General features: G+C 41.9%; 58 protein-coding genes and 1 pseudogene (2 of these 59 running past the window's edge). 40 read left to right on the plus strand and 19 right to left on the minus strand.

What is annotated here, in order from left to right; all coding sequences use genetic code 11:
• From nhaC to ACJROX_RS04865, 10 genes are all read left to right on the plus strand, one after another.
• Nucleotides 1–723 carry the end of a Na+/H+ antiporter NhaC gene (nhaC, locus tag ACJROX_RS04820; protein WP_408009627.1) on the plus strand. The gene continues 804 nt to the left of window position 1, outside the view, so 723 of the gene's 1,527 nt are visible here — the last part of the coding sequence; the start codon falls outside the window, past its left edge; it ends in the stop codon at nt 721–723.
• Between the two features lie 50 nt (nt 724–773).
• Nucleotides 774–1,025, plus strand: a complete 252-nt coding sequence (locus ACJROX_RS04825) for a hypothetical protein (protein WP_408009628.1) — start codon at nt 774–776, stop codon at nt 1,023–1,025.
• A gap of 104 nt (nt 1,026–1,129) precedes the next feature.
• Entirely contained in the window at nt 1,130–3,259 is a 2,130-nt protein-coding gene (locus ACJROX_RS04830) for a sigma 54-interacting transcriptional regulator (RefSeq protein WP_408009629.1), read from the plus strand.
• Nucleotides 3,260–3,668: 409 nt separating this feature from the next.
• Nucleotides 3,669–5,054 (plus strand): aspartate aminotransferase family protein, encoded by a 1,386-nt coding sequence (locus tag ACJROX_RS04835; protein ID WP_408009630.1) that lies wholly within the window; start codon nt 3,669–3,671, stop codon nt 5,052–5,054.
• A 69-nt stretch (nt 5,055–5,123) separates the two neighbouring features.
• Nucleotides 5,124–6,548 carry an NAD-dependent succinate-semialdehyde dehydrogenase gene (locus ACJROX_RS04840; protein ID WP_408009631.1) on the plus strand — a complete coding sequence of 475 codons (1,425 nt, stop codon included), beginning with the start codon at nt 5,124–5,126 and terminating at the stop codon, nt 6,546–6,548.
• 35 nt (nt 6,549–6,583) lie between these two features.
• Nucleotides 6,584–7,234, plus strand: a complete 651-nt coding sequence (locus ACJROX_RS04845) for a GNAT family N-acetyltransferase (protein WP_408009632.1) — start codon at nt 6,584–6,586, stop codon at nt 7,232–7,234.
• Nucleotides 7,235–7,307: 73 nt separating this feature from the next.
• The gene (gene ald / locus ACJROX_RS04850; protein ID WP_408009633.1) at nt 7,308–8,441 is read left to right on the plus strand and encodes an alanine dehydrogenase; all 1,134 of its coding nucleotides are present in this window, start codon (nt 7,308–7,310) and stop codon (nt 8,439–8,441) included.
• Nucleotides 8,442–8,484: 43 nt separating this feature from the next.
• On the plus strand, nt 8,485–9,849 hold the full coding sequence (gene gabT, locus ACJROX_RS04855) for a 4-aminobutyrate--2-oxoglutarate transaminase (protein WP_408009634.1): 1,365 nt from the start codon (nt 8,485–8,487) through the stop codon (nt 9,847–9,849).
• A 2-nt stretch (nt 9,850–9,851) separates the two neighbouring features.
• Nucleotides 9,852–11,288, plus strand: coding sequence for an aldehyde dehydrogenase family protein (locus tag ACJROX_RS04860; RefSeq protein ID WP_408009635.1), 1,437 nt, complete (start codon nt 9,852–9,854; stop codon nt 11,286–11,288).
• A gap of 35 nt (nt 11,289–11,323) precedes the next feature.
• Nucleotides 11,324–12,436, plus strand: a complete 1,113-nt coding sequence (locus ACJROX_RS04865; RefSeq protein ID WP_408009636.1) for a C45 family autoproteolytic acyltransferase/hydolase — start codon at nt 11,324–11,326, stop codon at nt 12,434–12,436.
• Between the two features lie 260 nt (nt 12,437–12,696).
• On the opposite strand, the gene ACJROX_RS04870 is transcribed toward ACJROX_RS04865, so the two are convergent.
• Nucleotides 12,697–13,716, minus strand: a complete 1,020-nt coding sequence (locus tag ACJROX_RS04870) for an acyltransferase family protein (RefSeq protein ID WP_408009637.1) — start codon at nt 13,714–13,716, stop codon at nt 12,697–12,699.
• A gap of 207 nt (nt 13,717–13,923) precedes the next feature.
• Here ACJROX_RS04870 and ACJROX_RS04875 point away from each other — a divergent pair, with 207 nt between their 5' ends.
• Nucleotides 13,924–14,841: a DNA-3-methyladenine glycosylase family protein gene (locus ACJROX_RS04875; RefSeq protein WP_408009638.1), complete on the plus strand. Its 918-nt coding sequence runs from the start codon at nt 13,924–13,926 to the stop codon at nt 14,839–14,841.
• A gap of 38 nt (nt 14,842–14,879) precedes the next feature.
• Here ACJROX_RS04875 and ACJROX_RS04880 read toward each other — a convergent pair whose 3' ends face one another.
• Nucleotides 14,880–15,755: a peptidoglycan-binding protein gene (locus ACJROX_RS04880; RefSeq protein WP_408009639.1), complete on the minus strand. Its 876-nt coding sequence runs from the start codon at nt 15,753–15,755 to the stop codon at nt 14,880–14,882.
• Nucleotides 15,756–16,019: 264 nt separating this feature from the next.
• Here ACJROX_RS04880 and ACJROX_RS04885 point away from each other — a divergent pair, with 264 nt between their 5' ends.
• From ACJROX_RS04885 to ACJROX_RS04900, 4 genes are all read left to right on the plus strand, one after another.
• Nucleotides 16,020–16,547, plus strand: coding sequence for a hypothetical protein (locus tag ACJROX_RS04885; protein ID WP_408009640.1), 528 nt, complete (start codon nt 16,020–16,022; stop codon nt 16,545–16,547).
• 79 nt (nt 16,548–16,626) lie between these two features.
• A complete protein-coding gene (gene ytzI, locus ACJROX_RS04890; protein ID WP_408009641.1) occupies nt 16,627–16,791 on the plus strand; it encodes a YtzI protein in 165 nt (54 codons plus the stop codon).
• A gap of 141 nt (nt 16,792–16,932) precedes the next feature.
• Nucleotides 16,933–18,309: an N-acetylmuramoyl-L-alanine amidase gene (locus ACJROX_RS04895; protein WP_408009642.1), complete on the plus strand. Its 1,377-nt coding sequence runs from the start codon at nt 16,933–16,935 to the stop codon at nt 18,307–18,309.
• A 177-nt stretch (nt 18,310–18,486) separates the two neighbouring features.
• A complete protein-coding gene (locus tag ACJROX_RS04900) occupies nt 18,487–19,659 on the plus strand; it encodes an MFS transporter (RefSeq protein ID WP_408009643.1) in 1,173 nt (390 codons plus the stop codon).
• A gap of 255 nt (nt 19,660–19,914) precedes the next feature.
• On the opposite strand, the gene ACJROX_RS04905 is transcribed toward ACJROX_RS04900, so the two are convergent.
• A complete protein-coding gene (locus ACJROX_RS04905) occupies nt 19,915–20,391 on the minus strand; it encodes a BsuPI-related putative proteinase inhibitor (RefSeq protein ID WP_408009644.1) in 477 nt (158 codons plus the stop codon).
• 310 nt (nt 20,392–20,701) lie between these two features.
• Entirely contained in the window at nt 20,702–21,580 is an 879-nt protein-coding gene (gene htpX / locus ACJROX_RS04910) for a protease HtpX (RefSeq protein WP_408009645.1), read from the minus strand.
• A 192-nt stretch (nt 21,581–21,772) separates the two neighbouring features.
• Between htpX and ACJROX_RS04915 the strand changes: the two genes are divergently transcribed.
• The 5 genes from ACJROX_RS04915 to ACJROX_RS04935 all read left to right on the plus strand — a co-directional run bounded on the left by ACJROX_RS04915 (nt 21,773) and on the right by ACJROX_RS04935 (nt 27,164).
• Nucleotides 21,773–22,519: a DUF1836 domain-containing protein gene (locus ACJROX_RS04915; RefSeq protein WP_408009646.1), complete on the plus strand. Its 747-nt coding sequence runs from the start codon at nt 21,773–21,775 to the stop codon at nt 22,517–22,519.
• A 347-nt stretch (nt 22,520–22,866) separates the two neighbouring features.
• Entirely contained in the window at nt 22,867–24,081 is a 1,215-nt protein-coding gene (locus tag ACJROX_RS04920; protein ID WP_408009647.1) for a DUF2157 domain-containing protein, read from the plus strand.
• Complete coding sequence (locus ACJROX_RS04925) at nt 24,081–24,587, plus strand: GDYXXLXY domain-containing protein (RefSeq protein WP_408009648.1); 507 nt, start codon at nt 24,081–24,083, stop codon at nt 24,585–24,587. Before ACJROX_RS04920 ends, ACJROX_RS04925 begins: the two co-directional genes overlap by 1 nt.
• 74 nt (nt 24,588–24,661) lie before the next feature.
• The gene (locus ACJROX_RS04930; protein ID WP_408009649.1) at nt 24,662–25,006 is read left to right on the plus strand and encodes a cyclic-phosphate processing receiver domain-containing protein; all 345 of its coding nucleotides are present in this window, start codon (nt 24,662–24,664) and stop codon (nt 25,004–25,006) included.
• Between the two features lie 610 nt (nt 25,007–25,616).
• Nucleotides 25,617–27,164 (plus strand): ABC-F family ATP-binding cassette domain-containing protein, encoded by a 1,548-nt coding sequence (locus ACJROX_RS04935; RefSeq protein WP_408009650.1) that lies wholly within the window; start codon nt 25,617–25,619, stop codon nt 27,162–27,164.
• A gap of 134 nt (nt 27,165–27,298) precedes the next feature.
• Here the strand turns inward: ACJROX_RS04935 and rnz are convergent, their stop codons facing one another.
• Nucleotides 27,299–28,228 (minus strand): ribonuclease Z, encoded by a 930-nt coding sequence (gene rnz, locus ACJROX_RS04940; RefSeq protein WP_408011578.1) that lies wholly within the window; start codon nt 28,226–28,228, stop codon nt 27,299–27,301.
• Between the two features lie 162 nt (nt 28,229–28,390).
• Here rnz and ACJROX_RS04945 point away from each other — a divergent pair, with 162 nt between their 5' ends.
• The 4 genes from ACJROX_RS04945 to ACJROX_RS04960 all read left to right on the plus strand — a co-directional run bounded on the left by ACJROX_RS04945 (nt 28,391) and on the right by ACJROX_RS04960 (nt 33,387).
• The gene (locus tag ACJROX_RS04945; RefSeq protein WP_408009651.1) at nt 28,391–28,882 is read left to right on the plus strand and encodes a toast rack family protein; all 492 of its coding nucleotides are present in this window, start codon (nt 28,391–28,393) and stop codon (nt 28,880–28,882) included.
• 445 nt (nt 28,883–29,327) lie between these two features.
• Nucleotides 29,328–31,730 (plus strand): immune inhibitor A domain-containing protein, encoded by a 2,403-nt coding sequence (locus ACJROX_RS04950; RefSeq protein WP_408009652.1) that lies wholly within the window; start codon nt 29,328–29,330, stop codon nt 31,728–31,730.
• Nucleotides 31,731–31,962: 232 nt separating this feature from the next.
• Complete coding sequence (locus ACJROX_RS04955) at nt 31,963–32,943, plus strand: S66 peptidase family protein (protein ID WP_408009653.1); 981 nt, start codon at nt 31,963–31,965, stop codon at nt 32,941–32,943.
• Nucleotides 32,944–32,952: 9 nt separating this feature from the next.
• Nucleotides 32,953–33,387, plus strand: coding sequence for a GNAT family N-acetyltransferase (locus ACJROX_RS04960; RefSeq protein ID WP_408009654.1), 435 nt, complete (start codon nt 32,953–32,955; stop codon nt 33,385–33,387).
• Between the two features lie 41 nt (nt 33,388–33,428).
• Here ACJROX_RS04960 and yfkAB read toward each other — a convergent pair whose 3' ends face one another.
• The 4 genes from yfkAB to ACJROX_RS04980 form a co-directional block, all read right to left on the minus strand.
• Nucleotides 33,429–34,547, minus strand: coding sequence for a radical SAM/CxCxxxxC motif protein YfkAB (yfkAB, locus tag ACJROX_RS04965; protein ID WP_408009655.1), 1,119 nt, complete (start codon nt 34,545–34,547; stop codon nt 33,429–33,431).
• Between the two features lie 81 nt (nt 34,548–34,628).
• On the minus strand, nt 34,629–34,751 hold the full coding sequence (locus tag ACJROX_RS04970; protein ID WP_408009656.1) for a hypothetical protein: 123 nt from the start codon (nt 34,749–34,751) through the stop codon (nt 34,629–34,631).
• A 5-nt stretch (nt 34,752–34,756) separates the two neighbouring features.
• On the minus strand, nt 34,757–34,888 hold the full coding sequence (locus ACJROX_RS04975) for a hypothetical protein (protein ID WP_408009657.1): 132 nt from the start codon (nt 34,886–34,888) through the stop codon (nt 34,757–34,759).
• A gap of 41 nt (nt 34,889–34,929) precedes the next feature.
• A complete protein-coding gene (locus ACJROX_RS04980; RefSeq protein ID WP_408009658.1) occupies nt 34,930–35,079 on the minus strand; it encodes a hypothetical protein in 150 nt (49 codons plus the stop codon).
• A 119-nt stretch (nt 35,080–35,198) separates the two neighbouring features.
• On the opposite strand from ACJROX_RS04980, the gene ACJROX_RS04985 reads away from it, so the two are divergent.
• Entirely contained in the window at nt 35,199–36,188 is a 990-nt protein-coding gene (locus ACJROX_RS04985) for a zinc-binding dehydrogenase (RefSeq protein ID WP_408009659.1), read from the plus strand.
• A gap of 513 nt (nt 36,189–36,701) precedes the next feature.
• Here the strand turns inward: ACJROX_RS04985 and ACJROX_RS04990 are convergent.
• Together ACJROX_RS04990 and ACJROX_RS04995 are read right to left on the minus strand one after the other, a co-directional pair.
• Nucleotides 36,702–36,836, minus strand: a complete 135-nt coding sequence (locus ACJROX_RS04990) for a hypothetical protein (protein ID WP_408009660.1) — start codon at nt 36,834–36,836, stop codon at nt 36,702–36,704.
• A 92-nt stretch (nt 36,837–36,928) separates the two neighbouring features.
• Entirely contained in the window at nt 36,929–37,225 is a 297-nt protein-coding gene (locus ACJROX_RS04995; protein WP_408009661.1) for a DUF3784 domain-containing protein, read from the minus strand.
• 137 nt (nt 37,226–37,362) lie between these two features.
• Between ACJROX_RS04995 and ACJROX_RS05000 the strand changes: the two genes are divergently transcribed.
• The 7 genes from ACJROX_RS05000 (at nt 37,363) to ACJROX_RS05030 (ending at nt 42,677) form a co-directional block, all read left to right on the plus strand.
• Nucleotides 37,363–37,548, plus strand: coding sequence for a hypothetical protein (locus ACJROX_RS05000; protein WP_408009662.1), 186 nt, complete (start codon nt 37,363–37,365; stop codon nt 37,546–37,548).
• Between the two features lie 195 nt (nt 37,549–37,743).
• Entirely contained in the window at nt 37,744–38,622 is an 879-nt protein-coding gene (locus ACJROX_RS05005) for a patatin family protein (RefSeq protein WP_408009663.1), read from the plus strand.
• A gap of 670 nt (nt 38,623–39,292) precedes the next feature.
• Complete coding sequence (locus ACJROX_RS05010; RefSeq protein ID WP_408009664.1) at nt 39,293–40,237, plus strand: STAS domain-containing protein; 945 nt, start codon at nt 39,293–39,295, stop codon at nt 40,235–40,237.
• Nucleotides 40,238–40,359: 122 nt separating this feature from the next.
• A complete protein-coding gene (locus ACJROX_RS05015; protein WP_408009665.1) occupies nt 40,360–41,070 on the plus strand; it encodes a DsbA family protein in 711 nt (236 codons plus the stop codon).
• Nucleotides 41,063–41,473 carry a disulfide oxidoreductase gene (locus ACJROX_RS05020; RefSeq protein ID WP_408009667.1) on the plus strand — a complete coding sequence of 137 codons (411 nt, stop codon included), beginning with the start codon at nt 41,063–41,065 and terminating at the stop codon, nt 41,471–41,473. The genes ACJROX_RS05015 and ACJROX_RS05020 overlap by 8 nt, the downstream gene beginning before the upstream one ends.
• A gap of 220 nt (nt 41,474–41,693) precedes the next feature.
• On the plus strand, nt 41,694–42,452 hold the full coding sequence (nfsA, locus tag ACJROX_RS05025) for an oxygen-insensitive NADPH nitroreductase (protein ID WP_408009668.1): 759 nt from the start codon (nt 41,694–41,696) through the stop codon (nt 42,450–42,452).
• Between the two features lie 69 nt (nt 42,453–42,521).
• Entirely contained in the window at nt 42,522–42,677 is a 156-nt protein-coding gene (locus ACJROX_RS05030; RefSeq protein ID WP_408009670.1) for a hypothetical protein, read from the plus strand.
• Between the two features lie 78 nt (nt 42,678–42,755).
• Here ACJROX_RS05030 and ACJROX_RS05035 read toward each other — a convergent pair whose 3' ends face one another.
• Nucleotides 42,756–43,298, minus strand: coding sequence for a flavodoxin family protein (locus tag ACJROX_RS05035; protein ID WP_408011579.1), 543 nt, complete (start codon nt 43,296–43,298; stop codon nt 42,756–42,758).
• A 292-nt stretch (nt 43,299–43,590) separates the two neighbouring features.
• Between ACJROX_RS05035 and ACJROX_RS05040 the strand changes: the two genes are divergently transcribed.
• Nucleotides 43,591–45,702 (plus strand): AAA family ATPase, encoded by a 2,112-nt coding sequence (locus ACJROX_RS05040; protein ID WP_408009671.1) that lies wholly within the window; start codon nt 43,591–43,593, stop codon nt 45,700–45,702.
• A gap of 169 nt (nt 45,703–45,871) precedes the next feature.
• On the opposite strand, the gene ACJROX_RS05045 is transcribed toward ACJROX_RS05040, so the two are convergent.
• Together ACJROX_RS05045 and ACJROX_RS05050 are read right to left on the minus strand one after the other, a co-directional pair.
• Nucleotides 45,872–46,612 (minus strand): ABC transporter permease, encoded by a 741-nt coding sequence (locus ACJROX_RS05045; protein ID WP_408009672.1) that lies wholly within the window; start codon nt 46,610–46,612, stop codon nt 45,872–45,874.
• Nucleotides 46,609–47,523 carry an ABC transporter ATP-binding protein gene (locus ACJROX_RS05050; protein WP_408009673.1) on the minus strand — a complete coding sequence of 305 codons (915 nt, stop codon included), beginning with the start codon at nt 47,521–47,523 and terminating at the stop codon, nt 46,609–46,611. Before ACJROX_RS05050 ends, ACJROX_RS05045 begins: the two co-directional genes overlap by 4 nt.
• A 244-nt stretch (nt 47,524–47,767) precedes the next feature.
• Between ACJROX_RS05050 and ACJROX_RS05055 the strand changes: the two genes are divergently transcribed.
• From ACJROX_RS05055 to ACJROX_RS05080, 6 genes and pseudogenes are all read left to right on the plus strand, one after another.
• Entirely contained in the window at nt 47,768–48,667 is a 900-nt protein-coding gene (locus ACJROX_RS05055) for a DMT family transporter (RefSeq protein WP_408009674.1), read from the plus strand.
• 12 nt (nt 48,668–48,679) lie between these two features.
• Nucleotides 48,680–49,444, plus strand: a complete 765-nt coding sequence (locus ACJROX_RS05060) for an SDR family oxidoreductase (protein WP_408009675.1) — start codon at nt 48,680–48,682, stop codon at nt 49,442–49,444.
• Between the two features lie 269 nt (nt 49,445–49,713).
• Nucleotides 49,714–50,832, plus strand: a complete 1,119-nt coding sequence (gene tnpB / locus ACJROX_RS05065) for an IS200/IS605 family element RNA-guided endonuclease TnpB (protein WP_408009676.1) — start codon at nt 49,714–49,716, stop codon at nt 50,830–50,832.
• Nucleotides 50,833–50,910: 78 nt separating this feature from the next.
• Nucleotides 50,911–51,453, plus strand: a pseudogene (locus ACJROX_RS05070) (histidine phosphatase family protein); the annotation flags it as partial.
• Nucleotides 51,454–51,482: 29 nt separating this feature from the next.
• Entirely contained in the window at nt 51,483–52,247 is a 765-nt protein-coding gene (locus ACJROX_RS05075) for an NUDIX domain-containing protein (protein ID WP_408009677.1), read from the plus strand.
• A 544-nt stretch (nt 52,248–52,791) separates the two neighbouring features.
• Nucleotides 52,792–53,031 (plus strand): hypothetical protein, encoded by a 240-nt coding sequence (locus ACJROX_RS05080; RefSeq protein ID WP_408009678.1) that lies wholly within the window; start codon nt 52,792–52,794, stop codon nt 53,029–53,031.
• Nucleotides 53,032–53,059: 28 nt separating this feature from the next.
• On the opposite strand, the gene hpaB is transcribed toward ACJROX_RS05080, so the two are convergent.
• The 5 genes from hpaB to ACJROX_RS05105 all read right to left on the minus strand — a co-directional run bounded on the left by hpaB (nt 53,060) and on the right by ACJROX_RS05105 (nt 57,113).
• Complete coding sequence (gene hpaB, locus ACJROX_RS05085; protein WP_408009679.1) at nt 53,060–54,502, minus strand: 4-hydroxyphenylacetate 3-monooxygenase, oxygenase component; 1,443 nt, start codon at nt 54,500–54,502, stop codon at nt 53,060–53,062.
• A gap of 207 nt (nt 54,503–54,709) precedes the next feature.
• Nucleotides 54,710–55,303 carry a GNAT family N-acetyltransferase gene (locus ACJROX_RS05090; protein ID WP_408009680.1) on the minus strand — a complete coding sequence of 198 codons (594 nt, stop codon included), beginning with the start codon at nt 55,301–55,303 and terminating at the stop codon, nt 54,710–54,712.
• A gap of 421 nt (nt 55,304–55,724) precedes the next feature.
• On the minus strand, nt 55,725–55,877 hold the full coding sequence (locus tag ACJROX_RS05095) for a hypothetical protein (protein WP_408009681.1): 153 nt from the start codon (nt 55,875–55,877) through the stop codon (nt 55,725–55,727).
• Nucleotides 55,878–56,099: 222 nt separating this feature from the next.
• Nucleotides 56,100–56,777: a hypothetical protein gene (locus ACJROX_RS05100; protein WP_408009682.1), complete on the minus strand. Its 678-nt coding sequence runs from the start codon at nt 56,775–56,777 to the stop codon at nt 56,100–56,102.
• 135 nt (nt 56,778–56,912) lie between these two features.
• On the minus strand, nt 56,913–57,113 hold the full coding sequence (locus tag ACJROX_RS05105) for a hypothetical protein (RefSeq protein WP_408009683.1): 201 nt from the start codon (nt 57,111–57,113) through the stop codon (nt 56,913–56,915).
• A gap of 180 nt (nt 57,114–57,293) precedes the next feature.
• Here ACJROX_RS05105 and ACJROX_RS05110 point away from each other — a divergent pair, with 180 nt between their 5' ends.
• A protein-coding gene (locus ACJROX_RS05110) for a sigma-54 interaction domain-containing protein (protein ID WP_408009684.1) crosses the window boundary here: on the plus strand, nt 57,294–57,671 show its 5' portion. 993 nt of this gene lie beyond the right edge of the window; the window shows 378 of its 1,371 coding nt (coding positions 1–378); it begins with the start codon at nt 57,294–57,296; the stop codon falls past the right edge of the window.

A 57,671-nucleotide genomic window follows, 5' to 3' on the forward strand; every position in this document is an offset into this window, starting at 1 on the left:
TGGTTATTGCTGGCCCCTCTAGCAGTCATTGTCATGATGGTTTTCAAAATGCCTGCCATCCCCGGTCTTACGATTGGAGCGCTCATCGGGGTGATTTTTGCTATTGGATTCCAAGGTATGGCGATCGGGGATGCAATAAACGTCATGTATTACGGATTTTCGAAAGATGTTGGTATTGAAGTGGTGGACAACCTCCTCAACAATGGAGGAATGGAAAGTATGATGTACACCGTGGCCTTGATTCTTATCGCTATGTCTTTCGGAGGAATACTTGAGAAAGCAGGTATTTTGGAAGCTATTGTAGTAGCTTTGCTGTCATTCGCTAAAAAGACCGGTAGCCTGATTGCAACGACGGTGGCAACCTGTATCGCGGCCAATATTATCGCTTGCGATCAATATTTATCCATCATACTGCCTGGACGGATGTATTCGAAGGCCTATCAGGATCGTAATCTGCATCCGAAAAACTTGTCCAGAACGCTTGAAGACGCTGGTACCATGACTTCACCGCTTGTACCATGGAATACATGTGGGGCATTCATGTTTGCGACCCTCGGTGTATCTGCATTGAGTTATGCGCCTTTCGCGTTCTTATGTCTGTTAAGCCCGATCATTGCTCTCATTTACGGTTTCCTCAATTTCAAAATTGAGTATTTACCTGAAAAAGCTGAGGGAACGAATTTGAATTTGGATTTACCGGATAGGAAACGTGCGGAGGCCTAAATAATTGAAACTCAAAACCATAACTTCATGTAAGGGAGGCAAAGAGGGAATTGAGCTACGATGAGATTATAATAAGTCCTTGTGATGGGGTTATTGAACAGATCTGTGTACAAGAGAATTGCCGAATATACGAATGGGATTCCCTATTCAAGATCCGTACGAGTGATGGAGATCTTGAAACAGTTTCTGTTGGATTAAGCGGTTTAGTCCGATCGTTGGAAGTGTATGAAGGAGAAGAAGTCATTTCAGGTATGGTTCTGGTTTATATAGCGGAGGATCTGGTTGTGAGTGGAAGCGATTGATCCCTTTCCTTATGGGCAGTTGGACAGGTAATAAACCTAATTTTCCGAAAAATAATGTTATAATGAATCCTTAGATACAGTCATCTTGGGAAGGAGCCAGCCTTATGAATTATACAATCACGGATAAACTGAGCCCTATTACATGTGTTTCGATCGATTCCACTAAAAGTGATCTCCAGAAACACTTATCGGCCATGAACCAACCTTTTGTGTTCCTGACGAAGGACGATGAGCTTTATGCTTATGTCTATTTGGATGATTTATATAGTGTTAGAGGGAAGGATTCTGATCTTACTGCAAATATTTTAAAAGACTATGCGATTCCCATTTCGAATGTAGGCGAATGGAAACAAGGGAAACCGATATCCTTGCCGTTCATTTTCCAGGTCCTTGGTGAACATATTACTTTGATCAAAAATGAAGAAAATGAATTCATAGGTTATATCAGGCGGGAGGATGCCCTGGTAGAACTGTTTCGCCAGGATAATCAAAATATCAATCTATTGAAAGTGATGTTGTCCTCCATTCCGATGGGTGTCTTCGTCATAGATAGTGATAAGAAGATCGTCAACTGTAACGAGTCAGGATTGAAGATGATCAAGTCAACCTATCATCAGATCATAAATCTGCCAGCGGGGGAGACATTCAACCAGGCCCATATAGATAAAGCTTTTTCTACTGGGGAAACCCTGCTGAACCAGATCCATATCACCGACGACATGGGGGTACTGGTGGATTACAGTCCTATCCTCAATGAGAATAAGCAAGTGGACGGAATGATCATTATTGTTCAGGACTTGCCGATGGTAGAAGAGATGGCGATGGAAATCGAATATGTAAAAGACTTGAATACAGATTTGAACGCCATCCTTGCTACGATGTATGATGAAATCCTTGTCGTAAATAAAGATGGGGAGCTCCTTCGCCACAGTGAGAATTTCATACCTGATTTCTGGGGTGTGAATGATTTGGAAGAACTGGTCGGGAAGAACCTTTTGGAATTTGAAGAAAAAGGTGTTTTCACCCCTTCAGTTGCAAGGCTTGTCCGTGATAAGAAGAAAAAGGTGTCCGTCGTGCAACAGACACCTTCAGGAAAAAGTGTATTAGCAGTAGCAAACCCCGTATTCAATGAGGATGGAGAAATCCATCGGATAATCATCGCTTCAAGGGATATTACCGAAACGAAGAAATTGAAATCAGAACTACGCGAAACAAAACGGCTCTCTAAGAACTATAAGGAAGAACTTGAGAAATTGAAGAGTAAGGATGACTTTGCCAATAAGATCATCTATTGCAGCTCTAAGATGGAACAGGTGATCAACCGGACGAAGAAGCTGGCCGATTTCGATTCGACCGTTCTCATTTTAGGAGAATCCGGAGTTGGTAAGGAATTGATCGCGAATACGATCCATCGGGAAGGGAATCGCAGCGAGAAACCATTCCTTACAATCAACTGTGGAGCTATTCCTGAGGATTTGTTGGAAAGCGAGCTTTTCGGTTACACGAAAGGTGCTTTTACAGGTGCCGATTCGAAAGGGAAGGTCGGATATTTCGAACAAGCGGATCAAGGCGTTCTGTTCCTTGATGAAATCAGTGAGCTCCCTTCAAGGCTTCAAGTAAAGCTGTTGAGAGTTCTGCAAGAGAAAGAAGTTACTCCGGTAGGCAGTACTAAATCCATACCAGTTGATGTTCAGATCATAGCTGCTACGAATCGGAATTTGGAAAAAATGGTGGAGGACGGCACTTTTCGTGAAGATCTGTTCTACCGGATCAATGTCATCCCGATCCAGATCCCTCCATTACGTGAGAGACCGGAGGATGTCCCATTACTGGCTTTCCATTTCATCCAGCAGTTGAACGAAAAATACGATAAGAATTATCATCTATCACCTGAAGCACTTAATCTATTAGAAGTGTATGATTGGCCGGGTAACATCCGGGAACTGCAGAATCTAATAGAGAGACTTGTAGTCACGGCAGATGACAATGTCATCAGTGCGGAATTCGTCAATCAATCACTAAGATTCGGTGAATCGAGAAAAGTGAAGCCCATGATCACAGGTATTCTTCCTCTTCAGGAAGCACGGGAGCATTTGGAAGAACAACTGATCATGCTCGCAATGAAGAAGTACAAGACGACTACCAAAGCAGCAAAAGCATTGGATATCAGCCAATCCGCCGTAAGCCGGAAGTATCAAAAGATTCTGCAGAAACAAGAAAAAATAGAATTATAGAGTATATTTAAACGCAGGCGATTCCATGTGTGGAATCACTTGCGTTTTTTCTTGTGATCAAAAAAAGAGGACATCTATTTCGTTATTCCGGGAAAGCAAGGGTGATTTTAGAAATTAGAGGACATCTGTTCCTTTATTTGTACTTCGGAAGGTACTTTCTGAAGATTTTTGAGGAAATAAGGTCTCTGATGTCCGTTAATCCAATGGATGCGGTGTTTTTTGGTGAGATAAAGCCTCTGGTGTCCGCTAAAACCCTTCCATGCAATTACTAATAGCATTATGCGCTTTTGCATAAATTGAGAATCTTCAAGATTCCATACAACCCATTAATAAAGGAATTTGAAGTTGGCATGATTATTGCATTACTTATTTATGAATATAAATTCGACCTATAGCAGGAGGTTAGATCATGACAAATCAACTTATTTTGAACGATTCTGTGACGACCAATCTTGATGAACTGGATAAACGACATTATCTTCATCCCACCACAAATCCTAAGCTTCTAGTGGAGGATGGACCGAAGCTACGTTTTTCCAAAGGGGAGGGCATCTATGTCAGCGATACGAATGGATCGCAATACATTGACGGACTTTCAATGCTTTGGAATGTCAATATCGGTCATGGCAATGAGGAACTTGCGGAGATTGCAAAAGAACAGATGACCAAATTGGCATTCAGTTCTTCATTTGCTGGTTTCTCGAATGAGCCTGCTGTCCGTTTGGCTGAAAAGCTTGCAACGATGGCGCCTGGTGATCTGAATGCTGTCTTTTATACATCCGGAGGATCCGAATCAAACGATACAGCGTTCAAACTATCCCGGTTTTATTGGGAGTTGAAAGGGCTCCCGCAAAAGAGGAAGATCATTGCATTGAAGCAATCGTATCATGGAGTGACAATCGGTGCTCAAACAGCTACAGCGATTCCTGCATTCCATACATTCTCTAAATCTGGTATGACGGAAGTCTATCATGCAAAACCTCATCTCACAAATTGTGAATTGGGAGATAAAAGTGATCCGAACTACGAGGGATGCATCCGTGACGTGATCGACAAGGAAGGAGCCGATACTATTGCTGCTGTCATCCTTGAACCTGTACAAGGCTCAGGCGGGGTCCATGTTCCTCCTGACGGATACATCGAGGCAGTCAGAAAGCTTTGTAACGAATTCAATGTCCTTTTCATTGCAGATGAAGTGATTTGTGGATTTGGCCGTACAGGAGAGATGTTCGGGGTAGATAATTGGGGTGTCATTCCGGATCTGATGTGTGTCGCTAAAGGGATTTCAAGCGGATACTCACAATTGGGCGCTGTCCTTTTGAAGGATGAGATCCGGAATACACTCGTTCAATATGACGATGTCCTGGCTCACGGTTTCACCTACAGTGGACATCCTACCGCCTGTGCAGTAGCACTAAAGAATATTGAAATCCTACAACGGGACAATATCGTAGCCAATGCGAAAAACATGGAATACGAGCTGAAGGCAGGATTCGATTACCTGAAAGAAAGACACCCAAGTGTGACCAATACACGAGCATTGGGACTGCTCGCCGGATTTGAATTGTATGCCGATCGTGATAAAGAAGTTCCATTCGATCCTGCTCTATTACCGGCGACTGAAGTGACAGAGGAATGCTTCAATCGTAAGTTGATCCTCCGTCCGCTCGTTTCCAAAGTAGGCAGGAACATCGTGGCGATTGCACCACCATTGATCATCAACCAACAACAAGTGCAAGACATTATCAATATTTTGGATGAGTCGATCACTGTATTTGAAAAAAAGCATCGATAAAGCTGAGACGACTCTCATTTAGCTATGACACTAAGTTTTTGCATAATACCTGATCAAGGAGGATGAATCATGCTTTATATAAATGGAGTATGGAGAAGATCAAATTCCGGTAAGACGTTAGACGTTTTCAACCCGGCGACGGGAGAACTCATCGATTCGGTTGCATCTGGAGGACGTGAAGAGACACGTGAAGCGATCCAAGGTGCAAAGGAAGCGTTCAAAACCTGGAAGAAAGAGACTGGACAAAAACGTGGTGAATACCTGGCAAAAGTAGTCGCGAAGATGAGAGAGAAAGTGGATGATATCGCCAGAACGATTACGTTGGAAATGGGGAAACCGCTACCTGACGCAAAAAGAGAAGTAGGCGGAGCAATCAGCTATTTGGATTGGTACGCCGAAGAAGCGAAACGAATTTACGGAGAAACAATCCCAGCCTCCCACTCAGATAAGCATCTGATGGTTTTACGGGAACCAGTTGGAGTCACGGCTGCGATCACACCTTGGAATTTTCCGGCATCTATGATCACTAGGAAAATAGGTCCAGCACTGGCGGCAGGCTGTACGGTTGTATTGAAACCAGCCCCATCCACACCTCTGTCAGCCATTAAAGTTTTTGAATGTTTCCATGAGGCTGGATTGCCAAAAGGAGTAGCCAATCTAGTCATCGGACCAGCTGAAGAGATCGGTGACGAATTGACTGAAAATCCTGATGTACGCAAGCTGACGTTCACTGGTTCGACAAATGTGGGGAAATTGCTTTTGCGCAAAGCAGCGAACACGGTCAAGAAAACGTCTATGGAGCTTGGGGGGCATGCCCCATTGATCGTATTCGAGGATGCAGATCTTAACGCTGCAATCCAAGGCGTTCTTGTGACGAAGTTCAAGAACTCTGGACAGACATGTATCAGTACGAACAGGTTATATGTTGCAGAGAGTATTGCTGAAGAATTTGGAAAGAGACTTGCTGAAGAAGCTGCGAAATTAAAAGTCGGAAATGGAATCGAGGAAGGTGTTGATGTCGGTCCGCTTATCAACAGTCAGGCTTTAGAAAAAGTAGAAAGCCATGTGGAGGATGCGGTCAGGCAAAACGGAAAGGTATTATGTGGTGGAAAGCGTGCCGAAAATTCCGCAGGCAACTTTTACGAACCGACAGTCATCAACTACGCGCATGATGACATGAAGATCTCTACTGAAGAAACATTCGGACCGGTTGCACCTATTTTCACATTCAAAGATGAAGCGGAAATCATCGAGAGAGCAAACCACGAGAGCTATGGCCTAGCAGCCTATTGCTTCACGAATGATCTTGGAAGAGGACATCGCATGATGAAGGAATTAGAGTATGGCATCGTTGGAATCAATGATCCTGCGCCAATTGTCCCACAAGCTCCATTCGGAGGAATCAAGGAGAGTGGTATGGGTAAAGAAGGTGGGAAGTCCGGCTTATTGGAATATCTGGAAGAGAAATTTGTCTCCATCAGCACAGGAAACTAAGACGAAACACAATAATGGAAGGAGCGGATGGATATATGTCCAGCATTGATTTACCCAAGTTAGAGAAAGAAATCGTGATCAGAAACATTACACAGGAAGATGTATTGGAGGTGGCTGCACTATCTGATGACAGCTTCGGCCCGAATATCTCATTCAAAAGGGAGCATTTCGCTAGCCAGGCCAAAATTTTCCCCGAGGGGCAGATCTGTGTTGAATATGAAGGGAAGATTGTCGGTTCGTGTTCGAGTCTCATTATCAATATCGAGGACTATGCAGACAATCATTCCTACACAGCGATTTCCGATAATGGGTATATCAGGAACCATAATCCCGATGGCTTGAATCTTTATGGGGTCGAAGTGAGTGTCCACCAAGCTTACCGGAAGTTGAAGCTCGGGCGTCGTTTGTATGACGCACGCAAACAGGTTTGTAAGGATTTGAATCTGAAGAGCATTATCATCGGCGGCCGTATTCCTTACTACTATAAATATTCCGATTACATGTCAGCACAGGAGTATGTTGAAAAGGTCATCAATGATGAAATCTACGATCCTGTATTGACGTTCCAGAAGAACAATGGATTTGTATTGAAGGAAGTCGCTCCGAACTACCTTCCAGAAGATGATGCCTCAAGAGGGTATGCTACATCAATGGAATGGACCAACAAAGAATACATCCCCAAGTGATTTAGAGCTATATATATGATTGTTTTCCGTAACCTACTTTCAAGAGAGCTAAATATAAAGGAGGAAGTTTCATATGCGTATCGGTATCCCGACAGAAATAAAAAATAACGAAAATCGTGTGGCATTGGCTCCATCTGGAGTCTTCAGTCTAACGGCTTCAGGTCACGAAGTCTATATAGAAACAGGTGCCGGACTTGGTTCTGGCTTTACGGATGAGCACTACGTGGCCGCAGGCGCCGAAATCGCTTTGACTGCCCGGGAGGCTTGGGCTCAAGAAATGGTGATGAAGGTAAAAGAACCGCAACCAGAAGAATATGGTTATTTTCGAGAAGGTTTGATTTTATTCACCTATTTACATTTGGCTGCAGAACCTGCTTTGACAAAAGCCCTTCTTGATAAAAAAGTAGTAAGCATCGCTTATGAAACGATCCAATTAGAGGATCGAAGCCTGCCGTTATTGACCCCGATGAGTGAAGTCGCAGGTAGGATGGCTGCCCAGGTCGGGGCACAGTTTCTCGCGAAAACCCATGGGGGTCAAGGAGTTCTGCTAAGCGGGATACCTGGGGTTAGACGTGGTAAAGTTTCCATCATCGGCGGTGGCGTCGTCGGATTGAATGTCGCAAAATTAGCTGTCGGTTTCGGTGCCGACGTAACCGTTATCGATCTCAATCCTGAAAGATTACGGCAGCTGGATAATATCTTTGGTAATGCCATCAATACGTTGATGTCCAACCCGCTGAACATCGCAGAAGCTGTTGCGGAGTCGGACCTTGTTATAGGGGCGGTACTTATTCCTGGTGCCAAAGCGCCTAAACTGGTTGCCGAAGAGATGGTTAAAACGATGAAGGACGGAGCCGTTATCGTGGATGTAGCCATTGATCAGGGAGGTATATTCGAAACCGTTGATCGGATTACCACGCATGATCAACCGACCTATGAAAAACATGGTGTCGTCCATTATGCGGTGGCGAACATGCCAGGTGCAGTACCCAAAACGTCGACGATTGGCCTGACCAACGTAACCGTCCCATACGCACTGGAAATCGCGAGAAAAGGGTATGCGCAAGCTAGCCTTGAGAATGAGGCGATTCTGAAAGGAATCAATACACTGGACGGAGTATTGACGCATCAAGCAGTCGCTGACGCTCACGGATTGGAATTCCAACCCGCTGTGACCCTTTTGTCTGAAAAAACATTGGCTGTCTAAAAGGTCAGTCTTACGGAAGATGTTAAAAAAGGAGTGTCTACCAATGTTGCTGAAAACGAAGCATATCAACCTGAAAACCGAACTGCCAGGTCCAAAATCGCGTGCCCTTTTAAAACGTAAGGAAGAAAATGTTCCACGCGGACCCTTCAATACATCCCCTTCGTTCATCGAAAAAGGGGAAGGAGCGATCATTACCGATATTGACGGCAATACTTTGATCGATCTCGCGGGCGCCATTGGATCTTTGAATACGGGGCACTGTCCACCTACTGTCGTCAAGGCGGTCCAGGAACAAGTGGAAAAGTTTATCCATCCTTGTTTCCATGTAGCCATGTATGAACCATACATCGAACTCGCAGAGAAATTGAACTCGCTCACTCCTGGTAATTTTAAAAAGAAGACCTTCTTCCTCAATTCCGGGGCAGAAGCGGTGGAAAATGCAGTTAAAATCGCACGTAAATATACCGGCAGAAGAGCAATCGTATCCTTCGAACGGGGTTATCATGGAAGGACTTCTATGACGATGGCATTGACCAGTAAAGTGAATCCATATAAGAACGGGTTCGGGCCATTTCCTGCCGATACGTACAAAGTACGTCACCCATATTATTATCGAAAGCCTGAAGGGATGACGGACGATCAATTGGATGACTACCTGTTGAAACAATTCAAAGATTTCTTCCTCGGTGAGGTGCCGCCTGAAGATATCGCCGCTTTCATCCTAGAGCCGATCCAGGGTGAAGGTGGATTCATCGTCCCTTCGAAGCGATTTGTCCAAGGTGTACGGGAAATTTGCAGGGAACACGGCATTTTATTCATTTCGGATGAGGTACAGACGGGATTCGGCAGGACTGGAAAAATGTTCGCCTCGGAGCATTTCGACATTGATCCTGATCTGATCACGATGTCCAAATCGATTGCAGCAGGTCTTCCAATCAGTGCAGTGACAGGAAGAGCGGAAATCATGGAAGCACCAAGCCCGGGAGAAATCGGTGGTACCTATGGTGGAAGCCCGCTTGGATGTGTAGCTGCTCTTGAAGTGATCAAGTTATTGGAGGAGCAGGACTTGATATCAAGAGCCAACGAAATCGGCGAGCTTATCAAAAACCGTTTCAAAGAAATGCGGGATAAAACAGATGTGATCGGCGATATCAGAGGTCTCGGTGCGATGACAGCGATGGAAATCGTCAAAGACCAACATTCAAAGGAACCTGACAAAGTATTGACGGGGAAGATCATCACTGAATGTAACCGTCGCGGCGTCGTCATCCTTGGCGCTGGATTATATGGAAATGTCATACGGACATTATGTCCGCTTGTCATCACAGACGAGCAATTGAATGAGGCGCTCAATGTCATCGGACAAGTCATTGAAGATGTTGTGAAGGAACAAAATAAGGGGGAATAGTAATGGAGACGACAATAGTGAAAAAAAATCTATACATCAACGGAAAGTGGATTGAAACAGAAAGGTACACACCTCTTTATTCTCCCTTCAGTGAAGAACAGATTGCAGATATCCCTGAGGGCACTGTAGAAGACGTTAACAAGGCGATCATTGCCGCTGAGGGTGCAAGAACAGCGTTAAGAAAAATGCCTGCCCATCAACGTGCGTTTGTTCTTGAAAAGATTGCGTCTTTGATGGAAGAACGATCCGAAGAAGCAGCACGTATCATCGCACTGGAAGCTTCAAAGCCGATCAATACAGCAAGAGGTGAGATCGCACGTACCATCCAGACGTATAAGTTTGCAGCAGAGGAAGCGAAACGGATAGAAGGAAAAACGATACCGTTGGATGCCGCGCCTGGAGGAGAAAAACGCCTCGCATATACTGTAAGAGAACCGATCGGTGTAGTAGCTGCGATCACTCCATTTAATTTTCCTATGAATCTCGTCGCGCATAAAGTTGGACCAGCTATTGCAGCTGGAAATCCTGTCATTCTGAAGCCTGCCAACCAAACGCCGTTGTCCGCCTTTTTTCTGGCAGAACTGATCGAAGCTGCAGGCTTGCCAGCAGGCGGGTTCAATATCGTCACCGGAAAGGGAAGTGTAATTGGTGAGGCTCTTGTTACAGATGACCGGGTGAAAGCCGTCACGTTCACCGGAAGCCCAGAAGTAGGAATTGGAATCAGGAATAAAGCTGGCCTGAAAAAAGTGACATTAGAATTGGGATCGAATTCCGGGGTCATCGTGGATGAAAATGTCGACCTTGAAAAAATCATTCCAAGGGCAGTACAGGGCGCATTTGCATTCCAGGGGCAGGTCTGTATCTCTTTGCAACGAATTTATGTACATGAGGCTATTTATGAAACATTTGTTCAAAATTTTGTGGCTGAAACAGAAAAATTAGTTGTGGGAAATCCTCTGGATGAAGACACGGATGTAGCAGCTATGATTTCAGGACATGATCTTGATCGCAGTCTGGCCTGGATACAAGAAGCCGTAAATGCTGGTGCTGAAGTGGCATACGGTGGAAATGCAGAAGGAAATGCACTTGCCCCGACAGTCATATTACATGCAGATTCGAAGGTCAAAGTGTCGTGTCAAGAAGTATTCGCACCGATCGTCGTCATTAATCGCATCTCTTCCATTGACCAAGGGATATCCTTGTTGAACGATTCACGTTATGGCCTGCAGGCTGGAATTTACACGAGGGATATCAATGCAGGATTGGATGCAGCGGATCAACTGGAAGTCGGAGGTGTTTTGATCAACGATATCCCTACCTTCCGAGTCGACCATATGCCCTATGGCGGAGTCAAAGAAAGCGGGAAAGGACGTGAAGGTCTGAAGTATGCGATAGAAGAGATGACAGAAATGAAGCTGGTCATCATCAACCGGAATTGAACTTGATAACTTTTGATTGAAAGGATACTGATTTTATGATCAAGCATCTGAAGCTAAAAGGTACACCAAGGGAAATTGGAAGGAGCCATGGAGAGGAAGGTAGAGAGCAAGTTTTGCAGAGCCTATCCACCTATGAATCTTTATTTTATGGATACAGTAAAATTAGTTGGAAACAGGCGAGAGAAGCAGCGTTTACACACTTGGACGCCATCGAAAAATACAACCTCGATTTCATTGAGGAAATGGAAGGAATCGCGGAAGGGGCCGGAGTTGATTTTGAAGACATCCTTGCGTTGAATGCAAGAAGTGAGATCGCCCTTGCCAATTACTCCAGCCAAAGCAAAAGCTTCAGTGACGGATGCACAGCAATCGGCATCACACCTCCGCTTGCAAACGATACGATCCTTGCGCAGAACTGGGATTGGAAGGCTGCTCAAATCAAAAGCCTCTTATTGTTGGATATCGAGCAGGAAGGAAAGCCTTCGATCCAGATGGTCACGGAAGGGGGGATCATTGGCAAGATCGGATATAATTCTGCCGGGGTAGGTGTCTGCCTGAATGCCTTGCTGACGAATAAAAAGAGCGATCAAGTCCCAATCCATCTTGGTTTGAGAAGTGTATTGAACTCGAGATCTTTACATGAAGCCGTTTCGAAAATAAAAGACGGACTGATGGCATCGAGCGCCAACTTCATGATCGGTAGTGATCAAGGTGAGGGTAGAGCGATGGTTGCCAACTATGAAGTTTCCCCGTTCGGCATTGATATGTTGACATCCGAGGACGGAAAGGTAGTACACACCAATCACATTTGTTCATATCGGATTTTAGAAAAAGTAGAAGACCGAAACGAGTTCAAATTTGATGACTCCCTTATCCGTAAAAACAGAGCCGAGCAATTGATCCATTCGAAAGTACATTTAAGGGAAACAATTGACACAGACGCTTTCAAGGTCTGGTTGTCCGATAAATTCAATGCACCCAACTCGATCAATCATTATGAAAACAAAAGAGCTCCTGAGCATCGTCGTATGGAAACGGTCTTTTCTATCATCATGAACCTGACGGAACGGAGCATGGAGCTATGTATCGGAAACGCAGATAAAACGAAATACACCCGCTACGATCTTTTGGCACCTACTTCTGCTTAATACAGCTTTGTTACCAGCCAGTTATGCTGAATTATCGGACAAACCTCATAATATTGAAGATGAACCTATCTTTTTGCCGGACGACCTGCAAAATTCAGCGGACAAAAACTAATATATACGGATATCATTAAATGACAGCAATGCTTGTAGTTGAATGAACAAAATAAAATGAGGGCTGCCACTAAAGAATGGCAGCCCCTTTTTCAAGTCGAAATACACATTATTTCCCAGGTAATTCTCGGATCATGTCGAAACTTACCCTATGAGACATCTGCTGTTTTTTTGTTCATATATCGTTGTAGCAGATGAGTCTTAAGTTCAATTAACGGTTGTGCAAGTGTAATGATCGGTTTTGATGCCAAAAACAATGTTACGATTGCCGCTAGGGCCAATAATACAAAGTAGTTTCCTGACTCACCTACTAAGTCATAAAACGGTGACAACTCGAACAATTTCACGATGAATCCATGCAACAAGTATACATAAAGCGTTCTTGTTCCTAGATGTGTAAAGAACATTTTCCTTCTAGGCACTATAGCCATGAAGCTGAATGTAGCAAGCGCCATCAATCCGTACATCAATAGACGGATAAACCATGCCTGCCCTAATTGTACCCCCAATTCTTCATATGAGGATGAAGCAAGCAACCAATCCTTTGCTTCTTGCGGGAAGTAGAAGTAATAGCTTACAAACATCCCGACTAAGATCATTCCGGCTGCAATTCTTTTTTCAGGCCGCAGGATAGTAGAAAAGTGTTCTTTTCTCAACAGGTAGCCGCCAAGGAATACCGGGAAGAATACAAAGGTTCTCGACAGACTGAAATATGTTCCGATATCCTGGATATAACCTGCAAAAACACCGATCGTCAATGCCACAATCATCATTACGGCTGGATGCTTCAGCTTGATGAATAGAAGCAGCAGTATATTCCAGAGCACCATACTCAATAAGAACCAGAGAGTCCAATATGGATCGAACAGAGTCAAGGTTTCCTTTCCATTCCAAATTCTATGCAGAACGAAATAAATAAGCTGGAAAATGAAATAAGGTATCAAGATGTTTCTGACAATCTTTTTTAAATAGCCCTTCTTCATAATGCCCTTCGAGAAGAATCCGCCTATAAGAATGAATGCAGGCATATGGAAGGTGTAGATAAAGTTGTATACTGTATATAAAGCTTCACTATCACCTTTGTGCGGACTTATGAAGTGTCCAAATACAACGAGAAAAATTAATATGAATTTAGCATTGTCAAAGTAGGATTCACGTTTCTTACTCATGATAAGGGCCTCCAAGTTGCAAAATGTTTTTCTAGAATACATACCAAAAAAGAAGTATGCTGATAAACTATCATACCCCTTAAATTTTAAAATGAATCGGATGTCATAGAAATTATTCGGAGTTGTCATGTGTTTTTGGAGGTACGTAAATCAGTTTTAACAGTTGTGAAAACAATGTAACAAACGTAATGGAAGTGAGGGTATAATATGGAAAAACCCTATTATGAAATAATGATAGAAGGACCGTTTTCCTTCAATTACACTTTTCGGAGGCATCATCGTACAACAGAAACATTAAAACCGATGGTAATCGATCAAGAGACCAAAAGATTCATAAAGTGGATCTACCTTGGAGAAACGCCCTTCTTATTGGATGCAAAAGTCAAGAAGCAGGACGGCAAGGTTTATATTGTGCCCAATACTGAAGATAACACTGAAAATCGCTCTTTGAAAGAATATTTATCAAGAATGTTGGGTGTAGATAATTCCTTGGATGAGTTCTATCATACCTTCAAAGACAATGAAAAAATTGCAATGTTGACTGATGAATTTCATGGGATGAGAGTCCTGGCAAACCCTGATCTATTTGAGGTGGTGGTCGATACGATCATAGGTCAGCAAATCAATCTTACATTTGCGGCTACCTTGAAAGAACGGCTCATTCGTCTTGCTGGGGATGTTAAGACTTTTGAGGGAGTTGACCTCTATTTATTCCCGCGTCCAGAAACTGTTGCACAGCTGGAATATGATCAGCTTCGTGAGCTTTCATTTAGTCAAAGGAAAGCAGAATACATCATTGATTTTGCAAGGAATGTTGTAAATGGAAACATAGACTTTGAGCGGTTGTGGACAAGTTCGAACGATGAAATTATCAATGAATTGCTTCAATACAGAGGAATTGGAAGATGGACAATAGAATGTTTAATGTTATTCGGGTTGAATCGTCCTGACGTATTACCCGCTGCAGACATCGGACTACGTAATGCGGTGAGAGAGATTTACAAATTAGACTTGCAGCCAAGAACAGAAGAAGTACAATTATTGGCAGAAAAAGAAAACTGGGGGCCATGGGCAGGTTATATCACATTCTACATGTGGCAATATCTGAACATGGTTTCTAAATAAAAAAGTTGACCTGAGTGTAGGCCAACTCTTCGTTATTATTAGTTTAGAATGGTTACTTCAACTGATTGATTTCCGAAGTTTGTTGCATCTTCTTCAGATTGCATGTATAAATCAATCTTATTACCGTTGATCGCTCCACCAGTATCCCCTGCAACTGCACGACCATATCCTTCAACATACACCTCTGTTCCTAGAGGTATGACATCAGGGTCTACTGCAACCACTTTTTGATCTGGATTTGCATTCAAATCAATACCTGTAGCTGTTACACCTGAGCAACCGTCACAATTTGCTGTATATGCTGTCGCTTCCATTGTGAGCGATTGTTGTTCTTCATCAGCTGAAGCTTGCTTTGTTTCTGTCGTTTCAGATGCTACTTCTTTTGGTGCCTCTGCTTCAGCATCTTCTTGAACTGCTTTTTTCAGATTGAATAATGCAGCCTTTGTTTCAGGACCTGCAATACCATCAACTTGTAAGCCATTGGTTTCTTGATACTCGGTGACAGCTTTTTCAGTCAAAGGACCGAAAATGCCATCAACTTCATAAGTATAAAGCTTCAATTCAGCTAAATGTTTTTGTAAGTGTTCAACCGCTTTGCCACGGTCTCCACGTTCAATAAGTCCTGTTGCCTCATCCAGTACTTCTGCAGTTTCTTTATCTACAGTCCCGGTAGGGTTAAGGTTATAATCATTTTGAAATTCCTTCACGCCTTTTTGGGTGATATCACCGTAGTAACCGGTTGTTTTATCGTAGTCGAAAAATCCTAGTTCTTTCAGGTCCTGTTGAAGTGTGTGCACATCCTCATGCCACATTTGCTTTTTTAACGGCGTTTCAAGATCTGCCGCTTGAGTTGCTGCTGGTGCAAGTACGGCTGAACCTGCTACTGCAACAGTCAATGCTGCCTTTTTTAACATATAGAGGTTCCCTCCTTTGAAGTTTGGGACGAGTTTTTAACGTCCCAATTGCACATTCTACTAGGCATTTATGACATGACGATAATAATGGAGTTACAATGCGATTACGATTAAAATACAGCCGCCGGGTTCAATTGTCATATACACCAAAATAAGGTAAAATACATTATATTTAGGCTCTGTTTGTGGATTTTTGGTATATTTCTCTACCATTTCAACTACTGCAAAATTACCGGATAAATTCCGAACAGGAGGGTTGTCCTGATGAGGGTTAGACGACCATCAAAGTTGGTTATGATCCTTTCTCTGCTTGTTATCTTTATCGTTGGTTTCGGCGGATGGACAGGTATGTATCTGTTAAATAAAACAAATGAAGGCACTGAAACTCTAGCAGATGCGAAAAGTAGTGGCGAGGTCCGTGTCGTCGATAATGATGCTTTATTCGTGAACGGAAACAAGGAAGAGGAGTTTTCTAGAGAAGTAGCAAAAATGCATGCTTATTTCAACAAGCTGTTGGGTTGGGGGGCTTGGAGGACATTTGAGCCGAAAAATAAGGATGAAGAACTAGAATCGCAACTTGAATATATCAATGATATCCTTTTGGCTGAGACATCCGGTTCTTTAGCTATTGACATGGAGCGTGCTGCAGCAGGAATTGAAAAAGCCCTAGAGACAAATGCCACAAAAGAAATGTTCATTACACACCGGATTTTTCATGATCTTGATGTGGTGATGAACGATAATGTGGCAGAGGATTATTGGGGCGTTACTACGACGTTTGGGAAAGAATGACCTATCTAAGGTGTAATTTTCTCTGCTGTCATCCTGCTTTCTGTGTTAAAGTGGTAAGTGGAAGGACGGGATGTACAAGATGTTTAAAGTATTACTTGTTTCGATTCTCATCATCATATTCGTATTGGTTATTTTCGTCATAGCGATTACAAAGGGTTATTCCTATAAACATACAATCGATCCACTAGAAAAAAACCCCAACCTTGATGAAAAAGAGAAAGACGATTACCAATCAAACCAATAAATGAACAATTCCATAATTATCCTTACGAAAAGGTTGGCTGTATAATGCAGTCAACCTTTTGTTTATTCGTACAAGCAATTTTTTCGCAGCAGAATATATTGCTTATATGGGATGATATTCTATTGAAAGTGGTGAATGATTATGAGAGTTGTTATTGATCCTGGGCACGGCGGGTCTGATCCAGGTGCAGTCTATAAACAGTACAGAGAAAAGGATTTTAATTTGAAAGTTTCACTTCTCGTCCGGGATTATTTACTAGAGTCATACGATGTCGATATCATGATGACAAGAACGACTGACAAAACGATGTCTCTAAAGGAAAGAACGGATTTTGCGAATGCGAGGAACGCTGACTTTTTCTGTTCCATCCATCATAATGCAGCCGGTGGAAGAGGATTCGAAAGCTACATTTATAATGGCACTGTGCCAGAAAGTACAAAACAAATCCAAAATGTAGTTCATAAAGAGTATATGTTTACAGCAAGTAAGTATGGAGTCATTGATCGCGGGCAGAAGAGAGCGAACTTCTATGTATTGCGAAATACTAGAATGAATGCTTTGTTGCTTGAAGTCTTATTCGTGGACAATGAACAAGATCTTAAATTGATACTGAATGAACAATTTGTCCGTGACGTGTCGAAAGCGATCGCTACTGGAATCGCCAAAGCCTTGAGTTTGAAAGCTAAACCGACACCTGAACCTGTCACTTTATATAAAGTGATCGCCGGATCTTTCAAAGAGGAAGAGAACGCAAGAGAACGTGTACGCTTTCTTGAACAGAATAAAATTGATTCCTTCATCTATCCGATCACAATTGATGGCACAAAATATTACAGGGTACAAGCAGGTGCATTTTCAGAAAAAGAAAATGCCGATGCGAGAGTGACAGCGTTGAAACGTATTGGCATTGCTGATGCATTTATCGTCACAGAAGGGACAAGCGCACCTGAGCCACCACCTCAACCAGAACCAGTCGAAGGTTTTACTATTCTTGGATCAAGTGTCGTAGCAGCAGGAAACCTGGAAACTTTCGTTAAGCGGGTCAATCCGAATGCACCAAGTTTAGTATCACTTTATATTGAAATCGGAAAGAAATATGGAATACGCGGAGATACAGCTTATGCTCAAGCGGTTCATGAAACGAATTATTTCAGGTATACTGGTGTGGTGAAACCGGAACAGAACAACTATGCTGGTATCGGAGCGACTGGACCGAATGAACCCGGGGCTTCCTTCGATACGCCGCGTGATGGAGTTACTGCCCATATCCAACACTTGTATGCTTATGCTTCTAAAGCAGGTCTCCCTGAAGGTGAAAAGCTTGTCGATCCCCGTTTTAATCTCGTCACACGAGGCTCAGCACCGACATGGGTTGCCTTGAATGGAAAATGGGCTGTACCAGGTACAAATTATGGACAACTGATCCTTAATATTTATGAGAGAATGATCGATCTTGAAATGGAATTGATCAATCAACAACTTGATCGGTTGGAAAAAACAAAGCAACAGCTTGACTAAAAAGCTCCGTAATAGGAGCTTTTTCTATTGGCTTTTTATTACTGGTTCCAGATGGGAATTTGGGCACATGAGCAGGAAACTCATTTGAGGAGCGATATAGTGGTACAATTAAAAAAGATTTATTTCTAAATCCGAAATAAATTCTATGAAGTCCGAAACAGATTAGGATGAACAACCATGAAGAATTGGCGTAAGAGTGCCCGGTTTCTGTGGCTGTGCAATTTCATAATCGTTGCTGCTATGACGATGATTTTGCCCTTCCTTCCATTGTTTTTAGAGGAATTAGGCGTGACAGGCAGCAAAGCTCTTAGCAATTGGACTGGAGCTGTATTTTCTGCAGCATTTTTATCAGGAGCAATCATGGCACCGGTATGGGGGATTTTTGCTGATAAATATGGCCAGAAAGCAAACTTGATCCGTGCGGGTATCGGCATGGGGATCATAACATTTTCGATGTCTTTTGCTAGCGGACCATGGATGTTATTGGCTCTTCGGTTTTTTATGGGCTTCTTTTCAGGATTCATTACAGTATCCTTTTCCTATTTATCGAGAATTACTCCGAAAGAACACACTGGAAGTGCTTTAGGATTCTTACAAACAGGAGGCATCTCTGGAGGGATCATCGGACCATTGATCGGCGGGGCACTTTCAGATTTATTCGGGTTTCGCCCAGTGTTTGCTGTAACGGGGATCAGTATCTTTATGACATTGACGCTCGTCATTTTTTTTATACCTAAAGATGAACCGATGCAGGCCGCCAAAGGGAAGCAAGGAACGTTTATAGACGTCCTTCGCAATAAACAGCTGCTTATTTTGTTCATTGCAACCTTCCTGTTGCAAGCAGCGATGTTAAGTACGAACTCCATGATGACGATCTTTGTGAAAACCTTCGTTCATGACCCGGAAAACCTGGCACTTCTTGCTGGATTAGCAGCCTCTATCCTTGGGATTGCAACCATCATCGGCTCACCATACCTCGGCAAGCTTGGTGATCGGATCGGTCATCTAAAGATGCTCCCCGTTGTCATGCTGTTAAGCGGTCTATTATTCTTTCCCCAATTATGGACAGACAATATTTATGAATTGTATATTTGGCGCTTTCTGCAAGGGTTAATATTAGGCGGTGTCTGGCCTGCTATCCAGACGTTGATCCATAAAAAGACACCACCCAATATACAGGGACGAGCTTTCGGTGTAACTGCCAGCTGTCGTTTTCTTGGTAATTTGACGGGACCGATCATCGGTGGATGGATTTCAGGAAGCTTTATGACCGCATATGTATTTGGATTTGCGGGAGCCATTTTAGTGATTGGAAGCGGACTTGTTAAATGGGGCGTACAAAAAAACTGATCAATCAAAAAAACCCCGGAGAATATGAAAATTCTCCATGGGTTAATCCTTATTGGGCCTTTTTCTGAAACATGCGGCTCTGGCCATGAATATTAGAGGACATCTATTCCGATATTTGTGACAAAATGGTGTGATTTTAAAAATTAGAGGACATCAATTCCGTTATTTAGCTAAAAGGCTGCTGGTTTTTATTGAATTTAACTAAATAAGGTCTCCTATGTCCGCTAAAAACTTTTGCGTCACTCTCTAGTCTTATCATTCGATTGTTTGGGTGAATGTCGTCTCGATTGGCGGCTTGGAGGTCACTTTGAATTTTACTTTATATGTTCCTGGCTCCAGCTCTGGAATATCAACTTCAAAAGTTTCCGTCTGGCCTGGTTCAATCGTGATTGTTTTCAAAGCCTGTGTAAACATCTTACCTTCTCCCCAATGGAAGACTTGTTTTCCATCTTGATCTGTAATCCACATATCATATTGCTGACCACTTGAAAACTGAAGTTCTTGCGTTTTTCCTGTTTCGTTCTTAAGCTCGATCACGGCCTTATTTTTTGTGAATGAAACGACATTGAGCTTTAATTCATCTGCCACACTATCATTCCCTTCAGAATTTTTATCCTCTTTATCTTCATTTGCTTGGCCATTTGTCGGTTGGGATTCTGGTTCTTCAGGTTGATTACTCGTCCCACATGCAGTTAGGAGAAGGACTAAAAAGATCGCAGCAAGTCGATACATGGTGATTCCTCCTTTTCCGGACATATCATAGGTGTCCTGAAATCGTATTTGTAGTATAGACGTAACCGCGCCAGTCTATGTTTCACCAATTTCAGGTTATTGATCTGGAGTCTTTAAAATATATATTGTTCCGATTGCGTCCAATCGTTCATTTAACTGTACAATAGGATGTTCAATCTACAGGGATAGGGATGATAATATTGTCTCCCTATCTTATATAGTAGCCTAGACGAGACATTATGGCAATTTTAGATCCCATAAAAAAGAGGCTGACACTACAATTGTCAGCCCTCATTTGTTATCAATCTATTTATTTTGCATGCAAGCGGCGGATACGCTCATCAAGATCTGGGTGAGTAGAAAAGAGCATTCTTTTCTTTTTGCCTCCACTGATTTTCATAGATGCGAGTGCTTCTTGACGTGTATCGACTCGGTTGACATGAGCCCGTAATGATTCAAGCGCATGGATCATCTTGTCTTTACCAGCCAAGTCTGCACCACCTCGGTCTGCATGGAATTCACGGTAACGGGAGTATGCCATCACAACGATACTTCCGAGGATCGAGAACGCGATTTGGAAAACGATGATCGCGAGGAAGTGGACGATAGCAGCTTTGTCTTCATCAACAAGCTGTGCCACTGCCCATGCTGCGATACGTGACAAGAACACGACGAATGTATTGATGATACCCTGTAGCAAGGTCATCGTTACCATATCACCATTGGCAATGTGCGCGACTTCGTGTGCCAATACACCTTCAACTGCGTCATCATCCATGTTTTGTAATAAACCGCTTGAAACGGCTACGAGTGAACGACGTTTAGATGGACCAGTCGCAAATGCGTTGACTTCTGGTGAGTCGTAAATACCAACCTCTGGCATTTTCGTCAATCCTGCTGCACGTGAAAGACGGTGTACACGATCGACAAGGTCTTGCTCATATGAAGAAAGGGGACCGTCAGGGTTGATAACCTTGACACCCATCATTTTTTTAGCCATCCAACGAGAAATCGCCAGAGAAATGAATGAACCACTGAAACCAACTACAGCACTGAACACCAGCAATTGGCCAAACATGATGTTACCGCCTTGGATGTAATTGTTTACACCTAACAACGACAAGACAATCATGATGGTAGTAAGGACTAGGATGTTTGTCAGGATAAACAGAAAAATTCTCTTTGCCATTTTCCATACCTCATTTCAAGTTCATTTGAACTTTAATTATGAGATAAGTATAAATTACCTTTCAGGATTTTTCAAGATAGAAGTCTTAAATTTTATGAGAATTTTTTGAAAATCCTTACATAAACAAATTGACGTACCTATCGTTTATTTCGTATGATAAGTTCAAATGACCATGTTTAATGAGGTGAAAAAATGCCTTCTTTCAAACTTACCCGCTATCAAATGGCAGAACTGCTCATATCCTTACAATCTGATCATGGGAAAACCCCTTTGGATGTATTGAAACAGGCTTGGCTGGATTTAAATGTCCATAAAAAAGGTTCTGATGAAAATGCCATACTGGAATCTTCACTTCCGACAATTTTTGAGAAGATCATTAAAGGACCTAACCAGAACAAAGGTTTTTCCATTAATGAAATTGTTTCTCTCGGGAACCAGATCGAGCATAGCAGCTTTTCGACAAGCGCTGTACAGAATTGGGTGAAGAGAGATGTACGTAATTTGATCGGTTCACCTCAGAAGGGTAAGAAATACTCGCTTGAACAGGCGGCGATACTTTTTATCGTCGAGGACCTTAAGAGCACTCTTGATTTTCTCTCTATACGGAATTTGCTTACTCTCATTTTTAATAATATAGAAGATCGCCATGACGATCTCATTGACCCGATTGATTTTTACCATACGTATTCTACTATCTTTGAAGAGCTTGACTTGAATGATGACCATGTAGTGGATGTAGATTTCCGAATGAAAGACGGGACGAAAGCGGAAACGCTTATTTTTCAAAAGGCAGAAAATAAGATTACGTACTTGGAAAGATTGGACAATAAAGAAATGTCCATAGTGAAAAATGCATTAGTGATCGCAACCTTGTCAATCCAGACATCCTACTTCCAATCTGTATCACGCCAATTTCTAAATACGACTTTGTTTATATGAAAACTTAGGTTGACCTATAAGTGTCTGACTCTCTCTGTTTCACAGTTTGGGGAGGTGTTGGGCACTTTCTTTTTGGAGCAGCGACCTTTCTGATTATGCAAAGATACTTTTATATGCAAATTTGCAACGATGGTGACTAAAAATATTATGTTTCTACTTTGTTTTCGAGCTTTGCTATTCTTAATTGTAGATTTTCGCGAAATTCTCCAGTTTCGCGGGCGATCCGCAAGCTCTCGCTGCAAGGTCTCACCTGGTTCGCTTTTCCCGTAGGAGTTTTGCAAAATTTCGCTTATAAAGTCTTGTTTTTAAAATGAACATCATAAATTAGATATGAGAGGGGGAGCGAGATGAACGAACGAAAATGGTTGAAAAAAGAGGGTTCAAAATGGATGGAGAAAGGGCTGATCGAAAGAGAACAACTCGATAGCATATTGTCATTATACGAAAAAAAGAACAACAATCTATTACCGATCTTGGCAAGTATTTTAATAGGACTTGGCGTCTTGACTTTTGTTGCTTCCAATTGGTCGAATATAAGCGATGTATTTAGGCTCGCCATCATTTGTGGAGCACTGATAGGTTTTCAGTTCACTGGATTTCATCTCGTCAAAAAGGGATCGAGGACACTTGGGATTGCACTGATAGGAATTGGTGTAATAACCTTCGGAGCAGGGATTTTTCTGACAGCGCAGATGTATCACATTGTATCCTACAATGCCACCGCTTTTATTTTGTGGATGTTGGTTGCTTTGTTATTTTATGCGATGCTCCCGAACAAATATTTTTATCTGTTGTCCTTGGTTATTGGGACGGCTGGTTTAATTTATAGTGCTATGTCTTTTCAAGGATTCAGCTTTTTATTAGCCTTCCTTATTATATTTGCTGCTGGATATGTGACATTTAAAGAGGAGCATCCACTTTTCTTTTACTTCTATTCAATTGCCTATGCGATTACAAGCATTACTTTATTAGTCGCTTATGATCTGACTTATATATGGATGACGATCATATTCCTTCTTCTTTATGGAATCAGTGAGTGGATCAGAAGTGAGAAGGGGCAGCTTGCATTTAAGAACATAAGTATTCTTGGGAGTTTAGCTGTCATTTTCATTCATGTTTTCTTCTTAAAAGAGCTGGTCCACTATGAAGAGGATATACTCTCAAGTGATTTGGTGTACTTTATAATGTTGATTGGGCTTGGAGCTCTGACTGGATGGAATAAAATTCGAAGGAACATCCAGTCCAATTGGCTCGATTTCACTTTATTTTTACCGTTGTTTTTGATTGGTGATGTCGGGGGTATTCTCTATTTGCTGCTTGCTTTCAGTTATTCATTATTCATTTTGATCCAAGGCTATCAATTAGAAGAATCTGATCGGATCAATCGCGGGACATTTTTGTTCCTGATAAGTACCCTTGTTGCATATATCCAATTAGCATGGGATTTCTTGCCGAAGTCGATGTTCTTCTTGGCTGGAGGGGTGTTACTCTTTATTCTAAGCTGGCTGCTTGAACGAAGACGTAGAAAATGGGTACACAAGACAAAAGGAGGTCAATCATAATGCGGAAAAAATGGCTGTATGTCTTGGTTGCCCTTCAGGTGTTGATTTTGATAGGTATTGCTGCAACGCATTATATGACTTTGAAATTCGGCGAACAGGTCGTCTTGAAAACAGAACCGATTGATCCAAGGGATATCTTTTACGGAGATTATGTCACCTTGAATTATGATATATCCACGTTATCGCTTGATTTGTTGCAAGATGAGGGGATTGACGAGAGGGAGATGGTATATGTTCTCCTCCAAAAATCAGGTGAAGTTCATGAGGCAAGTAGTGTGCACAGTCAAAAGCCAAAAGTCGAAAATGGAGAAATAGTACTAAATGGTAAAGTACGGTGGGTAGATGACTATTCTGATATATTGATGATCGATTATGGAATTGAACGATTTTATGTAGAAGAAGGAACCGGAAAGGTTCTTGAAGATGAGCGTCCTGATAAAATAGTCGTTCGGGTCGCCCCATGGGGAAATGTCGTAATTGAGGAACTTTTGTCGACCGAGAGATAATTGAAAAAATAGTTTTTGGGTTAAGGTATTACGTGTGTTATACTTGTCATAATCCAGCGGGAAGGAGACAAATATTGTCAAAAATTAACGTATTTTTAGACGATGTCCGTCCATGTCCCGACAATTATATTTTAGCTTCAGACATTGAACAATGTATCAAATTGTTGAAGGAAAAGGATATTCAGCATCTTTCATTAGACCATGATTTAGAAAACAAGTATCGCAATGGATATATGCTTGTTGAATACTTGGTAAAACATAAATTATTCGCAGAGACCATTACGGTCCATTCTGCTAACGCTGGTGCTGGCAAGCGGATGTTTCTGTTTTTGAAAGATGCACAAGAGGATTTTCTCATTCCGAAAGAAGTGAAAATCCTTTACAATCCATTACCAATTAGACTAAATAAGGCTAACTAGCATCTAAAGGAAGGTGCTTCAGGCTGTCGAGGGAATTGCTCGGCAGCCTTTTATTGTGGCTTTACAATCGAATTAAACTTCGGTAATATGGTAGTAATAACCAATGAGAGGGTGTTCACTTCGAGATGATGATTCGATCTGTTGTGCTTTTAATTGTAGTGGCTTGATGTAGGGATAAGTATGCCCATTTTTAGAACAAAGCCATCACAAGACAACAGATCCACATCCTCGAACCCCCCTTGACGGTGAAGAGTTTACCGAAAAGGATTTTTCCTGTCCATATAGTCCGGAAAAGAAGCAGGGTGTTCAAGCACCTTGCTTTTTTTATTAACGCTGTTAAATCATGTTGTTGATTAATTATGGAAAATTTTTGCGAACGAAATTCACGACACCACTGCGGTAAAAGGGAGCCAGGCGAGACCCTGCAGCGAGGAGGCTTGCGGATCGCCCCGGAAAGGGAGTGAATTTCATAGAATCAACAATAATTTTATAAGCGGACCTTCGTCAAAGGGTTGGCTTTGCCAGGTTTTCTTTATGTAACGGAAAAGAGGAGAGTTATGGTTCAAGTTTTGTGTGATGGTCCAAATTACTGGAGAAAGAGGGAACGATATTGAGTATTTTACATGTAAAAGGACTGACACACGGTTTTGGAGATCGGACACTATTCAATCAAGTTGAATTCAGATTACTGAATGCAGAACATGTCGGTCTAGTCGGAGCGAATGGCAGTGGAAAATCCACCTTATTGAAGCTTCTTGTAGGGGAACTTATACCGGATGGAGGCGTAATTAATCGCCATCCGGGCATTGAAATCGGTTATTTAGAGCAGCATCCCGATTTTAATGAAGGCGAAACCATCCTGACATACTTGCAAGGTGCTTTTTCAGAGCTTTATGAATTAGAGCAGGAGATGATTAGCATTACCCAACGATTATCCGACTCCGGAAATCCTGATTTAGAAAAAGATCTGGAAAGGCTCGGAAAAATTCAAGATACGTTGGACGCTCATCAATTTTATACGATAGATACGACAATCGAAGAGGTGACATCAGGACTAGGAATTTCAGCATTAGGGATGACAACGGAAACTGAACAATTGAGCGGGGGACAACGGACTAAGCTCATGCTTGCAAAACTGTTGTTGAGTAAGCCCGATATCTTGTTGATGGATGAACCGACTAACTACTTGGATGATGTGCATATTGCCTGGCTTAAGAAATACCTCCTGAAATATCCCAATGCCTTCGTTTTGATTTCACATGATACGTCCTTCATGAATGAGGTTGTGAACGTCGTCCACCATTTGGAGCATAAAATCCTGACGCGATATGTCGGCAATTACAAAGCTTTTACTGAAGCTTATGAATTACGAAAAAGGCAGACCTATCAAGCTTATGTCAGGCAGCAGAAGGAGATTGATAAGCTGGAGGATTACATCAGGCGTAATAAAGCGAGAGCCTCTACAGCCAAACAGGCGAAAAGCCGTGAAAAGAAGCTGGAAAAGATAGATCGTATTGAAAAGCCGATGAGCCTGCCTGTACCACGCTTCATGTTTGAGGTGTGCAGGGAACCGAATCAAGAAGTTTTGGTTGCGAGAGAACTACAGGTCGGATATGAAAGACCATTATTCAGCGGGATCGATCTGACCATCAAAAAGGATAGGAAAATCGCTATCACTGGTTACAACGGTATCGGAAAATCCACAACGATCAAATCTCTGCTGGGGCTCATTGAACCACTAAGTGGAGAAGTGAAACTCGGAAGCTTTGTAAGGCCCGTCTATCTTGAGCAGGAGATCGTTTTTCCGCGTGAGGAGTCGGCTTTGCAATATGTTTGGTTGCAGTTTCCATTCATGCAGGAGAAAGATGTACGGAAAAGACTGGCGAGAAGCGGCTTGAAGAACGAGCATATTTATCAGCCCTTGAACACGTTAAGCGGTGGAGAACAGACGAAGGTGAGGCTTTGTTTGTTGATGATGAAAGAAAGCAATTTTCTTGTGTTGGATGAACCGACGAACCATCTGGATGTGCAAGCGAAGGAAGCATTGAAGGGAGCCCTTGAAAAATATAAAGGGACGATCCTCATTGTTTCGCATGAACCTGAATTTTATGAGGATTGGATTACAGATATTTGGAATGTAGAAGACTGGGTGAAATAAGATAAGGAAAGACTTCGGTGTAAAACCGAAGTCTTCTTTATAGGTGTGAATTTACACAATTTATTGGTAAACAAGTAGATTTTATTGGTAAAGTGCCAAGAAATATCGGTAAAATGCAGCACTCCGATATTAGATCAATTTTTCCGTTTTTTCAAATGAAATATGTCAAGGTCATGCGCAAGTTCAGTGTTTTCGAATACACGGACAGCACTTTCAAGCAACTCCTCTGAACGGTCATAGTATCTTGAACTGATGTGATTTAGAATCAGGCGTTTTGCATTTGCCTTTTTGGCAATTTCAGCGGCTTGTATCGTTGTTGAGTGGAAATAGTCGATTGCTTGCTCTTCCATCCCCTCCGCAAATGTCGCTTCATGGATCAGAAGGTCTGAATTACGAGCAAGCTGCACAGTCTTTTCCGAAGGGCGGGTATCTCCACAAACCGTTACAACTCTGCCAGGCTGAGCCTGATCGATAAAATCCGTCCCATTCAAGACCCGTCCATCATCCAAAGTGACTGTTTCGCCTTCCTTCAGTTTTTTATAAACAGGGCCAGGTGGAACCTCTATTTCTTTCAGCTTTTCAACTAGTAATCGGCCAGGTTGGGAAGGTTCTGTAATCCGGATACCGAAAGAAGGGATGACATGTTCAAGTAAAGCTGTCTCTACTTTATAGCCCTCATCATTTTCAACGTACCCATCATCATACTCCACGATTTCCAGTGGATACTTCAAATAAGTCCGGCTCGTTTCCAATGCCACTGTCACAAATTCATGGATTCCTTTTGGGCCATATACTGTCAATGGGTTCTCTCCACCCTGGAAAGAACGGCTGCCTAAAACGCCCGGAAGGCCATAGAGATGGTCGCCATGCATATGGGAAATGAAAATTTTCGAGATTTGCCATAGCTTCAAGTTTGTATGCAATATTTGATGCTGCGTAGACTCCCCGCAATCGAACAGCCAAACATCGCCTTCACGATTTGTCATGAATCGCAGGGCTAGGGATGAAACATTCCGACCTTTCGAAGGGATACCTGCTCCTGTTCCGAGAAAATGAAATTCCATACCATTCATCCTTTCAATGATAGTATATACCATCTGTTCTCCATCCTAAAACGAAGACTCAATTCAGCTTCGAGACGGAGAGGAAACCAAACTCCTGTCTGTATGATGAAAATCTGTATCCGATTAGACTTTAGGTAAAGAAAAAAGAAGGAGCGATTTTAGATGTCCATTAAGGAAGAAACGGCGAATACTTATATCATCCCACGGAAAAATGAAAGAGAATTGGATGTGAAAATCCAACTGGGAACCGGCAAACTGTATCTCGACGGTTCTACGGAAGAAATCATGGAAGGGTTGTTTACGGTAATGGGCGAATCCACTGAACCAGATATTGAGTACGATATCTCCGAAACCGGCAAGGGAACCCTTGTTGTACCGCAACGATCTATCAACTCATGGAAAAATCTCAGGTCTGCCAAGCAAAAGTGGGATATAGCCCTTAATGGTGAATTGCCCCTTACGCTGAAATTGGAGTTAGGGGCTGGAAAGTCAAGACTAGGACTCTCCAGATTGAATCTAGTAGATGTTCATATCGAGTCCGGAATCGGGGAAACTGAAATCGACCTGACTGGGGATTGGAAAAAGAGTTTCAAAATGAAAATTGATACGGGTGTCGGTAAAATGAAAATCCGGTTGCCAAGCAGATCGGCGTAAAACTGGATATTGATAAAGGAATAGGAAAAGTCGATGCTGATCATTTCATTGTTGTAGGCGATAGCTATCAAAATCCAGCTTATGAAGAATCGGATGTGAAAATCGAGATAGATTTGGATGTGGGAGTCGGTGAAGTTATTCTTAGAGCAAGCCTAATATCAACAAAGACCCATAGCAATAAATGGGTCTTTTTGCTGATGTAATTTTTTGGTTATTAAATCTAACACTTGAAAACTAGTATATATTTGAAAATATTTCAAAATTAAAGGGGAGTTCCTACTACCAAATACTTGTGTTTTATTCAAAAAACTACATAAATGTGTCTATTTTCCCCTTTTCATTTATTATTAAACATAATATTTACAATTTTTCGTCAAATTGCTATTATTACTACTAAAGTAGTAATAATTACTATATTTTCATAGTTTAGGGAGGGTGTTTAGTAGTGAACAAGAAAAAGATTGCATCCACGGCACTTGCAGTCATGATGGGGATAAGTACGCTTACATACGGTGCAATTTCATCACCTCAGCACGCAGAAGCTGAGCATATCAAAGAAAGCATTTCCAAGTCCTATGCAGGAGCACCGATCGATCTCGGGATTGCAAATGATGAGAGATTAATTGAAATGCTGAAGGAAAGCGGTAAGATTTCACAAAATGCTGGGCCTGCTGAAGCAGAAAAAGCATTGAATAAGTATTTGAAGGAAAGAGCAGGGGATGGAAAACATTCGCATGAAGGAGACCTTCAAGAAGAAGTAAAGGAATCAAAAGAAAGACTTCAGGAACAAATGAAAAACAATGGCTTGGCTTCAGGTAAAGGAAAGAAAAATGGTAAGACAAAAGATGAAACGGTTGATGGAGTAACAGAAGAAGAATGGAATGGTGGAACTCGTACCGACAAGGTTCTTGCGCTGTTGATCGAGTATCCGGATTATCCAGCTTCTGAAATTAAACCAGAACATACGGATATGTATTATGAAGACTATGTGAAAGAACATTATACAGATATGTTGTTCAGTGTCGACGGCTATGAAGGGCCAAATGGAGAAAACCTCGTTTCCGTTAAACAATTTTATGAAGAGCAATCTGGCGGAAGCTATTCTATCGAAGGTGAAGTAGTAGGATGGTATCAAGCTAAGCATCCAGCAGCTTACTACGGTGGAAATAATGCTAGTGATAATGATGCCGACCCACGTGCTTTGGTCAGAGAGGCACTTGTGGCAGCTGCTGCGGATCCGAACTTGGATTTGAGCCAGTACGATCAAGAAGACCGCTATGACCTTGATGGTGACGGCAACTACCGTGAGCCGGATGGATTGATCGACCACTTGATGATCGTCCACTCTTCTGTTGGTGAAGAAGCAGGCGGTGGCGGACTAGGTGAAGACGCAATCTGGTCACATCGTTGGTCTCTAGGAAACGTCTTCGCTCTTCCAGGAACTAAAACAGAAGTCCCTTATTGGGGTGGGAGAATGGCTGCTTACGATTACACGATTGAACCTGCCGATGGTGCAGCTGGTGTATTCGCCCATGAATATGGTCATGATTTAGGATTGCCGGATGAATACGATACGATCTATTCAGGTGCTGGTGAAGCGGTAGCTTATTGGTCGATCATGTCAAGCGGAAGTTGGGCTGGTGATATTCCAGGAACTGAACCAACAGGATTCAGCGCATGGTCGAAAGAATTCTTACATTCATCAATGCCAGGAAGCAACTGGTTAACCGGTACCACAATCCACGCAGATGATGTGACAAGCAAAGGGACAGAAGTCCTTCTAGATGAAGCGGTTACCAAAGGTACGAATAATGACGCTTTACGTGTCGATCTTCCAGACAAAGAGACGGTCGTCAACACACCGGCAAGCGGCGAGTATGAGTATTATGGTGGTACAGGTGACGAAATAGACCATACGATGGTGACAGAAGTCGATCTTTCAAATGCAACGAATGCCACATTAGAATATGATGTTTGGTATAACATCGAGTCAAACTGGGACTTCGGAATGGTCCAGGTTTCAACTGATGGTGGAGATACATGGGAGTCTTTATCAACTCCTAACACTTCATCTGACATTGTTTCTGATGGATACCCGGCAATCAAAGAAAACATGCCTGGTTACACTGGATCAAGTAATGGATGGGTGCACGAAACAATCGATTTAAGTGAATATGCTGGACAAACGATTCAACTACAATACCGTTATATGACTGACTGGGGTACTACCCTTGATGGAATGTATGTGGATAATGTAAAAGTGACTGCTGATGGTAATGAAGTGGTTTCTGATGGAGCAGAATCAGAAGCAGATGCAGCATTTGATTTACACGGGTTCAAGAGAGATACAGGTACATTCACATCAGAACACTACTATCTACTTGAGTGGAGATCCCACAACGGTGTTGACGAAGGACTTTCTCATATCCGACGTGGGAACAGTCTGATGAACTATGATGCAGGACTTCTAGTCTGGTATGTAGATAATTCTTATGACAACAACTGGACGGGTATCCATCCTGGTGAAGGATTCTTGGGTGTAGTTGATGCTGACCAGGTTGTAAACCGTTGGAGCGATGGAGCTCTAGGAACTACTCGTTATCAAATGCATGATGCAGCATTCGGTTTAGGAAAAACTGAAAAGATGTTCCTTGATTACAGCGATACTTCAGGTATTACGATGAAGGACAATGCAACAAATAGAACACCGCTCTTTGATGACTCTAAGAAATATATGACTCCGGTACTTCCTGACGCTGGACGTAATGTTCCTACTTACGGATTGAAATTCCGTGTCGTTGCTCAAAGTGCTGATGGAACAGTTGGTAAAGTAAATATCTATAAATAAGATTGATAGAAAACCAGTCTTGAGTTGGTACTCAGGGCTGGTTTTAATTTTACGAGGTGGCAGTATCCTTGTTATGAGGCCCTGAAAACGCCAAAATCAGGATTAAAGGTATTCATGAAAGCATTATGAGACCCTGAAAACGTAAAAATGATACTATCGAAAAATCCCTTCCTTTTTCCTGCCATTCTGGTATTATAGGAAAATATTACAATTACGTAGGGAGTGAGAGATAATGAGATTTCCGAACAAACTGCAGCCCGGGGACGAGGTGCGGGTAGTGGCACCTTCAACGAGTATGAGCATCAGTAATGAGGAGAACCGCCGACATTCCATGGAGAGATTAGAAGAAATGGGTTTGGGTGTCACCTTTGGAAAGCATGTCGATAAATCGGATGAATTCTCTTCATCCAGTATTCAATCAAGGGTCGAGGATATCCACGATGCTTTCCGTGATCCAAATGTGAAAGCGATTCTTACGTTTATTGGCGGCTATAATGTGAATCAATTGCTCCGATATTTGGACTATGACTTGATCCGTAAAAATCCTAAAATTCTTTGCGGTTACTCGGATATCACTGCACTAGGAACGGCGATTTATACCCAATCCGATCTGGTTACCTATTCCGGTCCACATTTTTCAACGTTCGGGATGGTAAAAGGACTGGAGTATACAATTGAGCAATTCAAAAAGTGCCTGATGGCGGAAGAGCCATATGAAATTCATCCAGCGGATTATTGGAGTAATGATCCCTGGTACAGAGATCAGGAAAATCGGACATTCAATGAACAAGGTCCCTTTGACGTGCTCCAGCAAGGAGAAGCAGAAGGGACGATCATCGGGGGTAATCTCTGTACGTTGAATCTTTTACAGGGCACAGAGTATATGCCTTCTTTAAAAGATAAGATCCTTTTTCTTGAGGATGATTACCTAGCGCAGGATTTGATTTTCGATCGTGATCTACAGTCTTTACTCCACTTGCCTGATGCTGATAAAATCAAAGGTCTGGTCATCGGTCGCTTTCAACCACAATCTGAAGTATCGGATGAGGCACTTCGTCTGATCATCGAACGGAAAGCGGAACTAGAGGGCATTCCGATCATTTCGAATGTGAATTTCGGTCATACACAACCTGTATCGATCTTTCCAATCGGAGGAAAAGCTAGAATCTTAGCTAATGCACACGAAAGCAAAATTGAAATAGTTGAACACTAAGGAGGGGCAATGGAATTTCATAGTTTTACAAGTCTGCCAGATGGAACAACTCTTGGGCTATTGAACGCATTACACAACCGGGTTTTCGGTTCGACAAATGGTTTTGTAGAAGACCTCCAAACCAAGCATCGGCCATTCATTTTAGTGGCTATCGAGAAAGAATCACCAGTTGGATACAAAATTGGGTACGAGCGCAAGGCGAATCACTTTTACAGTTGGTTAGGAGGAGTCCATCCTGATTACAGAGGAAAAGGCATCGGAGAAGAGTTGCTCATTCGTCAACATAAGTGGTGTCAAGAGAACAATTATAAGACGATTCGAACGCATACTAAAAATAAATGGCGGAACATGCTCATCTTGAACATCAAAAACGGTTTCGATGTGATCGGCACATTTACGGATGTTAAAGGTGAACCAAAAATCATACTCGAGAAGCGGTTGTGAAAATAACTGGGACTGACGTATATGGTCAGCCCTAGTTTTCTTTATATATTTGACTTTTTCACTGTGAAATCTTCTTTTGGATAATAGGCATCTTTTACAAGGATGTTTGGACCGAGGCATTTGACGGACGGGCAGTGGCAATTGACGCTACGCGCAAGCTGACTTTTTGACCATTTGTCATAGACATCCTGCAACCGATCCGTCTGGATGTTTCCAAGTGGAGGGGCATCACCGAAATCGGTTACGATGACATTCCCGTCAAAAATATTGACATTCAAGCGGGATCGGCCATCAGGATCATTCCTGACAGTCACGTTCTTTTCATTGTACAACCGTTTCAACAACCTGAGGTCATCTTCATTTTCGCTGCAAGCGTAGAACGGTAATGTACCGAACAGCATCCATGTGTTTATATCCCTTGCGTCCAAAAGTCGATGTATTCCCTCACGGATTTCTGGAAGAGTCGCTGCTTCCAAGCCGCTTGCAAAATCGCTAGGATACATCGGGTGGACTTCATGCCGCTGGCAGCCCATATCGACAATCTGCTTATGAATTGATTCAAGGTGCGGTAATGTCCGTGTGTTCAGCATCGTCTCCGCAGATACGATCACTCCTTCAGCCGTGAGTGCTCTTGCATTTTCAACCATTCTTTGAAAGTACTGTTCTCGTTGACGAAGGTTCGGCTTTTTCTTCATCATTGCAAATCCGATTACATTAAAATCATCAATTGATCCATAGTTATGAGAAATATGTAAAACATCAAGATAAGGTGTAATTAATTCATAGCGTTTCAAATCTAGAGTCAGATTTGAATTGATCTGAGTGCGAACACCTCTTTCGTGTGCATAACGAAGCAGCGGAACGACGTATTCTTTAACAGATTTCAGGGATAACATCGGTTCTCCGCCGGTTATACTGATCGAACGGAGATGTGGAATCTCCTCAAGTCGACTCAGCATCAATTCGATCGGAAGGGCATCAGGGTCTTGCGGTTGCAAGGTATACCCGACCGCACAATGTTCACACCGCATGTTGCATATCGTCGTAGTTGTAAACTCAATATTGCTCAACACTATTTTTCCATATTCAGTTACATCGAGATAAGCTTCCCATGGATCATTTTCCGGTGTGATCTTTGGTAAATGTGTTTCTTGTATCATGAAAAGAACTCCTTTGATAACGTTAATTCTCTCCATACTATACCACGAACACTTTTATGAAATGGCGGTTACACAATATTTTTATAATTTTCTGGTCATGACGATGCTGTTCTCTTCATAACCGAGACGTTTGTAAAGTGCAATCGCACCGATGTTCTGTCCAAAGACATGGAGTGCGATTAGGTCTTTTGCCTGGTTATGCAACTCCTCTAATGTTTTGGTTCCATACCCCTTTTACGTTTTTCAGGGTCCATCCAAATTTCATAGATGAATACCTGGCGATCCTTTTCTTGATAGTTATACCAAAGTGCCCCGACAGTTTCGTCCGTCTTAACGTCCATCACATCATAAAAATATTGATTTTCAGTATGTAAGCCATCTTTTAATAATTGTTATATTGTTTCGTTGCTCTTTCGGTAGCTGTTTCAATCGAAATGTCGTAATTCTTACTCATGTTGTCGCTGTATTCTTGAATTGAACGACTGCGAAATTTCTCGTAATCTTCTTCAGTCATCGGTTTTAAACGGATCATAGTTCTCCTTTTTCATCAGATTACCATATTTTGTGAATAGCGGGAAGATTCTGAAGCATCCTGTTCGTGTAATCCTGAGAATGTATGCAATAATAAGAAGAAAAGGAGGAGGGTATCCAATGAAAGCGATCGTACATACAAATGCAAAAGGAATGGAAGGTTTGAAAGTACAGTCATTCGAGTCTCCTGTTTTAAAAGAGGGAGAGGTAAAAGTCCAGTTGAAAGCTGCTGGCTTGAATCATAGGGACCTGTTCGTTTTACATCGTCATGGGGAAGACGAAGCTCCATTTGTAGTCGGGTCAGATGGAGCAGGGATCGTGACAGAAATCGGTTCAGGTGTTACTGGCGTATCAGTCGGAGACGAAGTGGTGATCAACCCAGGGCTTGGATGGGAAAAGAATTCATCAGCGCCGCCCGAGGGATTTGAAATCCTTGGGTATCCATCCAATGGTACGTTTGCTGAGGAAGTTGCTGTTCCAGCAGAACACGTGGAACCAAAACCAGAGCACCTGAGCTGGGAAGAGGCTGGTGTATTGCCCCTTGCTGCCTTGACAGCTTATCGTGCCCTTTTTACAAGAGGTAAAATCGAAGAGGGACAGCACGTGTTGCTTCCAGGAGTCGGAAGCGGAGTCATCACCTTCATCCTCCAGTATGCTAAGGCGGTCGGCGCAAAAGTGACGGTCACTTCCAGAAGTGAAGAGAAACGTAGCCAAGCGTTAAAACTCGGAGCGGATGATGCAATCGACAGTGAATCAGACTGGGATGAAGTGATGAACGGTGAAAAAGTGGATCTGGTCATTGAGAGTGTAGGAGCAGCCACTTTCCAAAAATCGTTCGAACAAGTGAAACCAGGGGGGACAGTGGTGACGTTCGGCGCCTCTGCTGGTGATGAAATCTCGCTCAACATCCGCAATTTCTTTTATGGTCAGTACAATTTGTTAGGCTCGACCATGGGAAGTCACGAAGAATTCAAAGAAATGCTAGAGTTCATCAAAAAGAACAACATCAAACCGGTGATGGATCAAACCTTTCCATTGGAAGAAGCAAATGAAGCATTCAAAAGATTGGAAGAAGCAAAGCAGTTTGGGAAAATAGCCTTCATTTTATAAAGTGGATGCTAATAAAGGAATAATAGCACCAAAACGAAAAAAGGATTGAACGTTTATAACCGAAAGGGGCGTTCAATCCTTTTTAATGTTAGTTTGCCAACATGTTCCAAAACGAGAGAGCTACAAAGATAAAAGCCATAACAGCGATTGTTCCAGCCAGTAACGGACGAAAAAGATTCATGAATGTGTTCATATGTAATCTACCCCTTTAAAAAGTTTCTTTATCTATATAGACGAAGAAAGTGAGAGGAAGTTTCATTTTTATTACGAATATTACATAAACGTTACGAAAGGACTAGGATTTTCTTGGAATACTAGTCAAAAAAAACTATAAATTTTTTTATTTTTTAAGTTTAAAAAGTTATGAAGGGGGTATCATTATACTAACAACCTTTTATCCCCCTAACCCCTAAGAGAAAACCTTTTCCGAATTCGGAAGGGGTTTTTTCGTGCTTTGAACAAGAGTGATTCATTTATCTTTATCGGATTTCCTCAATGAGCAGAGTCAGTTTATCATTCATCACGGTCACTTTTTTGTTTCTGTTTCATAAAGGATATAAAACTGAAAAGTGTATAGATTACTAAGATGAACAAACCGAGTAAAAGAATAAGATACAAAATTGCGAAAATCGAAAAATGCATATTCATCTATGCCCCCTCCTTATATTTTTTTGTAACAGAATTCCCCAATGATAGATGTAAAAAAACGATGAACACATTATGTTTCATCGCTTTTATTCTTAAACGTATTTTGTCATTACCCGCAGCATGAAGACAGAAGATAATGAAACCAGTACACCAAAGACAATCCAAGCATATATTCCGATTAACTGGGATAAGAAAGCCGGGAGGAATATCATTACGCCGATTACCATCACATACAGACCGGCTGATTTTGCAAGGCCTTCTTTATCAGCGATCGAACTTTCATCATATTGTTTTATAAGGAATATGGATTTTTTCAACCAGAATCCTGCCCCTAAAAGAATCAAACTGCTTCCTATCAATAAAACAGCAATAAGTTGTTTTGTAACCATTCTTTGCCCACCCTCATAAGTTATCTGATTACTACTTTACAAAAGGATAGGCAAGGTTGTAAACGGTTTTTCAAACGAGCCGTGGGTTATCAACTTGAAAGACAGGGTAAGAAGGATTACAAAGGAGGTGCAGGGTAATGTGGATGCTGGTTCTGATCCCGCTTTTGATTGTGCTGATTGTGGCAATCTACTATGAATATAGGAATAAGAAGAAGGCTTATATCCACTTGAATTCCCATGAACACCTGGAACAATCATCACAGGCTAAAATGACAGAACATCGTCATTCAGGTGGTGGGGGAAGTGAACCACCACCAACATGATCACTTGAAAGATATTAGAGCCAAACGCTCAGAATCATTCATACGCACTGTTGAAGATTTTGGGATGTTTGGCTTTTCGTTTGTACTCGATTGATTTATACTTAAATACATATTTTGAATACATATTTTCCCTGCTGGAATTGATTGTATTTTGATACATGCTAAAAAGGATGTTGGACAAGGGGGGATATTTGCATGAATCAAACAGGCCTTGTATTAGAAGGCGGCGGTATGCGAGGAGTTTATACAGCAGGAGTCTTGGAATATTTTATGGAACAGGATTTCTACCCGCCTTATGTGATCGGGGTTTCAGCCGGTGCTTGCAATGCGGCTTCATATTTGTCCAGACAATTTGGACGTAATAAAAAGGTGACGATCGGCTTTGCTAAACATCCGGATTATATATCATGGAAGAACTTATTGTGGAAACGACAGCTTTTCGGTATGGACCTGATTTTTGATGAAATACCGAATAAACTTGTCCCGTTTGACTATCAGAAGTTACATGAAGCGGAGGAAAGGTTCGTCATCGGAACGACAGATTGTATAACTGGTGAATCGGTATATTTTGAAAAATCGGAGTACAAAGATCAGATTCTGCCTATCCTGCGGGCTTCCAGCTCTTTACCGTTCATGGCCCCAGTCATCGAGATGGAGAACCGCTGTTTGATGGATGGAGGGATTTCGGACCCGATTCCGATCAGAAAATCTGAACAAGACGGTAATAAGAAAAACATATTGATTTTGACAAGGAACGATGGATATATAAAACAACCCTCACGAATGAATTGGCTGACAAAAAGGTTTTATCAGACATATGAAGGGCTTATCAATAAAATGGATACAAGGTTTCAGGTTTACAATGAAACGATTTCCTATATAAAAGAGAAGGAAAAAGCAGGCGATGTGTATGTCATTCGTCCGACGGAGCCTCTTAAGGTTAGTCGGATTGAGCGGAATCCTCTTAAGCTGACTGCGCTTTACGATCAAGGATATCAGGATGCTGAAAAACATTTCAGTTCTATAAAAGAATGGCTTGGTACGACTGAAAAAACAATGGAAGTCACAAGTTGACAATCATAAGGCCATGTTAAAAACCTGTTATTGATTTTGCAATTTTTCTTTAAACGAATTTCACGAAACTCCTTCGGGAAAAGCGAACAGGCAAGACACCGCAATAAAAGGATCTTCGACTATAATAATGAACTTCGACTAAATACCACCACGTCCTGCGCCTGCGGTTACTCGGCGCAAAACTACAAGGATGGAATATAAGTCCATGGTCTTGTGGTGAACGTCGAAGCTAGCATAAGGAAAGCTTCTAAGAATTCTCATCGCAGACACGAAAATGATTTCATTTTTGTGTTGACATCCTGTGCAAGTGAGCGAGAAGGCTTGCTGAATTAGGCTAATTCAGAGAAGTAATGTCTAGCTCAGCGACCAGTCACTTGGATTACTTCAGACTTCCTGTGGTGGCAACACACTGATTTAACATCTTATGTGTGAGCCCACTTAGAACCGAACTTTGTTTGGTTCGAGTCTCCTCGTCAGTCTTCCAGTGGCCTACGTGACTAAGCGTGTCGCTTCTGCTTTTCTTAAGCCCGCGGAAAGAGTGAATTTCGCCAATGAAGAATAACAGAGCCAATTATAAAATATGATGATAAAAAAATTTCGAAAAATAGGTTATGTTTGTCGAAATAAGGGTATAGAGTACATGTTAAACATTTTCTCAGGGGGTTTGGTAATGAGTATTACTGCAGTATCTGAAACAATATTAGTCGAAAAAGAAGAGATTGCCGAAAATACCAAAGCCATTTTTACAGAAAAGACAGGACAAACTATGAATGAGCAGGTCCGCAAGGATTATATTTTGCTGGCTGAGTTTGTCGCACAAGGACTAACAGCTGAAGATACAACAAAGAAAAATGACTTTATTAAAGAATGGGCTGAAAAAGCCAGAGAGAATTCTCTACAGGAAAATAGTCCATTTGATTATTCAGTTCAACGTTTTCAAATTTTTAAGGATTTAATCTGGGAAGTCTTCGAAAACAAAATCGATGAAGTGTTCTTGACTGGTAAAGAACTGCTGATTGCCATCCGTAAAGCGGAATCCATAATCGACAAAGCAGCCTACGAATTTGTCAATACACTGATTGGAAACTTCGAGAAACAGGTGATCGAATTTGAGAAGTCGATGAAGAATGACAAACAATTAATTGCGGACTTATCAGTACCGATCATCCCATCTATCGTGCCTAACACGATTCTGGTTCCGATTGTCGGATTGCTCACAAATGAACGGTTTGAAATTTTAAGGGAAAAATTACTGCATAACGTGTCTGATCATGGAGCAGAATCGATCGTCTGTGACTTTACCGGAGCAGTCATACCTGATAACGGAAATTTTCAAATGGATGATCTGGCCCACCAGATTGAACAAATTACAAAAGCTCTCTCTTTAATGGGAGTTGAAATCATTTATGTAGGCTTTTCCTCCAGACTTGTTCAAGAAATTGTCAGATCAGGTGTCAAGATTGACGCTGAAACATTTTCTACTTTCCGGACAGGCTTGAAATATCTTGCTAACCAGAAGAAATGGAATTTTAACGTAGATTATTTAGATGAAGAGGAAGAGGAAAGTAAGGATGAAGCCAAAAAAGAAGAGGACATGGCTTCAAGCATGAGTTGAAAAACTTGAAAGATATTTAAGTCTTCCAAAAAATCTCCCTATCAGAAGGGAGGTTTTTTGTATTTGACATGATAGATGGAATTGATAAGAATAGAGTTAGTAAATAGTTAGGAGGAAAAGGAATGGCTAAGAAAAAGAAAACAGTATATAAGCCGCCTAAAAAGAACAACAAAGGATTTATAATTGTGATAGCCAGCATTTTTATATTGGCAGCCGTCTTGTTGTTCTTCATCAGTAATCAGGAGGGGAAGCAACCAAACACCGGCACTGACCAAGCGAATCAAGAAATTGATGTGGCTTACGAAGGACAGCCGACTGTAGGCGAAGAGGATGCTCCAGTCAAGATTGTAGAGTTCTTCGATTTCAAGTGTCCACATTGTGCCGATTTTGCAGAACAGATCTATCCTCAGATCAAAGCTGATTATATTGATACAGGTAAAGCTCAAATGACATTCATAAATAAACCGTTCATGGGGGCTGATTCGTTCACTGCTGCTTTGGTAGGCGAAGCGGTTTATGCTCAAAAACCGGATGCATTCATGGAGTATTATGACCTCGTACTTGAGAACCAGGGGGATCCGAATGAAGCCTGGGCAAGTGAAGAATTTCTGATCGGTCTCGTGGAGGATAACATGAAGGATATCGATATCGCCCAGTTAAAAACAGATATCGAAGACCCAGCGATCAAAGAAAAAGTTGAACAAGACCGTGAAGAGAGCAGTGCAGTAGAAAGTACTCCGACGATTCTCGTAAATGGCAAATTGGTCAATCTCGATTATCAAAGTGGAATAAAGCCTGCGATTGAAGAGGCTTTGGAAGAAGCAAATGAGTAACAAACGGGTAGGCATTGCTTGGATTATTTCTTTAACTGCATTTCTGGGGAGCCTCTATTTCAGTGAGATAGCTGGATTTGTGCCTTGTGAATTTTGTTGGTATCAAAGGATTTTGATGTATCCATTAGCAATCATACTCGGAATAGGGTGGTATTTGGAGGATCGCAGACTGCCGTATTACGTATTGCCATTCAGCATCATTGGCGTATGTGTCTCGACCTTTCATTATCTTCATCAAAAAACAGAGTGGTTTTCACAAGCTGTCCAATGTACAGAGGGAGTACCCTGCTCAGGCGAGTATATCAACTGGCTTGGGTTCATAACCATCCCTTTCCTGGCGTTGACCGCGTTTTTATCGATCACCGTATTGATGATCACTATGTTAAAAAAAGTAGATCAATGATGAGAGCTTTATAGGGCTCTCTTTTTTGCACTTAATGTTAGGGTAATATACTTTCTTCAGTATAAACGCAACTAAGGCTCATCCTTCACCACAAAGGCTTGGCATTGCCAAGTTTTCTATATAGCGCAAGTGTATTCTTCGAGTCACAATGTTTGTTCAAATTGTATCGTTTGGATACCATAAAGGAAGTGATGAACTAAAGAAGTTAGGGTGGAATGTGATGAATGAAACGATCAACACGATATTGAATCATCGAAGTATACGTGCGTTCAAAGATGAGCCGCTGTCAGATGAACAAATCTCACTCATTGTACAAAGTGCTCAAGCGGCTGCAACCTCAAGCTATCTGCAAGTCTATTCGATCATCGGAGTGAAAGATCCTGCTAAGAAAAAGAAGCTGGCAGAATTAGCGGGTAATCAAGAATATGTAGAAAAGAACGGTCATTTCTTCGTTTTTTGTGCAGATTTGCATCGCCATAAGCTAGCTGTGGAGATGGAAGGTTTATCGGAAAAGGAAATCGAAGAAACAGTGGAATCCACCGAAAAGTTCATGGTCGGGACGATTGACGCAGCTCTTGCCGCTCAAAATGCAGTGCTAGCAGCTGAATCCATGGGGCTCGGCATATGCTACATAGGGGGTCTCCGTAACCGACTGGATGAAGTCGTAAAAGTTTTGAATACACCAGATCGAGTCATTCCTTTATTCGGTCTTTGTGTCGGTGTACCCGATCAGAACCCTGGTAAAAAGCAACGCCTGCCGATGGAGAACATTTACCACGTGGATGGATACCAACAAGATGATCAGCTGCTCAAGGAGCAACTTGCTTCATATAATGAAGATATTTCTGCCTATTATCGTGAACGTACCCAAGGAAAACGGTCCCATTCTTGGACGGAAATCATTGCAGGTAAAATGACGAAGCCAGTGAGAATGTACATGAAGGACTTTTTGAAGAGCATTAAAATTCCGTTGAAATAAGAGCTGCGAATACGTCCTATAAGGTCTGCGAAAACTACCTCTATATCATAAAAGGATGGAGGTATTCAGATGACAAAACGAAAGCAGCGACAAGATAAAACAACGCATCATAACCAAACACCGAAGGAAAGCCTACCGGACTTTGAGATTGCAGAAGATTTGGCAAAAGGCCCGAATAATCTTCGGGAAGAGGATGTACCAAAGCGGGAAGAACAAGAGTTTTAAAAAAAGGCCACCGGACATTTTAAGATGTTTGGTGGCCTTTTTTTGACATTTTACCTGAGACTGTTTGCATGGTGAGTACTACTTTAATGAATTTTTCAGTACCTTGTTCAGTTCACTTGCTTGCTGCAATGCATGTTGATCATTCAATACTTCACCTGGTTTGTTTCCTTGACCAATGATATAGCCGGCAAAACCCAGGGAAACAAATTCAAAGATGTAATTGAACTGTTGGATGAGAGGCAGTGCCTTGATTTTCGGATTATCCCCGCCACAGCAGATGACATATGCCTTTTTCTCACTCAAGCTCCCCTTGAAGTCAAACCTCGTGTCCCGCATGTTTTGAGAAAATCGGTCGATGAGATCCTTCATCATGCCAGACATTCCGTACCAATAGATAGGAGTCGAAAAGACAAGGATATCATGCTCGAGCATCAATTTGACTATATGATCATTATTATCCTCTACTGGTTGGAATCCGTCAGGTTCATGGCGCAGATCATCAATCGGCTGAATCGTATGATCCCTCAAATGAACATGGGTGACGTCCAATTCCTCCATTGCCTTCATGGTCAATTGCTCTGTATTCCCATTCGCTCTAGAGCTTCCATGTATCGCTAATATTTTCATGGTATGTACCTCCCCGTAAATAACTTTGCATTATAAGCATAGCCAAATAAGACCTGAATTGCGAGCAATCCAAACTCCCCAAAATCAACACCTTTGCAATGAGTAAATTCATTTGTTATCCTCGTAGACCAAATGAATAGTCAAAAAAAAATTCAAAACAAAAAACTTGAAAGTCAAAGAAGGTCAAATTATAATATAATCAAAGATCAAAGATAGTCAAAGTCAACTTTGATCAAAATTAATTTATAATCAAATTAATCATTATTTTTTTAAGGAGGTCATTGATATGCGTTGTCAAAAATGTCAAGTAAACGAAGCCAATGTAAGAATGACTCTTCACATAAACGGAATAACAAAACAACTACGTCTATGCCCTACATGTTATAAAGAAATCCAAAATGAAATGAAGGAGCCAAGCGGTTTTGGCCACAATCCGATGGGCTTCAATATGGAGGATTTCATGGCACAGAAGGAACAGCAAGCAGGCCAAGGTGCTGCAGGAAAACGCGGTCAAGGCGGCCTTCTTGATGATCTAGGACGTAACCTTACAGATGCAGCTAAAGCTGGATTGATCGACCCGGTAATCGGTCGTGATAAAGAAGTGAATCGAGTCATCGAAATTTTGAACCGTCGAAATAAAAACAACCCTGTTCTGATTGGGGAGCCAGGTGTAGGTAAGACGGCTATTGCGGAAGGTTTAGCATTGAAGATCGCAGAACAAGATGCACCTAAGAAACTTCTCAACAAACAGGTATACCTATTGGATGTTTCTTCACTTGTTGCAAATACAGGTATCCGTGGTCAATTTGAAGAACGGATGAAACAGTTGATTTCTGAAGTGCAACAACGTAAAAACGTCATCCTGTTTGTGGATGAAATCCATCTTCTCGTAGGAGCAGGTTCAGCTGAAGGCTCCATGGATGCAGGAAACATCCTGAAACCAGCTCTCGCTCGCGGAGAACTTCAACTTGTCGGTGCGACGACATTGAAAGAATACCGTCAAATTGAAAAGGATGCGGCACTCGAACGTCGTTTCCAACCAGTCATGGTGAAAGAGCCGACAATCGATGAAGCCGTAGAGATTTTAAAAGGATTGAAAGAAAAATACGAGCAATATCACGATATCCGTTACACAGACGAAGCGCTCCAAGCTTGTGTAACATTGTCCCAACGCTACATCCAGGATCGATTCTTGCCGGATAAAGCGATCGACCTTATGGATGAAGCCGGCTCCAAAATGAACTTGAAACATGCAGGAACGGCATCTTCAGAAGATATTGAAGAACGACTTGCAGCTATCGTAAAGGAAAAAGAAGAAGCGACACGACAAGAAGATTACGAGCGGGCTGCAAAACTCCGGGATGAAGAGTTGAAGCTGCAAGAACAGACAGCAACATCAACAGAAGAAAAACCTGAGGTCAACCTTGAAGATGTCCAGTGGATTGTCGAAGAAAAGACCGGAATTCCAGTGCGCAAACTTCAAAATGAAGAGCAAAACAAGCTGAAGAACTTTGCTGAGCGCCTTGGTTCAAGTGTCATCGGACAAGAAGAAGCTGTGCAAAAGGTTGCCAAAGCAATCCGTCGAAGCCGGGCTGGCCTGAAATCGAAGGTCCGTCCGATTGGCTCATTCCTATTTATCGGCCCGACTGGTGTAGGTAAGACCGAATTGACGAAGACATTGGCTGAGGAGCAGTTCGGCTCGAAGGATGCCATGCTCCGTCTGGACATGAGTGAGTACATGGAAAAACACTCTGTTTCCAAGCTGATCGGTTCACCTCCAGGATATGTCGGCCATGATGAAGCTGGGCAGTTGACAGAACGAGTGCGAAGAAATCCTTACAGCATCATTCTGTTAGATGAGATTGAAAAAGCGCACCCTGATGTCCAACACATGTTCCTTCAAATCATGGAAGATGGTCGACTAACCGACAGCCAAGGCCGTACAGTCAGCTTCAAAGACACAGTCATCATCATGACAAGTAATGCTGGTACTGGAGATAAGAAAATCAAGGTAGGTTTTGAAAATCAAGAAACCGAAGCGATTTCCATTCTTGAAAACCTTGGAGACTACTTCAAGCCTGAATTCTTGAACCGTTTTGATGCGATCATCCAATTCAACGAGTTGAACGAAGAACATCTCATTCAAATCGTAGACCTGATGCTGGATGACATCCGTGAAATGGTGAAGGAAGATGGCCGTGAAATCGAAGTGACGGAAGAAGCGAAAAAGCAAATCGTCCATCTCGGATACGATCCTCGTTTCGGTGCCCGTCCAATCCGACGTGTCCTTCAAGAAAAAGTGGAGGATGGCATAGCCGATCTTCTGCTGGATAATGAGGATACCCCTAAGATCAAAGTTGATTATATCGATGACCAAATCGTTGTCCAAAAAGGATGACATAATGAAGGGAAGAGCCTATTTAAGGACTCTTCCCTTTTTTCTTGCTCTTCTGCTGTTTTACCAATAAATATGAGGAGTTACCAATATTTTTTCTGTGTTTACCAATATTTTTGAGGACTTTACCAATATTCAGTATAGAATTACACGTTTCATGAAGTAATTTCTTCTATTGTCCGCTCCATCGGAAGAAACGGGAAGCGAGTAACATGGATCCGACTGCAATTCCGAGTAACACACCGACTTCAAGACCATATTCAGTGATCGGGCCGATATTCCATGTTCCTCTCAATAACTGGATCGTATAGTAAAGCGGCAGAACTTTCGCTACATATTGTAGAATATCAGGCATCATTTCCAAAGGGAAAGTTGCTCCGGATAGAAACAGCATCAGGTTAAGAAATAACGAACTGATCGCTGCAGCAGCTTGGGTGTTTTTTGCTAGAGAAGTCAAAAACAAGGCAAACGGGAAAAATGCCAGTATACTCACGAGCAATGCAAGCAATGTACTTCCGATATACTGCGGCAAGGTGAGATCATACATCAACATGCCGAAAACCATTAATAGGATCGCTGAAATCGTAAAAATGGAAGTCCCTTGAACCGTATGTGCCACTAATATTTTCCAAGGCTGTAATGGAGTTGATTGATAACGGCGCAGGACTCCTGTTTCACGATAACTGGCTAGTACGGTTCCTAATGTAAAAAAGGAAGTCGTCACGATGTTGACCCCGATCCATGAAGGTACATAAAGCTCCGCAAAGGACATACCGTTCATATCCTGTCCTTGGAACATGGATCCGAACAGCCAGATCATCAATACTGGGAATAAAAAGGTCCAGAATACACTTAGACGATCCCGGAAGAACATTTTCGTTTCGAGGTTTGCAAGTTTGATCATCGCTGTCATGCTGTCTGCTCCTCCTTTTCTAAATAGTGGACAAACAGGTCATCGAGCGTTCCCTTTTCGAACTTGAAGTTTTCAATCGCAATTTCTTTTTCATAGCAGTATTTAAAGATGTGATAAGAGGTCTCTTGTAAGGTTTCGCTATATACTTTGAAAACCTCAAGCTCATTTTCGATACGGACTACACCAGGTAGAGAGAGAAGGCTGTCGTATTGCAATTCATTGCTCTGGAAGGATAGATAATTGACGGTCATTTCATCAAGCAGATTTCGTGGCGTATCCAGAGCTTTCAGTTGTCCCCCGTAAATCATCGCGACCCTGTCACAAAGACGTTCAGCTTCCTCCATATAATGTGTTGTTATAACGATTGTAGAGCCTTGTTCTTTCAAGAGCTTGATCATAGACCACATTTCCCTCCGCGCATGTGGGTCAAGTCCCATGCTCGGTTCATCAAGGAAAAGGATTTCCGGTTGATGGAGGGTAGCTAAGGCAAGGGTGACCCGTTGCTTCCAGCCGCCTGATAAATCCTCAAAACGAACATCCAGCTTTTCCTTGAGCCCAAGCAAGTCTATCAAATAATCTTTCTGTGTGTTCGTATGATAAAAAGATGAAAACAGATCGAGTGCTTCTTCCACCTTCATTTTCTTCTGGATCGACGTGGCCTGGAATTGGACCCCGATCCGTTTATTCAACTCTCTTAACTGGCTGCTTGGTTCTAATCCTAGTACATCGATCATTCCTTCGTCCGGTTTACGGATTCCTTCAAGCATCTCGATGGTAGTTGTTTTTCCTGCACCATTCGGTCCGATGATCCCGAAGATTTCCCCTTTATTCACAGTAAACGAAATATTACGCACAACATGGGTATCTCCGTAGGATTTCGATAAATCTTCTACGGTAATTACATGTTCCACCAGGTTTCCTCCTCTTGAATACACTCGTTTAAACCATAATTCCTAATATATGGTTATAAATACGGACGTAACCACATGAAGTTTCAAATATATGAGCTACTTTTGAAAATCACCGATATATTTTTGATTTGCACCGATAAAAATCAAAAGTGCACCGATAAATTTTAAAATGGACTCTAAAAAGGAATCCAAGGGCTTCTATCGAAATTGTGAGGATGCACAGAATTATAAAGGAGAGTCATCAATGAAAAAATGGGCATATGTATTGATCGCACTCGGAGCGGCCTTGTGGGGGCTTATAGCAATCTTTGTTGAAGGGCTATATGCCTATGGCTTTACAGCAATCCAGGTCGTAGCGATCCGAGTCATTGTTGCAGCACTGATCTTAATTGTATTTGTACTCTTGAAAGACCCTAAGCTCTTCAAGGTCCATTGGCGGGACAGCATTTATTTCATTGGAACCGGCATATTCAGTATCGTCTTCTTCAACTGGTGCCTGTTCACTGCGATACAAGAAACTTCGATTGCGGTAGCAGCAATTTTACTTTATACAGCTCCTGCAATCGTCACGATCATCTCAAGATTTTTATTCAAAGAATGGTTTACGAAAAGAAAACTTATCGCATTATTCATGACATTGTTCGGATGTACGTTTGTAATCGGATTGATTCCCGGAGGTTCAAGCTCTGTGTCTATATATGGCGTCATCGTGGGACTTGGATCAGGCTTGGGGTACGCACTCTACAGTATTTTCGGAAAGTATGCGCTATCTAAATATTCATCCTTGACCGTCATTACGTATACGTTCATTTTTGCGTCTGTTGCGATGATTCCGACCACAGGATTATGGAGGATGACAAACGAGCTACAAGAACCAGGTGTCATGTTGAATGCTGTCGGGATCGGTTTTATTTCCACTGTGCTCGCCTTCATGCTGTACACGTTCGGTCTGCAGTTCGTGGAATCGAGCCGTGCTTCGATTACAGCTACAGTCGAGCCTGTAGTCGCGACCTTAGTAAGTGTTGTGCTGTTCCAAGAACAACTGACAGTCTGGCAATTGGTTGGGATCTTCCTGGTTCTCAGTGCTGTCATGATCGTACGAGAATCGAAAAAAACGAGGCTGAAACAATCATTAGCACAATAAGGGGGAGTAAAAATGAATTGTATAGCCCTTGTAACCGGCGCCAGCCGCCTGAAAGGAATCGGAGCAGCAACGTGTCGCTCTCTTGCTGATTCAGGTATAGATGTTTTTTTTACTTATTGGACGGATTATGATCGGCAAATGGAATGGGGGATCAATGAGGATGAACCTGCCCTTTTACAGGCAGAGCTGAAAGAGAGAGGAATACGATGTGAGCGTATTGAAGTGGATTTGTCCCAGGCATCGAACCTCATAGTGCTGTTGAAACAAGTCGAAGAAACATTAGGGTATCCTGATATCCTTATCAACAATGCCTGCTATTCGACGAATGACTCCTATGCCACGATTGAGGAAGAAAGCCTTGACTTGCATTATGCTATCAATGTGAAGGCTGTTACATTATTGACTTCGTATTTTGCGAGAGGTTTTACAAAAAGGAAGGGTGGGCGTGTCATTTCATTGACTTCAGGTCAATCACTCGAGCCGATGCGCAACGAACTTTCTTATGCCATTACCAAGGGTTCAGTTGAACATCTGACGAAAACGCTCGTGCCTGACCTTGCTGAAAAAGGGATAACAATCAACGCAGTAAACCCCGGTCCGAATGACACTGGGTGGATGGATGTTGATTTGAAAAAAGCACTATTACCAAAGTTTCCTATGGGAAGGCTTGGTACACCTGAAGATGTCGGACGATTGATCCGGTTTTTGGCAAGTGAAGAAGCAGAATGGATAACTGGCCAAGTCATCCACTCTGAAGGTGGATTTCAGCGAACATAGTTATATAGATTGGTTATCTCAGCTGTCGATTGTTTATTTGATGAATCGGGTTTAAATGCACAGTGAAATTCTTCTTCTACTGAAATTCTAATCCCTGCTGAGTACCTTACATCTATTTATCGTTACCGACAGAAGACTCCCACCTCAAGGAATGTGAAGGGCGTATCCCAATGAGTAGGTGGGAGATGAATGTCGGTTGGCGTTAGCCAAAGCGGACCTCATTGTGTTAGAATAAGAACATACATTCCCTTTAAACGAGATGATCAACCATGTTAATCAAAAAAGCGTATAAGTTTCGGATCTATCCAAACAAAAAACAGGAAATCTTAATCGCTAAAACCATTGGTTGTTCTCGTTTTGTTTTTAATCATTTTTTAGCAAAATGGAATGATACATACAAAGAAACAGGCAAAGGATTAACTTATAACGCTTGTTCTTCTCAATTAACACAACTTAAGAAAAAATTGGTTTGGTTAAAAGAAGTTGACAGCATTGCTATACAATCCTCACTTAAAAATCTTGCTGATTCGTATACTCGATTCTTCAAGAAACAAAACAAAGCACCACGATTTAAGTCTAAAAAGAATAATGTACAATCCTACACAACAAAGCACACGAACGGCAATATTGCGATTGTAGGCAACAAAATCAAGTTGCCTAAACTTGGCTTAGTCAGGTTTGCCAAAAGTCGTGAGGTTGAAGGTCGTATCCTGAATGTCACGGTTCGACGTCATCCAACCGGAAAATATTTTGTATCCATCCTTGTTGAAACAGAGGTTGAAGCGTTACCTAAAACCGGTTCAGCTTTAGGGATCGATGTTGGCCTCAAGGACTTTGCGATTTTGTCTGATGGAACAATACATAAGAATCACAACTATTTTCGCAAACTTGAAAAGAAATTAGCCAAAGCACAACGTACGCTTTCAAGGCGTAAAAAGGGTTCTTCCAACTGGCATAAGCAACGGATAAAGGTTGCACGACTGCATGAGAAAATTACCAATGCAAGAATGGATGACTTGCATAAAATCTCGACCGGTATTGTCAAAAACCACGACATCATCGGTATAGAAGATTTACAAGTAAGGAATCTATTGAAAAACCACCATTTAGCCAAATCTATCAGTGAGGTTAGTTGGTCGAAATTCCGTATGATGCTTGAATACAAAGCGAAGTGGTATGGCAAACAAGTAGTCATTGTCGCAAAAAATTTTCCCTCTAGTCAACTATGTTCAAAATGCGGATACAAAAACAAAGATGTTAAAAATCTCGGATTGCGTAAATGGGATTGCCCTTCTTGCGGCGAACATCACGATCGAGACATGAATGCAAGTATCAATATTCGTAATGAAGCATTACGATTAACCGCAGGAACTGCGGGGATAGCCTAATTAAGAACAGGTGGTTGCACTGGTGCTCTTAGGAATCTCCCACTTCAAACAGACCGTAAGGTCGTTAAGTGGCGAGAGGTTCAATTTGTCCGTCATACCCATTCTGTATATTCCGCTGATGAATATGGACGTGGACTTTCTGAACGCGGAAGAGATGCAAAACAAGTGGCCGAACGATTTGAACAAGAACATATCGATGTTATACTTTCCAGTCCCTATAGAAGGGTAATCGAAACGGTAAAAGGAATTGCCGGAATGAAGGGGCTTGAAGTCCAGATCATCGAAAACTTGAGGGAATGTACATTAGCAGCTCATTCTGTTGAAGACTTCGATTTTGCAATCAATAAAGTCTGGGCTGAGCCTGATTATTCCTTTTCGTGAGGTAAGTCTAACATTCAGGTACAAAAAAGGGCGATTCCTAGTATCTCCCGGTTGTTACAGAAATACGAGGGGAAAGGGATCGTTATCGGTACACATGGAAATATCATGGTCTTGGTCATGAACCATTTTGATCGAAAATATGATTTTGACTTTTGGAAACGGCTTACGATGCCGGACATTTATAAGCTGACTTTTGATCAAAAAGAGTTAGTAGATGTAAAAAGGCTTTGGAATGTCTAAATGAGTTTTAGGTGGAGAGGGGAAAACAAATGATTTTTCGAAAAAAGACATATCATATCGAACCAGGCGGTGTTGAGGCTTTCACTGATTTTTTTCATACATATTTGCTCCCTAACCAATGGAAACATGGTGCAAAGCTGGTAGGAAGATGGGTAAGTGAGGATAAACGCAACATTACAGCGGTTTGGCAATATGAAAGCTATGAAGCATATGAGCAGATTGAAAAGCGGGTACGCGCAGATAAATTACATACTCAAGCACAGTCAAAAAAACAATTGATCTCTCCGTTCATCCTATCCAGCAAACAGGAATTCATGGAATCGACAGGTAATTACCATGTGCCCCGCCATATTGTTGCAGTATCTGGGCTTATTCAGAATGAAGCAGGGGAAACGCTTCTTGTCAAAACGAATTGGCGCAACGATACGTGGGAGCTGCCAGGCGGTCAAGTAGAAGAGGGTGCACCGCTCGAAACTGCATTGATCCGCGAGATTTTAGAAGAAACAGCGATCAATGTGAAACTGACGAAGACGACAGGAGTCTATCAAAACATAACGAGCAGGATTGTTAGTATCGTGTTTAAAGGAATTGCACTCAATACGGAGATCGTAAAACAAGATTCTGAAATCCAGGAGGCGAAATTCGCCATGCTTACCGAGGAAAATATTTCAGAGTACTTCACACGCCCTCATATGGCAACAAGAGCGGTTGATGCGTTAAAATCAGCGGGTTCAGTACCGGTTGAGTCTGTCAAAGTAAACCCCTATGAACGGCTAAACCGGATTGGGAATTAGACGGAGGAGAAAATCAAACCAGAGACCGAGGGAAATCCATTCTACTGACCGGTTAAAGAACATGAGGAAATCCGTAAACTAAGATTAACAAAAATACTCGAAAGGGAGCGGATTCCATGTTCAACTTTTACGAAATCGAAAAAATGATCATTGAAAAAATAAACAAGGTTAAAAAGCGATAGGAATGTCGAAGTTCACCTGTGGAAGCAGGTGGGCTTTTTTAATTATCGACCAGGCAATAAACAGTAAGTCTGATCCCGAGACTACTCGAAAATTACTTCTCTTCCAATCTGGTCTATAGACTTGGAGAGGGTGCCTGGCACTATGCCTATCTCGTAACCCGTAACAGGGATCCTTATGTACTTAGACTTCCTAAAAAGATTGCGTACGAGAAGGAAGTCCCTTTCAACTACAATGGGTTGATGGCGGACTATGCAGGGACCAAGGCGTATTCAATTATCAAACGACATTCCCAACCTTCTATAATACACAAAGGTATGGAAAACAACGATACAACCTATATACCAGGCAGTTAAGAGAAATAGTGGATGGTTTTGCCAGTGGTTTCCAGGAGTCTATTAAAAAACAAGAGTCATTACATATTGAAGTGTTTTTGAAGCTGGTGACGATGGCACATACGCACATGATGCTTTTAGAAAAGGAGTCCATGAATAGGGAACAAGAAATCCGCTATGGGACCAGAAAACAAGTGGAAAACCGGCTGTACAACTTGCTCCATGAACTTGAAGAATTCTCATTGGAACACACGAAAGCAGCTGAGTGATCAGCTGCTTGATGGATGCTTTTGATGGTTATTCATCGTTAATCGAGAGAAAATCCTTGACCCATTCAATTTGTGGATCACGATGATATCCTGAATACAACCGTTTGGAAAGGCTGAGTGGGCCGCCGAAGAAATATTGTTCATAAAGAGATTGCCTTGTTCCAAATGCACTCATCGATAGGTCCCATGCTAAACGAAAGATTTTAACCCGGTCTTCTGCATTCGCATTTGCAGCTTGAAGATAATCATCCAGGTCACGCCGAATCGGGGAATTGAAATCTTTCTCGTTCGGGATGGTCACAAGACCGCTTGCTCCAAGGTTTTGGATGATTTCACTGAAAGAGGGATAAATTTTCGCATAATAACATAATGCAGCATGAAGAGGCTCTGAAGCCGGCGTCATCGTCCCCCACCGGTCGACCTTTGCTTGGATTTCTGAAGACAGGAGGAACGCCTTCATTGCTTCTAATGCAATAATCACATCAGCGACCTTATCCTGGACAAGATCATATCCACCAATGTTGATCGTATGGATCATCAATTGGATTGTCCCAAGAATGAATTCGGTTTTTACGATACAACGGCTGACCACCTGGTGGACAGTTTGTGGAAAGAAGCTCGTTTGTGAGTATATCTCTCCTGATAGCTCCGTACTTTCGAAAAAGAACACGTTTTCCCAAGGTACAAGCACATCATCAAAAACAACTACAGAATCGACCTCATCAAATCGTGAACCTAAAGGATGATCGAAATTGGACTTTCCATAATCAAATGATTCACGGGCTATGAAACGTAAACCAGGTGTGTTCGCAGGAAGGGAAAACCCATTTGCCATACAAGGTTCCCTGATCCCTCCTTGTGGAAAGACGATCAGTTCATCCGTCAATCCCCCCTGGGTTGCCAACAAGCGGGCTCCTTTAATAATGAGGCCATCTTTCGTCTTTTCCTTGATATGTGCCGCGACCTGGTCATCTGCAAGATTATAGTAATACTTACCTCTATTCACTTGAGGATGGACGAAAGTATGGGTGAAGGATAGGTCCTCCCTGGTTGCTTTTTCATATAGGTTTCTCATGTTTTCACAAAACTGTGGGTCTTGTGATTTGAACAGTTCTGCTGATTGTGTAAATGTCATTAAAATCGTATTCAAGTAATCTGGCGATCGACCAAGCAAACCACCAGTAGATTTTGCCCACTCCTGGAAGGAGAGTCGTCTTTTCTCCAAATCCTCTTTCGTTTTAGGAGGATAAAAGGCGATTCCGGCACGTTCGCCATTCTTCAAATCAAAGGACATCTTATCGATTTTCTCTTCATTCAATTGAAGGTCGTATAAGCTTGCTTTCGTTTTCATGATTCCTTTCAGGGCTGGATGTTCTGAAAGTTTTCCTTTTACTTGTTCACCATCGATCCATATCTCAGGATGTAAATTGTTGATACGGTCGATGTATTGTTGCCCAGATATTAGTCCCATAAATCTAACTCCTTTGCCACCCAATCATACAAATACAATATGCAAAAGAGGGCGCATCGGTACGAAAGAAAGTAGGTGTTCATTCCATGATATTCTTAATTATAGTTGTAGTGATGGGGATAATCGGCATACAAAGCCACTTAAGAAAAATTACGAAACAGAATGACAGGATGATTGAACTTCTTGAAAGCCTCAATCGGCGCAGATCTATACTTTCGTGTTAGCTAGTTTCTCTTCAAGCTTCCTTTTCACGTCAGGCCATTCTGATTCTAAAATGCTGAAATAAACGGTATCCCTTACATAGCCTGTGTAGGTGAGACGGCTCTTTCGAAGAACGCCTTCCCTGACCCCGCCGATCCGCTCGATAGCAGCCTGTGATCGTCTGTTACGACCGTCTGTTTTCAGTTGAACCCGGATCGTTTCCAACTCTTCAAAACAATGCCGTAAAAGCAGGTATTTGCATTCTGTATTCACAGGTGAACGCCAAACGGATGGGGTCAGCCAAGTCCAACCGATTTCAAGATGCCGGTCCTTTTCCGAAATATTAAGAAAACGGGTACTTCCGACAAGCTTCTGCTGCTGTTGGTCATAAATGACAAACGGGAATTCAACACCTTTATCTCTTGCTTTAAAGGCTTGGTGTAAGAAGGTTTTCATATCCTCTAAAGAGTTAATGGCCATCGGCATGTAATCCCATATTTCTTCATACTGTGCCGCTTCATACAATTCCTTTATATCGTTCACTTCCATTGGACGCATTGTTACATGGTTTCCTGTTAATGTTACTGGCTTGATCCACATTGTGTCATCGGCTCCTTCTTTTCTGACTGTTGACTATATTCCATTCCAGAAAAGAAAAATCCTTTCATAAAATGTTTTTTGATATATGTAAAATCCGCTCCCTTTCCGCGGGCAAAGAAAAGCGGAAGCGACCCGCATAGTCACGCAGGTCACTGGAAGACTGAAGAAGAGGCTCGAACCAAACAAAGATTTGGTTCTGGGTGGGTAAACGCCTTCGACATAAATCAATGTGTCGACCCCCGCAGGAAGTTTGAAGTGATCCAAGTGACTGGTCGCTGAGCTGGACATTACTCCTCTGCACCCAAACTTTTTTACAGGCTTAGCTTAATTCCGCAAGCCTCATCATTCGCTATATAGATATGAATAAAGCTGATCGCTATTCAAGAAAAGGGCAGTTATCTGGAATAAGAGGTTCCTATATTTAATCCACATAAGGGAGGTTGTGGAGTAAAGCATTGCTCAAATCACGGAATTTTGAAATAATTGGTATTGAGTTAAAGGCTGGATTGTTGTAGAAGAAATATTGGATAACCTCTAGCTTTACTTCTTCTGAATACACTCTATTCATCCCCATAAGAAAAACACCACCTAAAAACGTATTATCTAAATACGACTATAGGGGTGCTTTTTCCTCTGTCTCATTTAACTAGGTCTCTCCAAATTTGAGCTCTTTTTCTTGTGAAATCCTATGTGAAACTGTCTGTGAAAAATGAGTGATTTGCCTTGTGATTTTGGCTGCGAATTTCGTTTTTGTACTTCAAAAGAGAACCCGTTACTCTGATTCGAGCCCATCCTATCATTTCATGATTGATTTGATTTCTGACCAGACCTTTTTCATTTCAGCATGCATCTGGTCATGGTTCACATTGAAATGTTCCATCATTTCTTCACGTGAATGCCCTTGTTTTTTGTATTGGATGACTGCTTTCAGATCATTATCGCTCAATTTCGCCACTACTACCGCTTTGACAAGGTGATGTAACCGTACATCTTCCTTCAAGTAGCTTTTTAATTCTGAAACATCTTTATTAGAATATTCCCCGAGATAGCTGAGAATTTCGTCTTTATGCTGTTCGAATTTCTTTTTGTGAGCTTTCCACTTTGCTCTTTGTTCAGCTACTTTTTCTGGACTGACACCGAAATGTTCAGCCGTCTGTTCCCATGACTTCGATCTTTTATAGTAAGTAAGGACTTCCTCAATCCGTTTTTCAGAATGCCTGGCGATGTGTGCTGCTTGGAAAACATCTTCTTTGGAATGTCCTTTTTTCAATAGGGAGTGGATTTCCCTCTTGTCAAATTTATGATGGATCGCTGGCCTATGACTGATATGTTCTTTATGACCTTCCACTTCTCTGGCTTCGTCTGCCATGATAGATTCGTTCATATTTGTAGTAGCAGCCTCTGTATATTGCGGTAAAAGCATTCCTATGACAGCTAGTCCTAAAGCGGCCGCCCAAAAACTCTTTTTCTTCATTACTGTACACTCCTTCTAAATATGATTTTTTTAAAGTATTTACTACTATTAAAAAAGCATTCAGATTTTGGGAGGCTTTACACAATTTAAAGGGAAAAAAAGAGCTGACATCTATCAGTCAGCACTGATGAATCCTCATCGAAACGGAACAAAAGGATAGCCAATATATTGGATTTTCAAGGTCCCGTCCTCATAGCTTATCGGTCCTATGTTCCCCACAATCGTAATCGGATTCGGGTTCGAATTTGAACGATGGTCGTTGAAAAGCGGGTTTTGTAAGATAATGATCAACAGCAGGTAAAGCAACAATAAGATAAGCAGAATACGGTCTATCACATAAATTCCCCCAGGCAATTTTCTAAATTCAGTATATGTCCTGAGGGTTCCACTGTTTCTAATAAATCAGTTTTACAGGCAAAAATGGTAGTCGAGAGCGTCCATCGTCTGAATACTCTTATAATTATTCAAAAATTTATGGTAAAGTAAATAGTAGAGAGAGGGAGAGGGCGGAGAACGATGCTGCAGACAGAATTCAAATTTAAGGATAAAAGTATATTGGAAGCCATTATCGATAATGCCTTCGAATGGGTTGTGGTGGTTGATACAGAGGGCATCGTACGATTCATGAATAAGAATTATTGTGATTTCCTCGAGGTCGATTCTAAAAAAGTCATTGGAACGCATGTGACTGAAGTAATCGAGAACACCAGAATGCATATTGTAGTCAAGACGGGAAAGGCGGAAATAGCTGGCCTTCAATATATCAAAGGGAATTATATGATCGCTAACAGAATTCCGATATTTCATGAAGATGAAGTGGTAGCGGCACTTGGAACGGTCATATTCCGGGACACTGAACAGTGGAAGAAGATGAACAGTCATGTAAAAAGCTTG

Origin of the sequence: Pseudalkalibacillus sp. A8 (assembly GCF_045920555.1) — a bacterium.
In the GTDB taxonomy this organism is placed as follows: Bacteria; Bacillota; Bacilli; order Bacillales; family Fictibacillaceae; genus Pseudalkalibacillus.

What these genes read in the sequence shown, in the direction of transcription:
- ACJROX_RS04830 (WP_408009629.1), top strand. Translation starts at nt 1,130, where the DNA reads ATGAATTATACAATCACGGATAAACTGAGCCCTATTACATGTGTTTCG.
- ACJROX_RS04835 (WP_408009630.1), top strand. Translation starts at nt 3,669, where the DNA reads ATGACAAATCAACTTATTTTGAACGATTCTGTGACGACCAATCTTGAT.
- ACJROX_RS04840 (WP_408009631.1), top strand. Translation starts at nt 5,124, where the DNA reads ATGCTTTATATAAATGGAGTATGGAGAAGATCAAATTCCGGTAAGACG.
- ACJROX_RS04845 (WP_408009632.1), top strand. Translation starts at nt 6,584, where the DNA reads ATGTCCAGCATTGATTTACCCAAGTTAGAGAAAGAAATCGTGATCAGA.
- ald (WP_408009633.1), top strand. Translation starts at nt 7,308, where the DNA reads ATGCGTATCGGTATCCCGACAGAAATAAAAAATAACGAAAATCGTGTG.
- gabT (WP_408009634.1), top strand. Translation starts at nt 8,485, where the DNA reads ATGTTGCTGAAAACGAAGCATATCAACCTGAAAACCGAACTGCCAGGT.
- ACJROX_RS04860 (WP_408009635.1), top strand. Translation starts at nt 9,852, where the DNA reads ATGGAGACGACAATAGTGAAAAAAAATCTATACATCAACGGAAAGTGG.
- ACJROX_RS04865 (WP_408009636.1), top strand. Translation starts at nt 11,324, where the DNA reads ATGATCAAGCATCTGAAGCTAAAAGGTACACCAAGGGAAATTGGAAGG.
- ACJROX_RS04870 (WP_408009637.1), bottom strand. Translation starts at nt 13,716, where the DNA reads ATGAGTAAGAAACGTGAATCCTACTTTGACAATGCTAAATTCATATTA.
- ACJROX_RS04875 (WP_408009638.1), top strand. Translation starts at nt 13,924, where the DNA reads ATGGAAAAACCCTATTATGAAATAATGATAGAAGGACCGTTTTCCTTC.
- ACJROX_RS04880 (WP_408009639.1), bottom strand. Translation starts at nt 15,755, where the DNA reads ATGTTAAAAAAGGCAGCATTGACTGTTGCAGTAGCAGGTTCAGCCGTA.
- ACJROX_RS04885 (WP_408009640.1), top strand. Translation starts at nt 16,020, where the DNA reads ATGAGGGTTAGACGACCATCAAAGTTGGTTATGATCCTTTCTCTGCTT.
- ytzI (WP_408009641.1), top strand. Translation starts at nt 16,627, where the DNA reads ATGTTTAAAGTATTACTTGTTTCGATTCTCATCATCATATTCGTATTG.
- ACJROX_RS04895 (WP_408009642.1), top strand. Translation starts at nt 16,933, where the DNA reads ATGAGAGTTGTTATTGATCCTGGGCACGGCGGGTCTGATCCAGGTGCA.
- ACJROX_RS04900 (WP_408009643.1), top strand. Translation starts at nt 18,487, where the DNA reads ATGAAGAATTGGCGTAAGAGTGCCCGGTTTCTGTGGCTGTGCAATTTC.
- ACJROX_RS04905 (WP_408009644.1), bottom strand. Translation starts at nt 20,391, where the DNA reads ATGTATCGACTTGCTGCGATCTTTTTAGTCCTTCTCCTAACTGCATGT.
- htpX (WP_408009645.1), bottom strand. Translation starts at nt 21,580, where the DNA reads ATGGCAAAGAGAATTTTTCTGTTTATCCTGACAAACATCCTAGTCCTT.
- ACJROX_RS04915 (WP_408009646.1), top strand. Translation starts at nt 21,773, where the DNA reads ATGCCTTCTTTCAAACTTACCCGCTATCAAATGGCAGAACTGCTCATA.
- ACJROX_RS04920 (WP_408009647.1), top strand. Translation starts at nt 22,867, where the DNA reads ATGAACGAACGAAAATGGTTGAAAAAAGAGGGTTCAAAATGGATGGAG.
- ACJROX_RS04925 (WP_408009648.1), top strand. Translation starts at nt 24,081, where the DNA reads ATGCGGAAAAAATGGCTGTATGTCTTGGTTGCCCTTCAGGTGTTGATT.
- rnz (WP_408011578.1), bottom strand. Translation starts at nt 28,228, where the DNA reads ATGGAATTTCATTTTCTCGGAACAGGAGCAGGTATCCCTTCGAAAGGT.
- ACJROX_RS04945 (WP_408009651.1), top strand. Translation starts at nt 28,391, where the DNA reads ATGTCCATTAAGGAAGAAACGGCGAATACTTATATCATCCCACGGAAA.
- ACJROX_RS04955 (WP_408009653.1), top strand. Translation starts at nt 31,963, where the DNA reads ATGAGATTTCCGAACAAACTGCAGCCCGGGGACGAGGTGCGGGTAGTG.
- ACJROX_RS04960 (WP_408009654.1), top strand. Translation starts at nt 32,953, where the DNA reads ATGGAATTTCATAGTTTTACAAGTCTGCCAGATGGAACAACTCTTGGG.
- yfkAB (WP_408009655.1), bottom strand. Translation starts at nt 34,547, where the DNA reads ATGATACAAGAAACACATTTACCAAAGATCACACCGGAAAATGATCCA.
- ACJROX_RS04975 (WP_408009657.1), bottom strand. Translation starts at nt 34,888, where the DNA reads ATGGACGTTAAGACGGACGAAACTGTCGGGGCACTTTGGTATAACTAT.
- ACJROX_RS04980 (WP_408009658.1), bottom strand. Translation starts at nt 35,079, where the DNA reads ATGATCCGTTTAAAACCGATGACTGAAGAAGATTACGAGAAATTTCGC.
- ACJROX_RS04985 (WP_408009659.1), top strand. Translation starts at nt 35,199, where the DNA reads ATGAAAGCGATCGTACATACAAATGCAAAAGGAATGGAAGGTTTGAAA.
- ACJROX_RS04990 (WP_408009660.1), bottom strand. Translation starts at nt 36,836, where the DNA reads ATGAATATGCATTTTTCGATTTTCGCAATTTTGTATCTTATTCTTTTA.
- ACJROX_RS04995 (WP_408009661.1), bottom strand. Translation starts at nt 37,225, where the DNA reads ATGGTTACAAAACAACTTATTGCTGTTTTATTGATAGGAAGCAGTTTG.
- ACJROX_RS05000 (WP_408009662.1), top strand. Translation starts at nt 37,363, where the DNA reads ATGTGGATGCTGGTTCTGATCCCGCTTTTGATTGTGCTGATTGTGGCA.
- ACJROX_RS05005 (WP_408009663.1), top strand. Translation starts at nt 37,744, where the DNA reads ATGAATCAAACAGGCCTTGTATTAGAAGGCGGCGGTATGCGAGGAGTT.
- ACJROX_RS05010 (WP_408009664.1), top strand. Translation starts at nt 39,293, where the DNA reads ATGAGTATTACTGCAGTATCTGAAACAATATTAGTCGAAAAAGAAGAG.
- ACJROX_RS05015 (WP_408009665.1), top strand. Translation starts at nt 40,360, where the DNA reads ATGGCTAAGAAAAAGAAAACAGTATATAAGCCGCCTAAAAAGAACAAC.
- ACJROX_RS05020 (WP_408009667.1), top strand. Translation starts at nt 41,063, where the DNA reads ATGAGTAACAAACGGGTAGGCATTGCTTGGATTATTTCTTTAACTGCA.
- nfsA (WP_408009668.1), top strand. Translation starts at nt 41,694, where the DNA reads ATGAATGAAACGATCAACACGATATTGAATCATCGAAGTATACGTGCG.
- ACJROX_RS05030 (WP_408009670.1), top strand. Translation starts at nt 42,522, where the DNA reads ATGACAAAACGAAAGCAGCGACAAGATAAAACAACGCATCATAACCAA.
- ACJROX_RS05040 (WP_408009671.1), top strand. Translation starts at nt 43,591, where the DNA reads ATGCGTTGTCAAAAATGTCAAGTAAACGAAGCCAATGTAAGAATGACT.
- ACJROX_RS05045 (WP_408009672.1), bottom strand. Translation starts at nt 46,612, where the DNA reads ATGACAGCGATGATCAAACTTGCAAACCTCGAAACGAAAATGTTCTTC.
- ACJROX_RS05055 (WP_408009674.1), top strand. Translation starts at nt 47,768, where the DNA reads ATGAAAAAATGGGCATATGTATTGATCGCACTCGGAGCGGCCTTGTGG.
- ACJROX_RS05060 (WP_408009675.1), top strand. Translation starts at nt 48,680, where the DNA reads ATGAATTGTATAGCCCTTGTAACCGGCGCCAGCCGCCTGAAAGGAATC.
- tnpB (WP_408009676.1), top strand. Translation starts at nt 49,714, where the DNA reads ATGTTAATCAAAAAAGCGTATAAGTTTCGGATCTATCCAAACAAAAAA.
- ACJROX_RS05075 (WP_408009677.1), top strand. Translation starts at nt 51,483, where the DNA reads ATGATTTTTCGAAAAAAGACATATCATATCGAACCAGGCGGTGTTGAG.
- hpaB (WP_408009679.1), bottom strand. Translation starts at nt 54,502, where the DNA reads ATGGGACTAATATCTGGGCAACAATACATCGACCGTATCAACAATTTA.
- ACJROX_RS05090 (WP_408009680.1), bottom strand. Translation starts at nt 55,303, where the DNA reads ATGTGGATCAAGCCAGTAACATTAACAGGAAACCATGTAACAATGCGT.
- ACJROX_RS05095 (WP_408009681.1), bottom strand. Translation starts at nt 55,877, where the DNA reads ATGGGGATGAATAGAGTGTATTCAGAAGAAGTAAAGCTAGAGGTTATC.
- ACJROX_RS05100 (WP_408009682.1), bottom strand. Translation starts at nt 56,777, where the DNA reads ATGAAGAAAAAGAGTTTTTGGGCGGCCGCTTTAGGACTAGCTGTCATA.